The following is a 57,671-nucleotide window of genomic DNA, read 5'->3' on the forward strand; positions in this document are numbered from 1 at the left end:
CAAAGCGTTCCAGCAGCTCCGTCGCGCAGTGGCCGGCCTGTTCCAGCGCCGCCACCATGCTGAGTACGGAACTCACTGAAAGGTCGCCCAGCTTGACCCGTTGCGCTTTCATTGGTCGCCCAGCCAGGCGTTCAGGAGGTGGCTGCCGGGTGCCTGGCTGGCCTGCGGTACCGCAGCAGGCGTGAGCTCGCTGCCGGCGGGTGCGTTGTGCAGCGGCCAGAGACGGCCGCGCAGGAAGAGCGCTTCACTGGCGCTGACCTGGCCATCGCTGAGGGTCACCTGGCTTTGCGGGTAGCCCTGGCTCCAGCTGCGGGTGATGGTTACCAACCCGCTGGCGGTTTGCAGGCTCTGGCTGGACTCGCTCCTGGCGCTCTGCGGCCAGGGCTGGCTGTAAGGTTCGCCCAGCAGCTGCCCATCCGGAGAAAAGGCCAATGCCAGGTTGTAGAGGGCGCCATGGCCGCTGCGCAGCTTGCCTTCCTTCAGGTAGGGCGAGGGTAGCAGGATGGAGCCGGCCAGGACGGTCACCCGGTACTCACTGGCCAGGCGGCTGAAGAGTTTCTGGTAGTCCCGCGCCATGCGGCGGGCCTTGGCGCGCAGCAGCGCTTCTTCCAGGTCCTGGCCCTGGAGGAACAATCGACCAAGCAGTGTCGGGTGACTGAGGGTCAGCAGCTTGCCGCCTTCGGCGAACGAGCGCGCCTGATAGAGGTTGTGTTTCTCGTCGCGCAGCAACAGCCAGGTGCCGATGTGATCGGGCAGGGCGACCACTGTTTTCTCGTTAAGCAGCCCCTGGGTGCGCGCCAGGTCCAGTGCGGCGGCCAGCTTCATTCGCAGCAGGTCCGGGTCACGGTAGTCGCTGGGGTAGAGCGCCGGGCGAATCGCCAGCAAGTTGCCGCTGATTCCGGCTGTGCCGCTGTCGCTGGTCAGGCTGGCGCGCAGGTCGGAGAGGTAATGGGCGTGCGGCCGTTCGCCGGTCCAGACCGTATAGGCGGTCAGGCAACTCACCAGGATGGCAGCGATCAGGGGCGTCAGCAGTTTGCGCATGGCGTATCCGGGCCTCGGGGATGCCGATCAGGGTAGGGGAGGTGAAGGCGATTGCCAAGGGAGGCTGTCAGTTGTGATCAGTAACTTGTCATTTCTGATCATTGAGCCAGCCAGGTCCGCTCTTTATCGTCTGCCCCATAACCGACCCCGGCCCGTTGGTTCGGTTCGAAAGTCGCGCTTTCCATCGAGAACCAGAGGCCAGGGGCATTCCGTGAATAGCACCGCCTGTTGTGGAGGAACCATGACCGCCACCCGTTACCCGCACCTGCTTGCACCCCTCGACCTGGGCTTCACCACACTGCGCAACCGTACCCTGATGGGGTCCATGCACACTGGCCTGGAAGAGAAGCCCAACGGCTTCGAGCGCATGGCCACCTATTTCGCCGAGCGCGCCCGCGGTGGCGTTGGCCTGATGGTGACGGGGGGCATTGGCCCGAACGCCGAAGGTGGCGTCTATGCCGGTGCGGCCAAGCTGACCACCGCGGAAGAGGCCGAAAAGCACAAGATCGTCACCCGCGCGGTGCACGAGGCGGGCGGCAAAATCTGCATGCAGATTCTCCATGCCGGCCGTTACGCCTATAACCCCAAGCAAGTAGCGCCGTCCGCCATCCAGGCACCGATCAACCCCTTCAAACCCAACGAGCTGGATGAAGAGGGCATTGAGAAGCAGATCCAGGATTTCGTCACCTGCTCGACGCTGGCCCAGCAGGCCGAGTACGACGGCGTCGAGATCATGGGTTCCGAGGGCTACTTCATCAACCAGTTCCTTGCCGCTCATACCAACCAGCGCACCGACCGCTGGGGTGGCTGCTACGAGAACCGCATGCGCCTGGCGGTGGAGATCGTCCGCCGTGTCCGTGAGGCGGTAGGTCCGAACTTCATCATTATCTTCCGCCTGTCCATGCTCGACCTGGTGGAAGGCGGCAGCACCTGGGACGAGATCGTCACCCTGGCCAAAGCCATCGAGGCGGCTGGCGCGACCCTCATCAACACCGGTATCGGCTGGCACGAAGCGCGTATCCCGACCATCGCCACCAAGGTGCCGCGCGCGGCCTTCACCAAGGTCACCGCCAAGCTGCGCGGTGAGGTGAAAATCCCGCTGATCACCACCAATCGAATCAACACGCCGGAAGTGGCCGAACAGGTACTGGCCGAAGGTGACGCCGACATGGTGTCCATGGCCCGCCCGTTCCTCGCCGACCCGGACTTCGTCAACAAGGCCGCCGAAGGCCGTGCCGACGAGATCAACACCTGCATCGGCTGCAATCAGGCCTGCCTGGACCACACTTTCGGCGGCAAGCTGACTAGCTGCCTGGTGAATCCGCGCGCCTGCCACGAGACCGAGCTGAACTACGTCCCCACCACCACCGTGAAGAAAATCGCGGTAGTGGGTGCTGGCCCCGCCGGTCTGTCCGCCGCTACCGTAGCCGCCGAGCGTGGCCACAGCGTGACCCTGTTCGACGCAGCTGCTGAAGTCGGCGGCCAGTTCAATGTGGCCAAGCGCGTGCCGGGCAAGGAAGAGTTCTTCGAAACCCTGCGCTACTTCAAGCGCAAGCTGGAAACCACCGGCGTCGACCTGCGCCTGAACACCCGCGTCTCGGTCGAGGACCTGGCCAAGGGCGGTTTCGACGAAATCATCCTGGCCACCGGCATCGCCCCTCGCACCCCGGAAATCCCCGGTATCGATCACCCGAAGGTGATCGGCTACCTGGACGCCATCCTCGAGCGCAAGCCAGTGGGGCAAAAGGTGGCGGTGATCGGCGCAGGCGGTATCGGCTTCGACGTGTCCGAGTTCGTCACTCATCATGGCGAGTCCACCAGCCTCAGCCGCGAGGCCTTCTGGAAGGAATGGGGCATTGACGGCGCCCTGGAGGCCCGTGGCGGCGTTGCCGGAATCAAGGCCCAGCCGCACGCGGCGGCGCGCCAGGTATTCCTGCTGCAACGCAAGAAATCCAAGGTGGGTGATGGCTTGGGCAAGACCACCGGCTGGATTCATCGCACCGGCCTGAAGAACAAGCTGGTGCAGATGCTCAACTCGGTGGAATACCTCAAGGTCGACGACGCCGGCCTGCACATCCGTGTCGCCGAGGGTGAGCCGCTGGTGCTGCCGGTGGACACCGTGATCGTCTGCGCTGGCCAGGACCCGCTGCGTGAGCTGCGGGATGGCCTGGTGGCTGCTGGTCAGAACGTTCACCTGATCGGTGGCGCTGATGTGGCTGCCGAACTGGATGCCAAGCGCGCCATCAATCAAGGTTCGCGCCTGGCCGCCGAACTCTGAGGGCCTGATCACGCCAGATCGTGAAACCGCTTCGCCGCCCGGTCCCGCACCGGGCGGTGCTTTTACAGCCCAAACCACGTCACATTTTTGCCTTGCCACTGGTCTGACAGGCTCCAATGGCCGGGCACTTGCCAACCCAGTCACATTGCTCGGCGGCTGATTTCCCCTAGACTTTTCTAAAGTCCGGATCAGTGCGTGCAGGCGAAACCCGCGCACCTCGATCACCCCGTCAACGCCCGCCGTGATTGACCACGCCGAGCCAGAGGTAGAGCGATGAGCATGCTGAAGAAGCCGCAACAGGTGGAAGCCGTCGTGTTCTTCAACGACCGCGGCATCTGCAAGCAGATGCTCTTTTCAGAGTTCGAAGCCATCCTCGACGGCGTGGTTGGTCTGCCGGAATTCTCCGACTGCCAGATGCAACTGGCCTACCTGATGGTCAACCCGCGACTGCAAGTGCGCGCGGTGGTCTTTTTCTACCTCGACTTCGACGAAGACGGTCGCGCCGACACCGGCTGGAACCTGCCCCTGCGCCAGCTCGCTGAGCGTGCCGGGCGCGGGCCGGACCTGGGCGCGGGGCCCATCCGCCTGGCCTGTCGCAGCCAGTGCCCGGTGTCCTGGCAGCAGATGCACCTCTGGGACCCGAGCCTCAACGCCGACCGCAATGACCTGGCGTTGCTGCGCGACGCCATCAAGGGCAACAGCCTCGGGATTCTGGTGGAAGAGGAGTTGCCTACTGTGCTGGATGCCGAGCGGCTGCAAGTGGCGCCTGAGGACAGTTGGTACGCCCCGCCGGAGATCACCAGGGAAATGGCGGAGCAACTGGCGGAGAAGATGGAAAAGGAGCACCGCCTGAAGACCGCTCAACTGGTCCGACAGCAGCGTTTGCGCCTCAGCTCCCTTAGCCAGCAGAACGAAGAAGCCATGGCGCGCGTGCGCCAGGCTGCCGACCAGAGCAACACGGCGTTGCACGAGCAGATCCGCGCCCTGCAGCATGCCCTGCGCGAGCAGGAAGAGGCCAATGCGGGCCTGCAGGCGCAGTTGGTCAGCGAGTCGGAGCGCTATCAGAGCAGCCGTGAAGAAATGAACGTGCAGCTACGGGCCCTGGAACGTCACGGGCGAACCGAGGCTGACATCCTGCGCGCCCAGTTCGAGGGCGAGCTCCAGGCGCGGGTTGCCGCGGCCGTGGCCGAATACCGCGAACAACTGGCGATTCGCGATGTCGAGTTGGCCTACCGGGACCAGCTGGATGCCCAGCTGCAGGCTGAGGTCAACCGCCTTCGCCACGAATGCGACGCGCTGGAAGGGCAGTCCGGCTCGCTGATGCTGGAGCGCCTGGCGCAGTTGGGTGTCGTGTTCGTGGTCTATCACCCGGGCGCCGGCCATCTGACCATTCCGCTGTCCGATATCGCGCGCTACCAGGACAACCCCCTGGCGTATGCCGCAGCCAAGTGCTTCGTTTCCGAGAATCAGTATCGCCAGTGGCTGGCCCACTATCAGCAGCCCACCTGCGAGGCCAGCCTGCCTAACGGCGAGCGTTGCAGTATGCCCATCGATCGCGTCGAGGCGCCGAGCCGTTTCGTCGCTGGCGAGTCCAACTGCTGCCCCCGTCACCGGGCGGGAGGACGATTGCGTACTGCGGGTTGAGCGGAACCGCATGCGTCCCTGATTTATCCTTGTGCCCCTGAAATGGCCGCCAACGGACTCGAACTTGCCCCTGATCCTGCCTGACTGGAACCCTCGCGCCGCGCTCGAACCTCTGCGCCTGAACTGGCTGACCGCCGCTGGGCTGGAGCTGGCCGTGCTGCGCCTGGATGCCCTGGACACGCGGGTGTCGGGCAACAAATGGTTCAAGCTGGCCCCCTACCTGGCCCAGGCTGAGCGTGCCGGTGCCGAGGGTGTCATCAGTCTCGGCGGTGCGCACTCCAATCATCTTCACGCCCTGGCTGCGGCCGGTGCTCGCTTCGGTTTTCCCACGGTCGGCCTGTTGCGCGGAGAGCCCCTGGATTCGCCCACCGTGCGCGATCTCGAAGGTTTCGGCATGCGGCTTCACTGGCTGGGTTATGGCGGCTATCGCGCGCGCCACCAGCCGGGCTTCTGGGAGCCCTGGCTGCAGCGATACCCGTGTTTTCAGCCCGTTCCCGAGGGCGGCGGCGGGCTGGCGGGTGCCCGGGGCTGCGCCGAACTGGTGGGGATGATCCGCGAGCAACTGACGGTCCTTGGCTGGAGTGACTACCACAGCCTGTGGACCGCCGTCGGCACCGGCACCACCCTGGCCGGGCTGGTGCTGGGCGAGGCGGGCGCGCATCCGGTGATCGGCGCCCTGGCGGTGCCGCCGGACCACGGTGTGGCCGGGCAGGTGAGCGCCATCCTCGGTGAGGCGGGGTGCGCCGACCGGGGCTATCAGCTGATCGATGCCAGTCGCGGCGGCTTCGCCCGGCTGGATGCCGAGCTTGCGCGTTTTCTCCTGGAGAGCGAGCAGGCGGGCGGGTTAGCCCTGGAGCCGCTCTACACCGCGAAGGCCCTGCTGGCCATCCATGACGAAGCACGTGCCGGCCGCCTCCCCGCGGGTAGCCGCCTGGTGCTGCTGCATACCGGTGGCCTGCAGGGACGCCGGGCCATGCAGGCCGATCTGTTGCAACTGGCCGGCTACACTGACCGGACAGTGGAAATACAAGGATGACTCCATGAGCGAACCTCTGACTCTCCAGCAATTGCGCAGCCTGGTTCCGCTCAATGCGCTGTCCGAGCAACAGTGGCGCGAGTTGCGCGCGCAACTGGTGCCGCAGCCCCTGCTGGCGGGGCAACTGCTGTTCCGGCGCGGTGATCAGGCGCGCTTGAGCTACTACCTGCTTTCCGGCGAGCTAGTGCTGCGGGATGCCGACGGTGCAGAGGTACGCCTGGAGGCCGGCAGTGAAGCCGGTTGTCACCCCATTTCCCCGAGCCTGCCACGCTTGCACGAAGCACTCGCGGTGCGAGACTGCTCCCTGTTGGCCGTCGACAGCGCTACCCTGGCGCGCCAGCTGACCTGGAATTCCGCCCATCAGGACCTGCTGCTGGAACGGAGTGCGGAGGGCGACAGCGAGTGGCTCGAATCGCTACTGGCCAGCCCGTTGCTGGCCAAGGTGCCGCCGGCGAACGTACGTAGCATGCTGGAGCGGCTGCGGCGCATGGAGTTGCCTGCCGGCAGCCAGGTGGTGACTGAGGGGGAGGCGGGTGATTGCTGCTACTTCCTGCAATCCGGCCGCGCCGAGGTCATTCGTGGCGCAGGCAGTGACCAGCAATTGCTCGCCGAACTCGACGTGGGTGCCTGTTTCGGCGAAGAGGCTCTGCTGGGCGACTGTCCACGCAACGCCAGCATTACCCTGCTGGCGGATAGCGTGCTGCAGCGCCTGGACCGCGAGGACTTCCTCGAACTGCTCAAGGCACCGGTGGTGGATGAGGTGAGCCTGGGCGAGGCGGCGCGCCTGATGGGGGCCGGAGGTCAATGGCTGGATGTGCGCCTGCAAGAGGAGTACGAGCGCGCCCATGCACCCCAGGCGCTGAACATGCCGTTGCACCTGTTGCGCCTGAAGGCGCGATTGCTCGATGGCGACGGCACCTACCTCTGCTATTGCGACAGTGGCAAGCGCAGTGCCAGTGCCGTGTTCATGCTCTCCCAGCTGGGGTTTCGCGCCTATGCCTTGCGCGACGGGCTGGACGCGCTGCCGGCCGTGCAGCGCGATGCATTGATCAGCGAAGTGGGTGCCGGCTACCTGGCCCGCTCCGGTGGTCGGGTCGAGCGCAGTCGCTGATCCCTTCGTCGGCCTGGTGTCGATGGGGGGAGCCCCGGATGTGGGGTAATCAATACCCGCTTCAATATTCGCCAGACACTATTGGAAGTAAGCCAACGTTTCTCCCGCCTTATATCTCCGCACTTGAGTTCAAGTTTTCAGGAAGTTGAGCCAGTTGTTTCGACGCCCAATACTGGGTCACCAAAGTCGGTTTAACTTTCCGACTAACGACTTGATACGGTTGCGTGTCCCTGAGGGCTCAACAACGCTGAGGACGCGGAGGGCCACTCCCCTGGAGTGGCCGGCCTCCGCAGGTACGGCGTTCTTCGCCAGGGCGTCCTGGTACACCTGGGCAACTGCCAGCGTGTGCTGTTCCTGACTGGTTGGCGCCGCGTTTCCCATTACTCGTCCGCACTTGGGTAATTGCCCGAGGCTCGTCCTCGTGGTCAGCGCCCAGGCATTTCTACGGCTGAAACTTCACCCGCATAGAAGGGCAATGTCATGCGCATAACAGCCACAACAGTCGCAGTTTCGCTGATTCTGGGCGTTGGTTTGCAACCGGTCCGGGCGGCACTCTACGCGGTGGACCGGGAAGCCCCGACCCGCGCCAATGGTTTCTTCGCGGCCTGGTACCAGGATACTCATGGCTGGGCCCTGGACCTCTGTCTGTCCAGGGCCCAGAGCTCCCGCGTGCCCGGCAACTACATGTGTACATTGCTGCCCAGTCCCGGGGTATTCGACGACACCCAGCCCATCAGTTTCCCCAGCAACTTCCCTGACGAGGCCTTCTGGTTCACGGGCGATGCCGCAATCACCGATGCCGCCAGTGGCATCGACCTGCTGTACGTGTCTGCGGTGGAGGCGGCCTTCAACGGTGAGTTGCCCGCCGAGAACGACCAGGTCAGCTTCGCCCGGATTCGTATCCGGGTGACCGTGCCCACGGCCGGTACCTACACCGTGACCCACCCATACGGCGTGGACGTGTTCCGGGTCGATGCACCTGGTACGCGCGCCATCAACATGACCCGCGATATCGGTATTGGTGTGCCGGGTGATTTCCAGGGCGCGCTCAAGGGCGATGTTGGGCCGTTTCTGCGCAGCGTCAATGGCCCTTATCAGGAAGCCAACCCGGATACGGGGCTGGTGGAGAACTTCGTCGGCGACCCGAACCTGACCGAAGAGGTCACGGGCAGCCCGTTCGGCACCAACTTCGTGCGCATCGAAGGCCCCGGTGGATTGCGCCTGGAAACCCGGCTGTTCGCCGTCTCCGGCAAGCTCTCCAGCGTCCAGTTGCCGACGCCCCTGCAGGTTTCCCGCACCACCTATTCCCGTGGCGAGAACGGGGCAGGGCAGACGCAGCAGGATGTCTTCGTCCTGGCGCCACCGCCGGGGGGCAGCGCCAGCTTCACCGACGCCGGTGGTACGCCCACGGTCATGCAGGGCACCGTGCTGGGTGCTTGGTATGGCCAGTCGGGCCGCGATCCGGGCGGCCCCGGCAGCGTCAGCATCAGCGCGGACAACTCGGCCGTGGTGCCGGGCAGCCTGCCCACCAGCAAGACCAGCGCGTTGGTGGACGTGGTGACCATTGGCCGCGCCGAGTACAGCCTGGCCAACAACATGCTGACGGTGGAAGCCGTCTCCAGTGACCGCACCGGCCAACCGGGGCTGACGGTCGACGGCGTCGGCGCTCTGGTCGGCGGTCGCCTGCAGCAGGTGGTCACGCCGATTCCCCCGGCGCGCGTCACGGTGATCTCCGCCAACGGCGGCCGCGACACCGAAGACGTACGGATTCTTCCCTGAGCGCAAACCCCAGATTGCTATGGAGATTGTCATGCACAAGTGGCCAGTAGTTCTTGCGATGGTAATGGGGCTGGGTGCCGGAAGCGCACAGGCCCAGCTCGCCGCGGTCGACCCGGGTCCGTACACCGCGGCGACCGGCGGCTTTCCCCTGTGGTACCAGGACCGGGCGGACCCGGATGCGGCGAAGCTGAAGCTCGAACTGTGCCTGTCCAAGGCGCAGAGCTCGCGGGCGCCGGGTAATTTCATGTGCACCCTGTTGCCCAGCCCCGGTATTTTCGACGAGACCAAGCCCATTGTCTTTCCGGGCAACTTCCCCGACGAGAGTTTCTGGATGCTCGCCGAGGCCCAAATCGACGATCCGGGCAATGGCATCGAGCTGGAAGCCTATGTCGCTGGTGTCGAGGCGGCCTTCGCCAGCGAAGTGCCGCGCCAGGGCGACCAGCAGAGCTTTGCGCGCATCCGCATCCGGGTGAATGTGCCGGTGGAGGGCACCTACCGGGTGGTCCATCCCTACGGCGTGGACACGTTCAACGTCACCGCCCCCGGACGTCGCGCCATCAACATGACCCGCGACATCGGCATTAGCGCGCCGGGTGATTTTCGCGGTGCTCTGGCCGGCAACGTCGGTCCGTTCCTGGTCAGTCGCAATGGTCCGTATCGGGAAATCGATCCGCAGACCGGAGTGCTGGAAACCTTCATTGGCGACCCCAACCTCACCGAGCAGGTTACCGGCAGCCCCTTCGGGACCAACTACGTGCGCATCGAAGGACCCGGTGGGCGCGTGGCCCAGACCAACCTGTTCAGCCTGTCGGGCAAGGTCCTCAGCAGCCGCGCGGGTACGTCCCTGGAAGTCCCGCGTGCCAGCTACAGCCGCAGTGCCGGCCGTACCTGGATCTCGGTCTTTGGCAATTCAGTCGCTGGCGCAAGCCTGTGCTTCCGCGAGTCCATCGACTTGGTGGGCGATCCGCCGTCGCCCTGCCAGTTCCAGATGACCGGCAGCGACAGCGGCACGTTCTTTGGGCTGGACAGCAACCCGGCCAGCTTGCCGCCGCAGATCGTGGTGACTGCCACCGACAGCAGCGGCCAGACTGCGCCGACCACCCTGAGCCAGCCGCTGATGGACTCGGTCGAAATCAACTCGGCGCGGTACTCGGCTGCAGATCGCACCCTGATCATCGAAGCGCAATCCAGCGACGAGGTGCAGGTGCCTGTCCTGGCGGCCGAAGGCTTCGGTGCGCTGACCCGGGCAACTGGCACTCAGCAGCGCCTGGTTGCGGTGGAGGTGGCGCAGCCGCCAGCGTTCGTGACAGTGAAGTCCGCGGCGGGTGGTGCGGATACCGAGCCTGTGACGGTCATCGGCGCGCCCGGTGGCCCGGCCAATCAGCCGCCCGTGGCCATGGCGGACGCCGCCAGTACCGCGCCCGGCACCCCGGTGAGCATCAATGTGCTGGTCAATGACAGCGACCCGGACGGCAATGTGCCGCTGTCCATCGCCAACCTCACCCAACCGGCGCAGGGCACGGGTAGCGTGGTCGCCAGCGGTGCTTCGGTGACCTATACGCCGCCGTCCGGCCTCGACAGCCCGCTGACTGCCAGCTTCAGCTACCAGGCGCGGGACAGCCTGGGTGCGCTCTCGGCACCGGCGACGGTCACCGTGTCCGTAGCCGGCAACCAGCCGCCGGTGGCGGGGGACGACTCGGCGAGCACTACGGCGCCGAACCCGGTCACCATCAACGTGCTGGCCAACGATAGCGATCCGGAAGGTAGCGTGCTGAGTGTGGCCAGCCTGACCCAGCCACCGACCGGGCAGGGCAGCGTTGCCGGCAACGGCACCAACGCCACCTACACGCCGCCGGCCAACCTGGCCAGCCCGCTGACCACCCGCTTCAGCTACCGTGCCCAGGACGCGCAGGGCAACCTGTCCGGTGTCGCAACGGTGAGCGTGTCCGTGGCGCCGGTACAGGTGCCGGCGGAAACCCTGGGCATCGGTTCGGCCACGGTGCGCGCAACAGGCGGCCTGGGGGGGCTGGTGTCGGGCATCCTCGGCATCCTGTCGCCGTCGGCGCGGCGCTACGACTGGGATATCAGCGGCACCACCTCGCGCCCTGTCGGCAACAGCATCCGCGTCGAGGTGACCAGCAGCTCCGGCGTTACCCTGCTGGGAACCGTGACGCCGGCAGCCAATGGCACCTGGCGCGTGACCGTCACCAACTCCAGCATCGCGCCCAGCAACAGCCCCAGCGCCACTGTGCGCTCGGCCTTTGGGACCGTGCGGACCAGCCCGGTGACTGTGCAGTAAGGGGGAGTCAGTAAACGCCCGCAGGCCGTCACGGCTGCGGGCGTTCTGCTTTTGTAGGGTGCGCTGCGCGCACCGAGATTCCTGCCCGGTCCTACAACGGCGCCAACGGCCAGCGGTCGCTGACCACGAAGGCCCGATCAGCTTCCTGCCAGATGCCCTGTCCGTCCGGAACCAGTCGCACCAGAAGGCGCGCCGGGCTGCCCGGTTCGAGTTGTTCGCGCCACTGGCGAAAATGCTCCTCGGTCCAGCAGGCGTCGGCGTCGCTGGCCGCAGGCGCCAGCCAGGCTTGCCGGGGCAGTGGTTGCCAGTGGCCGTCAGTGGTCTGGCCGAGGAAGTCGTCCAGTTCGTTCTGGCGCAACCAGTGCCCGCGCAGATGCAAGGGATTGGCCCCCTGCGGCGCCGTACAGGTGCCTGGCCAGGGGTAGAAGAGGTAGCCGCCGAGCCAAAGTTCGGCGCTGGCCGGCTGGGCGTCCAGTTGGTCCAGCGCCTGGCGGCTTTCGGGGCTGGATGACAGCGGCAACTGGTGCTGGCTGAGGTGTTCCAGCTTGAGGTCGAGGCGGTCGTGGCTGCCGGGACCCAGCCATTGCGAGGGACTGCCGCCATCGCCATGGCGCGGGCCCAGGTAGAGCTTGATCGCCAGTTCCAGGTGATGCACGCCTTCGGCGTCGCGCAGCAACAGGTCCAGCTCGCCCAGGGTTTGTCCGGCAATGCGGATCGGCAGGTTGGCCGCCAGCAGTTCGACGTCCGGTGCCTGGCTGAGGGCGAACTGCCAGAGGCGCTCGTAGTAGAGGCCCAGACGTCGATTGGGCGCCTGCGTCAGCCAGTGATCGAGCATGTCCGGTTGCCGGTCCAGCCGGTGCAGCCACTCGGCCAGGCGCTCGGGATGGCTGGCCCAGCCGCTGGCGCTCAACGGGTGGCGCTGGCGCCAGGGCGGTTGGCTGAGCAGTGGCGGTGAAAGCAGGGCCCAGGCCAGGTCGCGCACACCCGGGTGGCGCAACTGGCGGGGCAGGTCGGTCAGCGATTCGAAGGCTTGCATGTTGCGAGCATAGCCGACGGCGGTTTGCCGCTGTCCGCTGCTATCCCCCATAATTCCGCCATTCCTCTCCCTGCTATCCGCCCTGGAGCCCCATGGAGCAATTCCGCAACGTTGGCATCATCGGTCGCCTGGGCAGTCCCCATGTGCTCGACACCATTCGCCGGCTGAAGAAATTCCTGCTGGACCGCCACCTTCACGTGATTCTCGAAGACACCATCGCCGAGGTGCTGCCCGGTCATGGTCTGCAGACGTCGTCACGCAAGATCCTCGGTGAGGTCTGTGATCTGGTGATCGTCGTCGGTGGCGACGGCAGCATGCTCGGCGCCGCCCGGGCGCTGGCACGGCACAATGTGCCGGTGCTGGGGATCAACCGTGGTAGCCTGGGTTTCCTCACCGATATCCGTCCGGACGAGCTGGAAGTGAAGGTGGCGGAAGTGCTGGAAGGCCGCTACAGCGTCGAGACGCGCTTCCTGCTGGAAGCCGAGGTCCGCCGCCACAGCGAGGCCATTGGCCAGGGTGACGCGCTTAACGACGTGGTGCTGCATCCCGGTAAATCGACGCGGATGATCGAGTTCGAACTGCACATCGACGGCCAGTTCGTCTGCAGCCAGAAGGCCGACGGCCTGATCATCGCCACCCCCACCGGTTCCACTGCCTACGCGCTGTCCGCCGGGGGGCCGATCATGCATCCCAAGCTGGATGCCATCGTGGTCGTGCCCATGTACCCGCATACGCTGTCCAGCCGGCCCATCGTGGTCGACAGCACCAGCGAGCTGAAAATCGTCGTTTCGCCCAACCTGCAGATCTATCCGCTGGTGTCCTGCGACGGGCAGAACCACTTCACCTGCGCTCCGGGCGACACGATCACGGTGGCCAAGAAGCCGCAGAAGCTGCGCCTGATCCACCCCCTGGACCACAACTATTACGAGGTCTGCCGGACCAAGCTGGGCTGGGGCAGCCGACTCGGCGGAGGCGACTGATGAGCCTCGATCCTGCCCGTGGCTACGACCTGATCGGCGACGTCCACGGTTGCGCGCACACCCTGGAGCGCCTGCTCGACCGCCTGGGTTACTGCAAGCGGGGCGAAGTCTGGCAGCACCCGCAGCGCATGGCGTTGTTCCTGGGCGACATCATTGATCGCGGCCCCCGTATCCGTGAGGCGCTGCATCTGGTGCATGCCATGGTGGAGGCCCGGCAGGCGCTGTGCATCATGGGCAACCATGAGTACAACGCACTGGGCTGGAGTACGCCGGCGCCACCGGGCAGCGGCCGTCACTTCGTCCGCGAGCACACTCCGCGCCACACCCGGCTGATCAAGGAAACCCTGGAGCAGTTCGAGGGGCATCCGGCGGACTGGCGGGATTTCCTCGGTTGGTTCTACGAACTGCCGCTGTTCCTCGACGGTGGCCACTTCCGGATGGTTCACGCGTGCTGGGACGGTGAGCTGGTCGCTGCCCTGCGGGACATGCACCCGGACGGGCGAATCAACGAGGCGTTCATCAAGGCGGCAGCCGACCCTGTCAGCTTTGCCAGCCGCGTGTTCGACCGCCTGTTGCGGGGGACCGACCTGCCGCTGCCGGGCGGGATGACCCTGACCGGCAGCGACGGCTTCACCCGCTCGGTGTTCCGCACAAAGTTCTGGGCCGAAGACCCGCAGACTTACGGCGACGTGGTGTTCCAGCCCGACGCGTTGCCTGAGCAAGTGGCCAGCCAGCCGCTGTCCAAGGCGCACAAGTCGCGGTTGCTGAGCTACGGCCCGCAGGAGCCGATCCTGTTCGTTGGTCACTACTGGCGACGCGGGCGCCCGGCCCCGATTCGCGGAAACCTGGCCTGCCTCGACTACAGCGCGGTGATGTACGGCAAGCTGGTCGCCTACCGGCTCGACCAGGAAAGCCGGCTGGACCCGGACAAGTTCGTCTGGGTGGATGTGGAACGACCGGAGGAGCCCCGATGAGCGCGGTTGAAGTCATGCGGTTGCCCCTGACGGTCGATCTCACCGGTTTCGTTGCCCTGTTGCAGCGCCTGGAGGTGCCTTACCGCGTCAGCGAGGAATCCGGCGAGCAGGTGCTCTGGGTGCCGGGGGCGCAGCTGGCCGAGCAAGTGCGCGGTCTCTACGAGCGCTTCCCCGACGGCGACCCGCATTTCCAGTTGCAGCAGCAAGCGCCCCAGCAGGTGTCGCGGGCCGGATTCGTCGCCCAGCTCTTGGCCAGCCGCGTCACCAGCCTGGTGCTGCTCGTAACCCTGGTGGTGGCGGCACTCACCAACCTGGGGGACAACTTCTCCGTCATCCGCTGGCTGAGCTTCCAGGACTTCGAGGTCCAAGGCGATTACATCTACTTCACCTCCCTGGATGAAGGCCTGGCGGCAGGGCAGTGGTGGCGGCTGGTGACGCCGATGCTGATCCACTTCGGAATCCTGCACCTGGCAATGAACGGCATGTGGTTCTGGGAGCTGGGTCGCCGCATCGAAGCGCGCCAGGGCGGTCCGGTGCTGCTGGTACTGACTCTGGGCTTCAGCCTGGTGTCGGATTACACCCAGTATTTCGTCAGCGGCCCGTCGCTGTTCGGTGGCCTTTCCGGCGTGCTCTATGGCCTGCTTGGCCATTGCTGGGTGTTCCAGCGCCTGGCGCCGTGCCCCGCCTACCGGCTGCCGTCAGGGGTGATGGCGATGATGCTGATCTGGCTGCTGGTGTGCCTGTCCGGCCTGATCACCGCCTTGGGGTTCGGTGCCATCGCCAACGGCGCCCACGTGGGAGGCCTCATCGCCGGCTGCGCCACTGGACTGATGGGTGGTGCCCTGGCTCGCCTGCGCCGGTAGAATGCGCAGCCTGTCCCATTTCCCCGTGAGTGGCCCATGTCGTCGTTTGCCCATCTGATCAGCAATATCACCCAGGATGTCTACGAAAGCCTCAAACTGGCCGTGGAGATCGGCAAGTGGCCGGACGGCCGCAAGCTGACCCAGGAACAGAAGGAGCTGTCGCTGCAGGCGGTGATCGCCTGGGAGCTGAAGCACCTGCCGGAGGAAGAGCGTACCGGCTACATGGGCCCGCAGGAATGCAGCTCCAAGTCCGAAGCCATTCCCAATCTCCTGTTCAAGTCGAATTCGGTTCACTGATGCTGGAACTAGGACGCGGCGCACTGAGCAAGATGTCGGTGCGCCTTGAAGCTCCCGTGCAATACAGCTTTCGTCTCGGCGAGGCGGAAGTCGCGGTGAATCCCCTGATCGGCAGGCAACTGCGCCTGGAGTTCCTGGGGACCATCCATTGCACCCATTGCGGGCGCAAGACGAAGAAGAGCTTCAGCCAGGGCTACTGCTACCCCTGCTTCACCAAACTGGCGCAATGCGATAGCTGCATCGTCAGCCCGGAGAAATGTCACTTCGACGAGGGCACCTGCCGCGAGCCGGAGTGGGGCGAGCGCTTCTGCATGACCGACCACGTGGTCTACCTGGCCAACTCCTCGGGCATCAAGGTGGGGATCACCCGTGCCAGCCAGGTGCCGACCCGCTGGATCGACCAGGGCGCCAGCCAGGCACTGCCGATCATCCGCGTAGCCACCCGCCAGCAATCCGGCTTCGTCGAGGACCTGCTGCGTAGCCAGGTGGCCGATCGCACCAACTGGCGCGCAATGCTCAAGGGCGAGGCGCCGCCGCTGGACCTGCCGCAGATTCGCGATGAGCTGCTTGGCCAGTTGGCCGACGGCATTCGCGCCCTCCAGGATCGCTTCGGCCTGCAGGCAATCCAGCCGGTCAGCGACATCCAGCCCATCGAGATCAGCTATCCCGTCGATGCCTATCCGACCAAGGTCGTCAGCTTCGATCTGGACAAGACGCCGGTGGTGGAGGGTACGCTGCGGGGTATCAAGGGCCAGTACCTGATCCTCGATACCGGCGTGATCAACCTGCGCAAGTACACGGCCTACCAGTTGGCCATCAGCGCCGCGTAGCACCCGCCAACGTGGCGCCTGGCGCGGGGGGCTGCGCCGGTCCCGGCATTGTCATCAGGTCGGTGGGGGAATAGTCCATACTCCGACCTTGACCCATTCATCACGAGCGGCCCAGGGTTATGGGGTCGCCCCGCAATCGAAGAGACGACCATGCGCACCGAGCAACCGAAAGTCATTTACCTCAAGGACTATCAGGCACCGGATTACCTGATCGACGAGACCAACCTGACCTTCGAGCTGTACGAGGATCACAGCCTGGTCCATGCCCAACTGGTCATTCGCCGCAACCCCGAACTGGGCAACGACCTGCCGCCGTTGGTGCTGGACGGCCAGCACCTGGAGCTGCTGGCGCTGTCGATGGACGACCGCGAACTGACGGTCGCTGACTACCAGCTGGATGACAGCCGCCTGACCCTGCAACCGGTGGCCAGCAGCTTCACCCTCGACAGCACCGTGCGTATCCACCCGGAAAGCAACACCGCGCTGGAAGGCCTGTACAAGTCCGGCAAGATGTTCTGCACCCAGTGCGAGGCGGAAGGGTTCCGCAAGATCACCTATTACCTCGACCGCCCGGACGTGATGAGCAAGTTCACCACCACCGTCAGCGCCGAGCAGCATCGCTATCCGGTGCTGCTGTCCAACGGCAACCCGGTGGCCAGTGGTGCGGAGGAGGGGGGGCGGCACTGGGCCACCTGGCAAGACCCGTTCAAGAAGCCCGCCTACTTGTTTGCGCTGGTGGCTGGCGACCTCTGGTGCGTGGAAGACAGCTTCACCACCATGACCGAGCGCGACGTCGCGCTGCGCATCTACGTCGAGCCGGAGAACATCGACAAGGTCCAGCACGCCATGGACAGCCTGAAGAAGTCCATGCGCTGGGACGAGGAGGTCTACGGTCGCGAATACGACCTGGACATCTTCATGATCGTTGCGGTGAACGACTTCAACATGGGCGCCATGGAGAACAAGGGGCTCAACATCTTCAACTCCAGTTGCGTGCTGGCCAAGGCCGAGACCGCCACTGACGCCGCCCACCAGCGGGTCGAAGCGGTGGTGGCCCATGAATACTTCCACAACTGGTCGGGCAACCGCGTGACCTGCCGCGACTGGTTCCAGCTGTCGCTGAAGGAAGGCTTCACCGTATTCCGCGATGCCGAGTTTTCCGCGGACATGAACTCGCGCACCGTGAAGCGGATCGAGGACGTGGCCTTCCTGCGTACCAACCAGTTCGCCGAGGATGCCGGCCCCATGGCGCACCCGGTGCGCCCGGATTCCTTCATCGAGATCTCCAACTTCTACACCCTGACCGTCTACGAGAAGGGTTCGGAAGTGGTGCGCATGATCCACACCCTGCTGGGCGCCGAGGGCTTCCGCAAGGGCACCGACCTGTACTTCGAACGCCATGATGGCCAGGCCGTGACCTGCGATGACTTCGTCAAGTCCATGGAAGATGCCAACGGCGTCGATCTGAGCCAGTTCAAGCGCTGGTACAGCCAGTCCGGCACGCCGCGCCTGCAGGTGGAAGAACACTACGATGCTGGCGCGAAGACCTACCGCCTGACCTTCCGCCAGAGCTGCCCGCCCACGCCGGGACAGAAAGAGAAGCAGCCCTTCGTCATCCCCGTTGAGCTGGGGCTGCTGGACGGCCAGGGGCGCGAACTGCCACTGCGCTTGCACAGTGAAGCCGCCGCCCAGGGTGGCAGCCGCGTGCTGGCCTTGAGTGAGGCGGAGCAGCACTTCACCTTCGTCGACATCCCGGAGCGCCCGCTGCCGTCGCTGCTGCGCGGTTTCTCGGCGCCGGTGAAGCTGAGCTTCCCCTACAGCCGTGACCAGCTGATGTTCCTCATGCAGCACGACTCCGACGGTTTCAACCGCTGGGACGCGGGCCAGCAACTGTCGGTCCAGGTGCTTCAGGAACTGGTCGGCCAGCATCAGCGCGGCGAGCCGTTGGCGCTGGACCCGCGCCTGATCCAGGCCTTCCGCACGCTGCTGGAGGACGAGTCGCTGGACCAGGCGATGGTCGCCGAAATGCTCTCGCTGCCGAGTGAGGCGTACCTGACCGAGATCAGCGAGGTGGCCGACGTGGACGCCATCCACGCTGCTCGCGAGTTCGCCCGCCGGTCAATTGGCGAGGCCCTGTTCCAGCCACTGCTGGCGCGTTACCAGGCCAATCGCGCGGCATCTCGCGAGACTGCCTACGTGGCCGAGGCTGCGCACATCGCCCGCCGTACCCTGCAGAACATCGCGCTGTCCTACCTGATGCAGAGTGGCAAGGCGCAGGTACTGGAGGCCTGCCAGGAGCAGTTCAACGATTGCGACAACATGACCGAGCGCCTGAGCGCCCTGGCGGTACTGGTCAACTCCGGTTTCGAGAAAGAGAAGGCCGAGGCACTGGAGCGCTTCGCCGAGTACTTCAAGGATGACCCGCTGGTGATGGACCAGTGGTTCAGCGTCCAGGCCGGCTGTGGCCTGCCGGGCGGGCTGGAGCGAGTTCAGGCGCTGATGCAGCACCCGGCCTTCACCTTGAAGAATCCGAACAAGGTACGTGCGCTGATCGGTGCCTTCGCCAACCAGAACCTGGTGAACTTCCACCGGGCCGATGGCGCCGGCTACCGTTTCCTGGCCGACCATGTGATCACGCTGAACGCCCTCAACCCGCAGATCGCTTCCCGCCAACTGGCGCCGCTGACACGCTGGCGCAAGTACGACGCCTCCCGGCAGCAAATGATGAGGGGCGAACTGGAACGCATCCTCGCCTCGGGCGAGCTATCCAGTGACGTCTTCGAAGTGGTCAGCAAGAGCCTCGCCTGACGCGTCTCCGGCAGCCTGTGAAAGCAGGCTGCCATCCCTCTGAAACGCCCCCTTCACAAAGTGTTACCGGTTAGCGCTGGTAACACTTTTTTGTTACTCAAGGAAATAACTCGTCGCGCTGTTATGCGGGCAAAGTCTTAAACGCCTAGAAATGGCTTGACCAGACACCTTTTGGTATGAGCGTACATGCCCTGCAAGTGTGATCTTGAGTGACATATCGAGCCAGATCGTCCGACAAGATCGGACAGATTTTTTGAAATTGATCAGTGGATGATCAGTCACTTGTTTGACTGAATTACGTCACTCGGGTCGTGAGATTTTTCTGACGCCTATTGGTGACTTGGCACCATGGTTGCAACTCCGCTGACGATTTGGCCCTGTTTCGGTGCGTCTGGAACGGGGTGCGCTCTGCGCTGGGGATTTCCTGCCGAAGCAAGACAAGGCCGCCAAGCGGCTGGACAAACAAGCCCGCCTGACGGGCTGCCAATAACAAAGTGATCAGTCCACGGAGTAAGACTCGATGGAGCTCAAGTCTCGTAAGCCCATGTTGCGTTTCGCACCGGCCAAGGCAGGTTTCGCCTTTGCTGGCATCCTGCCGTTGCTGGTGGCCGCCCAGGCCCAGGCGGTGGAGTTCAGCTTCGCCAACGACGAAATTTCCGGTTCCCTCGACACCACCGTCTCGTACGGCCAGCTGTGGCGCGTGCAGGGTCAGGACAAGACCAACAACGACATCAACACCAACGACGGTAACCGTAACTTCGATACCGGCCTGGTCTCCGAAGTCTACAAAGTCACTTCCGACCTGGAAGCGACCTACAAGAACTACGGCATGTTCGTCCGTGGCACTGCTTTCTATGACACCCAGATCATGGACAAGCGCAACGACTACCTGGACAACAACAGCCCGGTCCAGCCGAGCCAGAACTTCCCGAAGGATGACAGCTTCACTTACGAAACCCGCCACAAGGCCGGCCGTGATGCGCAGATCCTCGACGCCTACCTCTACGGCAACTGGGACGTGGCGGATATGCCGGTCTCCGGCCGTATCGGCAAACAGGTGTTCAACTGGGGTGAAGGCATCTTCTATCGTGGTGGCGTGAACACCACCAACCCGGTCGACGCCGCCAAGTTCCGCCTGCCGGGCTCCGAACTGAAGGAAGTGCTGGTGCCGGTGGAAGCCCTTAGCTTCAACGTGGGCCTGACCGAAAACCTGTCGATGGAAACCTTCTACCAGTGGAACTGGAAAGAGTCGGCCATCGATCCGGTCGGCACCTACTACTCCGAGACCGACCTCTTCGCTGACGGCGGCAACACCGCCTATTCGACGCAGCGCGCGCTGCAGCCCCTTGCGCCCCTCTATAGCGGCTTCAGCGCAGCGGGTGTCGGTGGCCTCCAGGGCGGCCGCAACGTAGACGCCAATGGCGTCATCAAGGTGGCGTCCATCGGTCCGGACATCAATGCCAAGAACGACGGTCAGTTCGGCGTGGCCTTCCGCTACATCGCCGAGGAACTGAATTCCACCGAGTTCGGCTTCTACTTCGTCAACTACCACGCCAAGGAGCCGACCATCTCGGCCAACCTGGGTGATTACGCGGGTCTGAACCTGGCGCAAATCGCCGGCCAGGCCGCTACCGCGCTCGCACCGCAAGTGCAGCGGGCAGTCGCCGCAGGTGCCGGTATCTCCGTCGCCCAGCTCCAGGCGGTACTGGCTAACCCGGCGCTGAACCCGGCTCTGGCGCGTGCCTACTCCAACGCTCTGACCGGCGCTGCAACTACCGCCGCTGGCGGCCTGGCGACCATCGACGTGGCGAACCAGGTGCAGGCCCAGCGCGAGTACGCCGAAGACATCCGCATGTACGGCTTCAGTTTCAACACCACCGTGGGCAACGCCTCGGTCTTCGGTGAGCTGGCCTACCGCCCGAACCTGCCGATCGGCGTCGCCACCACCAACGACCTGCTGGGCGACCTGCTGCTCCAGGCACCGCAACTGGCGTCCGGCCGCACCGTCAACATCGGTGGCCAGAGCGTGCAGCTGGGCGACTCCATCCACAACTACGAGCGTGTAGAGGCGTTCAACACCTCGCTGGGCACTATCTACAACTTCGGGCCTGCGCTGTCCTTCGACTCCCTGATCGGCGTGGCCGAACTGGCGTCCGAGCACCTGCGCGGCAGCGACCTGCAGTACACCGCGTTCAACGGCCAGAAACGCTACTACTCCGGCCGTGGCAACAACTCCTATGTCTCCGGCGGTGAGCGCGACGACCAGGTCAACAAGAACGCCTACGGCTACACGCTGCTGGTGTCCGGTACCTGGAACGACGTCTATGCCGGCGTGAACGTCTCCCCGTTCGTCGTCTACAAGGACGACTTCGAGGGCAACTCCTACCAGACCGGCAGCTTCATTGAAGGTCGCAAGGCTTACACCCTCGGCGTCAAGGCAACTTACCTGAACAGCCTGGAAGCCGAGCTGCAGTACACCGAGTTCTACGGCGGCGGCCAGAACAACTCGGTCCGCGACCGCGACAATGTCGGCGTCAGCGTCAAGTACTCGTTCTAATCCCAACAAGAACAATACGGGCGCCCCAAGGCGCCCGATACAGACTCATCACGGAGAACCCACATGCTGAAAAAGCTTTCGCTGATTAGCGCCGCGGTCGCCCTGGCGCTGTCCGCCAGCAGTGCACTGGCGTCGGTTTCGCCCCAGGACGTCGCCAAGCTTGGCACCAGCCTGACCCCCTTCGGTGCCGAGAAGGCCGCCAACGCCGCAGGTACCATCCCGGCCTGGACGGGTGGCATCACCCAGGCTCCGGCTGGCTATAAATCCGGCCAGCACCATCCGGACCCGTTCCCGGACGACAAGCCCCTGTTCACCATCACCAAGGTCAACCTGGACCAGTACAAGGCCAACCTGACCCCAGGTCAGATCGCCCTGTTCAACGCCTACCCGAACAGCTTCCAGATGCCGATCTACCAGACCCGCCGCACCGGCTCCGCGCCGCAGTGGGTGTATGACAACACCGTCAAGAATGCCGGCAGCGCCAAGCTGCTGGACGGCGGCAACGGCTACGCGGACGCCTACGGCGGCATCCCGTTCCCGATCCCGCAGAACGGCGTTGAAGCCCTGTGGAACCACATCGTCCGCTACCGTGGCAGCTACATCGTACGGCGTGCCTCGGAAGTGGCCGTACAGCGCAACGGCGACTACTCGCTGGTGACTTCGCAGCAGGAAGCCCTGTTCAAGTACTACAACCCGAAAGGTTCGTACGCTGACCTGAACAACGTCCTGTTCTACTACCTGTCCTTCACCAAGAGCCCGGCCCGCCTGGCTGGCGGTGCGACCCTGGTCCACGAGACCCTCGACCAGGTCCAGGAGCCGCGCCAGGCCTGGGGCTACAACGCCGGCCAGCGCCGCGTGCGCCGCGCCCCGAACCTCGCCTACGACACCCCGATCGCCGCCGCCGATGGCCTGCGTACCGCCGACGACACCGACATGTTCAACGGTGCCCCGGATCGCTACGACTGGAAGCTGGTCGGCAAGAAGGAAATCTACATCCCGTACAACAACTACAAGGTTTCCAGCCCTGACGTTAAGTACAAGGACCTGCTGCAACCGGGCCACCTGAACCCGGCCGTTACCCGTAACGAACTGCACCGCGTGTGGGTCGTGGAAGGCACCCTGAAGTCGGGCGCCCGCCACATCTACTCCAAGCGCACCCTGTTCCTCGACGAAGACAGCTGGCAAGCCGCTGTGGTTGACCAGTACGACGGCCGTGGCGAACTGTGGCGCGTATCGGTGGCCTACCTGAAGAACTACTACGACCTGCCGACCACCTGGTCCGCGCTGGACGTATTCCACGACCTTCAGGCCCGCCGTTACCACGTGCAGAACCTGGACAACGAAGAGCCGACCACCATCGACTTCACCCAGGCCGTACCGGACGACGGTTACTTCAAGCCGTCCGCCCTGCGCCGCCGCGGTACTCGTTGACCGCGCAGCACTTCGAGAAGAAGGCCGCTACCTGTAGCGGCCTTTTTCTTTCCGTGAGGGGGAGGAGCCTCATCGCAGCTGTGTTACACAGCGTCGCTTTCGCTTAACAAAACATAACGTCCCGCTGATTGTGCAGGCTTTCCAAAGCTGGCTAGGATTAGGTCGCTGCCTCCCTGGGCAGTGCCGCCTATAACAAAAAGAGGAAAGGTGTATGAGTGAGCCCGTCATGCGGCGCACCCCGTCCGGCCTTGTCGTGGACAGTCTCCACAAGCCGACGTTCCGCTTCCACTCGCCGCTGGCCAAAGCGCTCTCGCTGTTCAGTGTGCTCTCCGTACTCGCTGTAGCCGCTGCGCCCATTACCGCATCCGCGCTGGCCGCAGATGCCTCTGTCCTCTCCATCGAATCACCCAAGGCCGTGAGCAGCCTCCTGCTCGATGTCGCCCATGCCGGCAAACGTCTGGTGGCCGTCGGTGACCGTGGCCATATCCTCTATTCCGATGACAACGGTAAGTCCTGGACCCAGGCCAAGGTACCGACCCGCCAGATGCTGACCTCTGTCTATTTCGTCGATGACAAGAAAGGTTGGGCCGTGGGCCATGACGCCCAGATTCTCGCCAGCGAGGATGGCGGCGCCACCTGGACCCTGCAGTACGAAGACCTGCAGCGCGAAGCGCCGCTGCTGGACATCTGGTTCAAGGATGCCTCTACCGGTTTCGCCGTGGGTGCCTATGGTGCCCTGCTGACCACCCGCGACGGCGGCAAGAACTGGGAAGACGTCAGCGACCGCCTGGACAACGAAGACCAGTACCACCTCAACGCCATTTCCGCGGTGAAGGACTCCGGTCTGTTCGTGGTGGGCGAGGCGGGCAGCATGTTCCGTTCCGCCGATTGGGGTGAGACCTGGGAACGCCTCGAAGGTCCCTACGAGGGCTCACTGTTCGGCGTACTCGGTACTGCAGAGCCCGGCGTCGTGATTGCTTACGGCTTGCGTGGTCACCTGTTCCGCTCTGCCGATTTCGGCGGCTCCTGGGAAACCGTGCCGCTGAAAACAACCAATGGCGAACTGGAGTTCGGCCTGTCCGGCGGCACGCTGTTGCCTGACGGCAGCCTGGTGGTGGTCGGTCATGGCGGCAGCGTGCTGAAGAGCACCGACAATGGCCGTAGCTTTGCGGTGGTGAATCGCAGCGACCGCATGTCGCTGGCCAGTGTCATCGCCGACGATAAAGGCAACCTGATCCTGGTGGGACAGGGCGGTGTACGCGTAGCGTCGCCGACCGGCGCCGAGCTGGGCCAACTATAAGAAAGGCGGAGAGTTTCGATGAGCACCCATCACCAGGACAAGGCGACCTTCCTGGAGCGCCTGATCTTCAACAACCGGCCGGCGGTGATTGTCATCTGCCTGCTGGTCAGCATCTTCCTCTTCTGGCAGGCCATGCACGTGCGGCCGTCCACCAGCTTCGAGAAGATGATCCCGCTGCATCATCCGTACATCCAGAAGATGCTGGAGCACCGCAATGACCTGTCCAACCTGGGCAACACCGTGCGTATCTCGGTGGAAGCGGTCGACGGCGACATCTTCACCAAGGAGTACATGGAGACCCTGCGCCAGATCCACGACGAGGTGTTCTACATCTCCGGCGTCGATCGCTCCGGCCTGAAGTCCCTGTGGAGCCCGAGCGTTCGCTGGACGGAAGTGACCGAGGAAGGCTTCGCCGGCGGCGAGGTGATCCCGCAGACCTACGACGGTTCCCCGGACAGCCTGGAAGACCTGCGCAACAACGTGCTCAAGTCCGGCCAGATCGGCCGGCTGGTGGCCAACAACTTCAAGTCGAGCATCATCGACGTGCCGCTGCTGGAGTCCTACCCGGACCCGAACGACCAGGGCAAGCTGCTGAAGCTCGACTACCGCCAGTTCTCCCATGAGCTGGAGGAGAAGATCCGCGACAAGTACCAGCTTCAGAACCCCAACGTGAAAGTCCATGTCGTGGGCTTTGCCAAGAAGGTCGGTGACCTGATCGATGGCCTGATCATGGTGGTGTTGTTCTTCGGCATCGCCTTCCTCATCACGCTGGTGCTGCTCTACTGGTTCACCTGGTGTATCCGCAGCACCATCGCCGTGCTCTCCACCACCCTGGTGGCGGTGATCTGGCAGTTGGGCCTGATGCACTCCGTGGGCTTCGGTCTCGATCCTTACTCGATGCTCGTGCCCTTCCTGATCTTCGCCATCGGTATTTCCCACGGCGTACAGAAGATCAACGGTATCGCCCTGCAATCCAGTGATGCCGATAACGCCCTGACCGCTGCACGGCGTACCTTCCGCCAACTGTTCCTGCCGGGCATGATCGCCATCCTGGCCGACGCCGTGGGCTTCATCACCCTGCTGATCATCGACATCGGCGTGATCCGCGAGCTGGCGATCGGCGCGTCCATCGGGGTGGCGGTGATCGTCTTCACCAACCTGATCCTGCTGCCGGTGGCGATTTCCTACGTGGGCATCAGCAAGAAGGCCATCGAGCGCAGCAAGAAAGACGCGGTGCGTGACCATCCGTTCTGGCGCCTGCTGTCCAACTTCGCCCACCCGGTGGTCGCGCCGATCTCTGTTGTCATCGCCCTGATCGCTTTCGGGGGTGGCCTGTGGTACGGCCAGAACCTGAAGATCGGCGACCTCGACCAGGGTGCGCCGGAACTTCGTCCGGACTCGCGCTACAACCAGGACAACAACTTCATCATCAATAACTACTCCACCAGCTCCGATGTTCTGGTGGTCATGGTCAAGACCGGCCCGGAAGGCTGTTCGACCCATGACGCCCTGGCGCCGGTGGATGAACTGATGTGGAAGATGGAGAACACGCCGGGCGTGCAATCGGCCATCTCCATGGTCACCGTGTCCAAGCAGGTGATCAAAGGGATGAACGAGGGCAACCTGAAGTGGGAAACCCTGTCGCGCAACCAGGACGTGCTGAACAACTCCATCAGCCGTGCCGAAGGTCTGTACAACTCCGATTGCTCGCTGGCGCCGGTGCTGGTGTTCCTCAACGACCACAAGGCCGAGACCCTGACTCGCGCAGTCACGGCAGTGGAAGCGTTTGCCAAGGAGCACAACAAGGATGGCCTGCAGTTCCTGCTGGCCGCTGGTAACGCCGGTATTGAAGCGGCCACCAACGAGGTGATTGGCCAGGCCGAGCTGACTATCCTGATTCTGGTGTATATCTGTGTTGCCGTGATGTGCCTGATCACCTTCCGCTCCATCGCCGCCACGCTGTGCATCGTGCTGCCGCTGATCCTCACCTCGGTGCTGGGCAACGCGCTGATGGCCTGGCTGGGTATCGGCGTGAAGGTGGCCACCCTGCCGGTGATCGCCCTGGGTGTGGGTATCGGTGTCGACTACGGCATCTACATCTACAGCCGCCTGGAAAGCTTCCTGCGTGCCGGCCTGCCGCTGCAAGAGGCCTACTACCAGACCCTGAAATCCACCGGCAAGGCCGTGCTCTTCACTGGCCTCTGCCTGGCCATCGGTGTTGCCACCTGGATCTTCTCGGCCATCAAGTTCCAGGCCGACATGGGTCTGATGCTGACCTTCATGCTGCTCTGGAACATGTTCGGTGCCCTGTGGCTGCTGCCGGCCCTGGCGCGCTTCCTGATCAAGCCCGAGAAACTGGCGGGCAAGGTGGGTGGTTCGCTGCTGGCCCACTGAGACTGATCAGCTGGATGAAAACCGCGGCCCTGGCCGCGGTTTTTTTATGCGCGCAGATTGTCGTGGTGATCGGGGATACCGCGAACGAATTCGTAGATGCCGACGTGCCACCCGTAGGTTGCGACAGAGCGCAGCGAAGCCCAACGATCCAGCCGAATCTCCACCACGTCGGGGGAAGGGGAGTGAAAGGCTTGAGACCTCAGCGCGGATACAGCGGCGGCAGCTGGCTCGGTTCGCTCGGTGTTTGCTGCTGTGCCTGGGAGGTAGGGAGGGCGCGGATGGCCTTCCACAGGTCCTCGCCCTGCCAGTGCTGGCCGGCTTCGCTGTAGAGCGCGCCATTCAGGCCGTCCATGGCGTCGGACAGGGGCACGAAGCGAGCGGCCATGTCGGCGAGGGTTTCCGGTTGCTGACGAGCCCAGTTGTCCAGGGCCTGGCGGGTTGCGTGCGGGTCGTTGGACTGGCAGGCGCGGCGCAGGTCGTCCAGCAGGGTCCGCGGGTTCGGGCCGGGCTGGGCCGTCGGCAGAATGGCCGGCTGGCGGCGCGCGCGCCACCAGAGGCCGAAGCCCAGCAGCGTGGTGGCGCCGAGCAGGGCGCAGGCCAGTTGCCAGGGCCAGAGTCGAGCCTGGATGGCCGGGTTGCCGGCAGGCGATTCGGCGTTCGGCGTGGGGCTGGCTTCCAGCTCGGGGTTGTTGGCGACTTCCAGCGTGCGTGCCGGCAGTTCGCTGACTTCCAGGCGGTTCTCCCGCGTGTTCCACCAGGTCACTTCCACCGCCGGCAGGTCCAGGCGACCACTGGCCGTGGGGACCAGGGCTTCACGCTCTTCGCGGCTGCCGATCAGGCCGCGTTCATCGGTCTTGTTGTCTAGCTGCGGCTGGTCGGGATAGCGCCGCAGGCCCTGCGCCTGGGTGGCTGGCAGGGGCGGGATCTGGGCGCTGGAGAGGCCTTCCACATGTAACATCAGGCTGCGGGTCAGCGAGTCGCCGGTCTGCACGTTCCTGGGGTCCGGGCTCCAGGATTCGGTCAGCGTCAGGTTACGCGCGGGCAGCCAGGGCGCATCGGTCGGGTATTCGGCGGGCTTGGGTTTGACGGTCAATGGAATGCGGGGCGAGTTCACCCGCGTCAGTTTGCCGGGACGCGGGCCGAAGGGCTGGTAGCTGTCCTGTTTGCCGGAGTCGACCAGGGTCGCGCTGAACACTTGCGGGGGGATGTTCAGTACGCCGCTCTTTTGCGGGAAGACGGCATAGCGCACTTCGATCACGCCATGGCGCACGCTGTTGATCTCTTTCTCGTAGGTGCGCGGCTCACCCAGTTGCTCGACCCGCGCGTCATCCATTTGCAGCGGGCTGAGGCTGCTGTCGTCGTAGAGGGACACCGAGTGGTAGATGCGCAGGGTGAGGATGGCTTGGGCCTGCACATAGACGCTGTCCTGGTCGAGGCTGGCATCGATGAACACCGGAGCCAGGGCGCCATTGCCGGATTTTCCGGCTTTCTGCACGTGCAGGGTGATGGGCGCGCTGTGAACCTCGCCCAGCCTCAGCGCAGGGATGGTGATGAAGCCGGTCTGTTTCGGTTGCAGGGTAATGATCCAGCGGGTGGCGCGGTCATTCTTGCCGTTGAAGGTTCCCAGCTGGTTGATCTGACGGGTACCGAGTACCTCGAACTGCTTGTTGAGAGGAGACAGGTCGGGCTTGCCGAACAGGGTCGGGTCCGATGATTCGAGTGTCAGTTCGACGGTCTCGCCCTCACTCAGGCGGGTGCGGTCCACGTTGGCGGTGAATCCCGCGGCCTGCGCAGTCAGTACCAGCAGGCTGAGGAGGAGGGTGCATGGCAGGCGCGTCATCACTGTTCTTCCTGGCGTTGTTGCTGTTCGTACCAGAACTTGCGGCGTAGCAGTTCGGCCGGGTCATCCGGGATCTGCCGCAGCCATTGTTCGAGGGCCTGGCGACGCTCGTCGCCCAGCGGCTCGGTGCTGGCCGCCTGTGTTGCCGTGGCGTCCTGCGGAGTGGCTTCTTCGGCCGTGCCGCCCGTGGCAGGCCTTCTCTGCCCATTGGTTTGCGGTTCACCGCTTCCGGGCTGCGGGGCGTTTTCCCGGGTGTCCTGCTCGTTGGCCTGCAGCTGCGCCGCGTTCTGCGGGTCGCTCTGGCTGGCCTGCTGCTGTTGGCTATCCTTCGAGTCCTGGCTATTGGCGGCCTCTGCTTGCTGCTGACGCAGCAGGGACTCCACCAGGGCTTTGTTCTTCTTCGCGGCAGCCAGGTCGGGTTGGCGCTGCAGGGCTGAATCGTAGGCGTCGATGGCCGCTTCCAGTTCACCCGCCTTGGCCAGGGCATTGCCGCGGTTGTAATGGTCCTCCGCTGCATCGCCCTGGGCGAAGCGGGTGGCGGCTTCGGCATAGTCGCCCGCCTCGTAGAGCGCCATGCCTTGCCAGCGCAGGTCGATGAAGCGCAGGGCGGCTTCGGCCGGGCGCTGGGCCTCCAGCAAGCGCTGGCCCTGCTGGTCCGGGCGCAGCCAGAGGTCTTCGAGTTCCATGGCCAGGGCGGGGCGCGGCAGAACCAGCAGCAGGGGCAGGCAGAACAACCAGCCACGGCGGCCGGCGCAGGCCGCGAGCAACAGCAAGGGCAGCAGGAGCCAGTGGCCCTGGTCCGCCCAGGCGGCCAGGCGGGCGATCTCTCCACTGTCGCGCAGGCTACGGGGGCCGTCGAGCAGCCCGAGGCTTTGCAGGTCGCCTTCATCCACCTGGACGCGGGTGTAGCGGCCGCCCAGGTCACTGGCGAAACGTCGTAACTGGCCGCTGTCCAGCTTGGGCAGGAGGATGGCGCCCTGGTCGTCCTTGAGGAATCCACCGTCCTCCTGAGCAATCGGCGCACCGGCCGCCGTGCCTATGCCGAGGATGGACAGGCGCTCACTGCGCGAACCCAGTGCCTGGCGGATGCCGGCCTGTTCCTGGCCATCGAGGCCACTGGTGATCAGCAGCAGGCGGCCCTGGCCCTGGGCGCCCTGTTCCAGCAGCTTGAGGGCCCTGGCCACGGCCAGGTCGGCGCGGTGGCCCTGTTGCGGCATGATCGACGGCTTGAGGGCGTCGATCAGGTTGAGACTGGTCATCAGGTCGTCGGACAGCGGTACCAGGCTGTGGGCACTGCCGGCGTAGACCACTATTGCCGTCTGGGCGTCGCGGCGGGCGTCCAGCAAGTCGCGCAGTTTGCGCTTGGCCTGCTCCAGCCGGCTGGGCGCGATGTCCGTGGCCAGCATCGCCGGGGTCAGTTCCAGCATGACCACGAGCGGGTCGGCGCGCCTCTGTGTGCTCTGCTCCATTTGCTGCCAGCTCGGGCCGAGCAGAGCCAACAGGCAGAGCAACCAGGCCAGGCCGAGGGCCAGCCAGGGCAGTCGGTTACCGCGACGGTTGCCACCCACCAGCAGCCACGGCTGGAAAGCGCGGGGCAGCAGTTGTTCCCAGCGACCGCTGCGGCGCTCGCGGTGCCAGACTTGCCACAGCAGCCAACCGAGCAGCGGCACGACTAGTAGCCAGCCAGGGCGCAACCAGTGGGGCCAGAGCTCCATCATGAGCGCCTCCGCAGCCATTGCGGGCGTTGCTGCAAGGCATGGGGCCAGAGCACGCGGCAGACCAGGGCAATGCTCATCAGCAGGGCGCCGGACAAGGGCCAGCTGTACAGCGAAAACGCCGGACGGGCCTGGCTGGTGCGCTGGGTCACCGGCTCCAGGCGATCCAGGCTTACCTCGATCTCTTCTAGCTCCTTGCTATTGCGCGCGCGGAAGTACTGGCCGCCGGTCTGCTCGGCGATGGCCGTCAGGGTAGGTTCGTCCAGGTCCATGCTCGGATTGAGGCCAAGAATGCCAAGCACGTCGCTTTGTTCCGGATCGGCGCCGATGCCGATGGTGTAGATCTTCACCTTCTCCTCGGCCGCCAGGCGCGCGGCGGTTAGCGGATCGATTTCGCCGCCGGTATTGGCACCGTCGGTGATCAGCACCAGCACGCGGCTGTCGGCCGGACGCTGGCGCAGGCGTTTCACCGCCAAGCCGATGGCGTCGCCAATGGCGGTGTTCTTGCCGGCGATACCGATCAGGGCTTCGTCGAGCCAGGTATGCACAGTCTCGCGGTCGAAGGTCAGCGGTGCTTGCAGGTAGGCCTGGCTGCCGAACAGGATCAGGCCGATGCGGTCGCCGCGGCGGCCGTCGATGAACTCGCCCATCAGGTGCTTCACCAGGGACAGGCGGCTGACGTTTTCCTCTTCCCATTGCATGTCGGCGTAGTCCATGGACCCGGACACATCGACCGCCAGCAACAGCTCACGGCCGCTGGTGGGCAGCGGCTGCGGCTCTCCGACCCATTCCGGGCGAGCCGCGGCGCAAAGCAGTAGCAGCCAGAGCAGGGCGAAGGGCGCCTGCTGGCGCCAGGCCGGCAGGTTGGCGCGGGCGCGCCGGCCTACCAGGCCCTCAAGGTCGGCGAGGAAGCTCACTTTCAGCGCGGCATCGCCGCTGTCCGCAGGCGGAAGCAGCAGACGCAGCACCCAGGGCAGCGGGGCGAGGAGGAAGGCCCAGGGCCAGGTGAACTCAAACATGCTTGCGGATCCAGGTCTCGACGGACTGGTAGAGGCTGCTGATCGCTTTGTCGTCCAGCTTGCACTGCGGGCGGTAGGCGCCTTCGACCAGGATCATCCAGCGGGTCAGGCCAGCGGCCGGGCAGCGATTGTCCAGGTAGGCCAGCCAGGCCCGGCCACTCAGTGTATGGCTCTGGTCGCCGGGGTAGTGCATGCGGCAGAGGCGTTTGAGCAGGCCGTTGATCTCCTGCAGCCAGGGGCCGGCCGGGGCCCCGTCATAGGGTTTGGGCAGACGCGCCAGCTCTTCCAGGGCGGACTGGCGCAGCGGGTCCAGTGGCAGCTCCGGCTTGGCGTCGACCTTGCGTGTGCGGCGGCGCCAGCCGTACCAGATTCCCCAGGCCAGCAAGCCGAGCAGGAGCGGCAGGCTCCACCAGCCGGGAGCGGGAGGCCACCAGGAAATGGCCGCCGGGGCGATCAGCGGTTCCAGGCCGTCCAGTGGGTTCATCGGGCGCTGCCTTTGTGCTGCAGGTAGTCGCGCAGCTGTTCGATCATGCCTTCCTGGGTGGTCAGCGGCAGCAGCAGGACACCGAGGCGCTGGGCCAGACGCTCCCAGCGCGCGATGCGGGCTTCCCCTTGTTCGCGATAGGCCTGGCGCAGGTCGCTGGCGTGGGTATCCAGCTCGAGCTGTGCGCCCTGTTCGGCAAAACGCAGCAGTCCGGCGGCAGGCAGGGCGTGGTCCAGGGGGTCGGACACCGGCAGCAGGATCAGGTCGGTGTGGCGGGCAAGCAGGGCGATCTGCTGTTCGGCGGTATCGGAAAGGGTGCGTTCGTCGCAGAGGATCACCACCAGGCTACCGGGTCGCAGCACTTCGCGGGCGCGGCGCAGGGCCAGGCTGAAGCCCTCGCGCTGGGACGCCGCCGGGCTACCCAGTGCCTGGTTGGCGCGGGCCAGCCGGCTGAGCAGTTGCAGCAGGCTCTGTTTGCTGCGCCTGGGCTTGATCTCGTGGTGGTCTTGGTCGCTGAACACCAGCCCGCCGACCCGGTCGTTGTGGGCCAGGGCGGCCCAGCCAATCAGGCTGGCGGCCTGCGCCGCGAGAACCGATTTGAAGACCAGGCCAGTACCGAAGAACAGCCGCTGGCTCTGCTCGACCATGATGAACACCGGCCGTTCGCGCTCCTCGTGGAACATCTTGGTGTGCGGTTCCTGGGTACGCGCGGTAACGCGCCAGTCGATGGTGCGCACGTCGTCGCCGGCCTGGTAGATGCGCACCTGGTCGAAGTCGACGCCGCGCCCACGCAGCTTGGAGTGGTGGAGGCCGATCAGCGGGCTGCGGCGGGCGGGGCTGGAGAACAGTTGCACTTCGCGAACCCGGTGACGCATGTCGATCAACTCGGCCAGGTCGACATGGACGCCTTCCGCGCTGGCGGCGGGCGGAGCGAAGCCGGGCGTCGCCGGACGGCGTTTCCTGACCCGGAATTTCCAGGCCGCCGCTTTCAGGCGCATCAGGCCACCGCTACCACATCCAGGATTCGCTGGATCACTCGATCCTGATCGATACCGGCGGCTTCCGCCTCGAAGGACAGAATCAGGCGATGACGCAGCACGTCGAAGAGCACCGCCTGGATATCCTCGGGGCTCACGAAATCGCGGCCGGCCATCCAGGCGTGGGCGCGGGCGCAGCGGTCCAGGGCGATGGAGCCGCGCGGGCTGGCGCCCCAGGCCAGCCACTCGGCCATCTCGCTGTCGAACTTGGCCGGGGTACGGGTGGCCATCACCAGATGCACCAGGTATTCCTCCACGGCGTCGGCCATGTAGAGCCCGAGGATCTCCTTGCGCGCCCCGAAAATCGCCTGCTGGCTGACCTGGAGTTCGGCACGGGTTTCGCCATGCAGCGCTTCGCCGCGTGCCTGCTGGAGAATCTTGCGCTCCACCGAGGCATCCGGGTAACCGATGCGCACGTGCATCAGGAAACGGTCGAGCTGGGCTTCGGGCAGGGGATAGGTGCCTTCCTGCTCGATGGGGTTCTGGGTCGCCATGACCAGGAACAGCGGCGGCAGGTTGTAGGTGGAGCGGCCGATGGACACCTGGCGCTCGGCCATGGCTTCCAGCAGCGCCGACTGCACCTTGGCCGGCGCGCGGTTGATTTCGTCGGCCAGGACCAGGTTGTGGAAGATCGGCCCCTGCTGGAAGACGAAGCTGCCGTTTTCCGGCCGATAGATTTCCGTGCCGGTGATGTCGGCAGGAAGCAAGTCCGGGGTGAACTGGATGCGATGGAACTCCGCTTCCACACCGTCCGCGAGGTCCTTGATGGCCTTGGTCTTGGCCAGGCCCGGGGCACCCTCAACCAGCAGGTGCCCGTCGGCGAGCAAGGCAACCAGCAGGCGGTCGATGAGCTTCTCCTGGCCGAGGATCTGGGTGGAAAGGAAGTTTCGAAGGGCAACTAGCGCGTCACGGTGTTCCATCGATGGACTCGTTGAGCTGGCGAGAAGAGAGCTATAAGCCCTCCGGGGGTGAGGCATAACTTTAATCCAGACCAGGGCAGAGGGCCTAGAAGAGCCTGAATTCGGGCGTTGGTTCCGTGACCGGGGCGTGGTTTACATGAGCCTTACACAGCGGCGCGAGGCGCGTACCCAGGAACGGGGGCAGCGGACGCTGCGTGAACGAATATGTCGCAGCGCCGTAAGCGCGTCGTGGCGCTCCCTCGTTAAGCTTTCGCGGCAATGGTGACCGCCGGGTCGCAGTTGTTCCCCGGCGCTCGCCCGGAGCAGGGCCGCACTGCCCGGATCGACCTGTGGCCCTTTCTCCGCCTGTAAGCGTTCTACGCTTAAACCCAACAAAATGAGCCTAGCGGAGCACAACCATGGCGTTCTTCACGGCGGCCAGCAAAGCCGACTTCCAGCACCAACTGCAAGCGGCCCTGGCGCAGCACGTCAGCGAACAGGCATTGCCACAAGTAGCACTGTTCGCCGAACAATTCTTCGGCATCATTTCGCTCGACGAACTGACTCAGCGCCGGTTGTCCGACCTGGTCGGCTGCACCCTCTCATCCTGGCGCCTTGTTGAGCGCTTCGACCCCGCCAGCCCTGAAGTCCGGGTGTTCAACCCCGACTACGAGAAACACGGCTGGCAGTCCACTCACACTGCCGTGGAAGTGCTGCACCCTGACATCCCCTTCCTGGTGGATTCGGTGCGCATGGAGCTGAACCGTCGCGGCTACAGTATCCACACCCTGCAGAACAACGTCATCAGCGTGCGCCGCAATGCCAAGGGCGAGCTGCTGGAAGTCCTGCCCAAGGGCACCCAGGGCAAGGATGTGTGCCAGGAATCGCTGATGTTCCTGGAGATCGACCGCTGCGCCAACAATGGCGCGATGAAGACTCTGGAGAAAGCCCTGCTGGAAGTGCTGGGCGAAGTCCGCGTCACCGTGGCCGACTTCAAGCCGATGAAGGCCAAGGCCCAGGAACTGCTGGCCTGGCTGGACAAGGCCAAGCTCAAGGTCGATGGCGAAGAGCTCAAGGAAGTAAAGGTCTTCATGGACTGGCTCCTGGACGACCACTTCACCTTCCTCGGCTATGAAGAATTTACCGTGGCCGACGACAAGAACGGCGGTCACCTCGTTTACGACGAGAAGTCCCTGCTGGGCGTTTCCCGCCTGCGTCGCGGCGGCCTGAAGAAAGACGACCTGCACATCGAGGCAGAGGCCCTGGCTTACCTGCGTGAACCCAATCTGCTGTCCTTCGCCAAGGCGGCCGAGCCGAGCCGCGTGCATCGCCCGGCCTACCCGGACTTCGTGTCCATCCGTGAGCTGGACGCCAAGGGCAAGGTGATCAAGGAGTGCCGCTTCATGGGCCTCTACACCTCCGCCGTCTACGCCGAGAGCGTGTGGCAGATTCCGTACATCCGCCGCAAGGTCGCGGAAATCCAGCACCGTTCCGGCTTCGACGCCAAGGCCCACCTGGGCAAGGAGCTGACCCAGGTACTGGAAGTGCTGCCGCGCGACGACCTGTTCCAGACCCCGGTGGACGATCTGTTCTCCACTGCCATGTCCATCGTGCAGATGCAGGAACGCAACAAGATCCGCCTGTTCCTGCGTCGCGACCCCTATGGCCGCTTCGCCTATGCGCTGGCCTACGTGCCGCGCGATGTCTACTCCACTGAAACCCGTCTGAAGATCCAGCAGATCCTGATGGAGCGCCTGCAGGCCAGTGACTGCGAGTTCTGGACCTTCTTCTCCGAGTCCGTGCTGGCGCGCGTGCAGTTCATCCTGCGCCTGGACCCGAAGAACAAACTGAACGTTGACATTGCGCTGCTGGAGAAAGAAGTCATCCAGGCCTGCCGCTCGTGGAAAGACGACTACGCCAGCCTGGTCAATGAAAGCTTCGGCGAAGGGCAGGGCACCCGTGTGCTGGTCGACTTCCCGAAGGGTTTCCCAGCCGGCTACCGCGAGCGCTTCGCCCCGCACTCGGCGGTGGTGGACATGCAGCACCTGTTCAGCCTGTCTGAAGAGCGCCCGCTGGTGATGAGCTTCTACCAGCCGCTGGCCCAGGGCGAGCAGCAGCTGCATTGCAAGCTGTATCACGCCGATACCCCGCTGGCCCTGTCCGATGTATTGCCGATCCTGGAAAACCTCGGCCTGCGCGTACTGGGCGAGTTCCCGTACCGCCTGAACCGGGCGGACGGCCGCCAATACTGGATTCACGACTTCGCCTTCACCAGCGCCCTGGGTGACGACGTCGACATCCAGGAACTGAACGACACCCTGCAGGACGCCTTCGTGCATATCGTCGGTGGCCATGCCGAGAACGACGCCTTCAACCGCCTGGTGCTGACTGCTTCCATGCCCTGGCGCGATGTCGCCCTGCTGCGTGCCTATGCGCGCTACCTGAAGCAGATCCGCCTGGGCTTCGACCTGTCCTACATCGCCAGCACCCTGCTGAATCACGCCAACATCGCAAAGGAACTGGTGCGTCTGTTCAAGACCCGCTTCTACCTGGCGCGCAAACTGGCCGCAGACGACCTGGAAGACAAACAGCAGAAGCTGGAGCACGCCATCCTCGGCGAGCTGGATAACGTCGCCGTGCTCAACGAAGACCGCATCCTGCGTCGCTACCTGGACCTGATCAAGGCGACCCTGCGCACCAACTTCTACCAGCCCGACGCGGCCGGTCAGAACAAGTCCTACTTCAGCTTCAAGCTGAGCCCGCGCCTGATCCCCGACATCCCGCGCCCGGTGCCCAAGTTCGAAATCTTCGTCTACTGCCCGCGTGTCGAAGGCGTACACCTGCGCTTCGGCGACGTGGCCCGTGGCGGCCTGCGCTGGTCCGATCGCGAAGAAGACTTCCGCACCGAAGTGCTGGGCCTGGTGAAGGCGCAGCAGGTGAAGAACGCGGTGATCGTGCCCATGGGTGCCAAGGGTGGTTTCATCCCCCGTCGCCTGCCGGTGGGTGGCACCCGTGATGACATCCAGGCCGAAGCCATTGCCTGCTACCGCCTCTTCATCTCCGGCCTGCTGGACGTCACCGACAACCTCAAGGAAGGTAAGGTGGTGCCGCCGGCCAACGTGGTACGCCACGACGCCGACGACCCCTACCTGGTGGTGGCGGCCGACAAGGGCACCGCGACCTTCTCCGACATCGCCAACGGCATTGCCCAGGAATACGGCTTCTGGCTGGGCGACGCCTTCGCCTCCGGTGGCTCGGCTGGCTACGACCACAAGGGCATGGGCATCACCGCCAAGGGCGGCTGGGTGTCGGTGCAGCGGCATTTCCGCGAGCGCGGCATCGATGTGCAGAAGGACCACGTGACCGTGATCGGTATCGGCGACATGGCCGGCGACGTGTTCGGCAACGGCTTGCTGCTGTCGGACAAACTGCAGCTGGTGGCCGCCTTCAACCACATGCACATCTTCATCGACCCGAACCCGGACGCCGCGTCCAGCTTCACTGAGCGCAAGCGCATGTTCGACCTGCCGCGTTCGTCCTGGGCCGACTACGACGCCAAGCTGATCTCCGAAGGCGGCGGCATCTTCCTGCGCAGCGCCAAGAGCATCGCCATCAGCCCGCAGATGCAGCAGCGTTTCGACATCGAAGCGGACAAGCTGACTCCGACCGAACTGCTCAATGCCCTGCTGAAGGCACCGGTCGACCTGCTCTGGAACGGCGGCATCGGCACCTACGTCAAGGCCAGCAGCGAAAGCCACGCCGACGTGGGCGACAAGGCCAACGACGCCCTGCGCGTGGACGGCCGTGAGCTGCGCGCCAAGGTAGTGGGCGAGGGCGGCAACCTCGGCATGACCCAACTGGGCCGCGTCGAATACGGTCTCAACGGTGGCGCCAGCAACACTGACTTCATCGACAACGCCGGCGGTGTGGACTGCTCGGACCATGAGGTCAACATCAAGATCCTGCTCAACGAAATCGTGGCCAATGGCGACATGACCGGCAAACAGCGCAACAAGCTGCTGGCCGAGATGACCGATGACGTGGGCAACCTGGTGCTGGGCAACAACTACAAGCAGACCCAGGCGCTGTCCCTGGCGCAACGCCGCGCTCGCGAGAAGATCGGCGAATACAAGCGCCTGATCGCCGCCCTGGAAGCCGCTGGCAAGCTGGACCGTGGCCTGGAGTTCCTGCCGCCCGACGAGGAGCTGAACGAGCGTATCGCCGGTGGCCAGGGCCTGACCCGTCCGGAGCTGTCGGTGCTGATCTCCTACAGCAAGATCGATCTCAAGGAATCCTTGCTGAAATCCCTGGTGCCGGACGACGACTACCTGGCCCAGGAGATGGAAACCGCCTTCCCGGCGCGGCTGGCCGAGACCTTTGGCGAGTCCATGCGTCGCCACCGCCTGAAGCGCGAAATCATCAGCACCCAGATCGCCAACGACCTGGTCAACCATATGGGTATCACCTTCGTGCAGCGCCTGAAGGAGTCCACCGGCATGAGCGCGGCCAACGTGGCAGGCGCCTATGTGGTGGTGCGTGATGTGTTCCGCCTGCCGCACTGGTGGCAACAGGTCGAGGCACTGGACTACAAGGTCCCGGCCGAGCTGCAGCTGACCCTGATGGACGAGCTGATGCGCCTGGGTCGCCGTGCTACCCGCTGGTTCCTGCGCAGCCGTCGTGAAGACCAGAACGCCGCCCGCGACGTCAACCACTTCGGCCCGCGTGTGGAGGCCCTGGCCGGTCGCCTGGATGAGCTGCTCGAAGGTCCGTCCCGCGAGCAGTGGCTGGCGCGCTTCCAGTCCTATGTCGAAGCGGGTGCTCCCGAGGATCTGGCCCGTGTCGTGGCAGGCACCAGCCACCTCTACACCCTGCTGCCGATCATCGAAGCGTCGGACGTCACCGGCAAGGACACCGCCGAAGTCGCGGCTGCCTACTTCGCCGTTGGCGGGGCCCTGGACCTGTCGTGGTACTTGCAGCAGATCACCAGCCTGCCGGTGGAAAACAACTGGCAAGCCCTGGCGCGGGAAGCCTTCCGCGACGACCTGGACTGGCAGCAGCGGGCGATCACCATCTCCGTGTTGCAGATGAACAATGGCCCGGTCGACATCGAGGAGCGTGTGGCACTGTGGCTGGACCAGCACCGCGCCCTGGTGGAGCGCTGGAAGGTCATGCTGGTCGAACTGCGTGCCGCTACCACCACTGACTACGCCATGTACGCGGTTGCCAACCGTGAGCTCATGGACCTCGCCCAGAGTGGCCAGCACGGGGTGTGTATTCCCTGATCCCCGTGACGCTGTAGATTTTTAGTGCTCTCAGCCCTGCTCACGCGGGGCTTTTTTTGTGCGCGAGATGAGTAATGGGCTCTGTCTGTGACGATTCGAGTCAGCGAACCAGCAGGATGCTGCTGGTCCCGTAGGGTGCGCCACGCGCACCGGGAGACAGACTCGGAGTCGCCACCATCGCCGCGGTGCGCATGGCGCACCCTACTGCTGGGCACGGTGGCGGAGATCAGCCGGGTGCTGCGTGTGAGGATGGCCCCCTTATTGGGGGCCAAAAGCAAGTCTACGTTCTACGAACGTGGATGTTTACTCGCGAATGAATTCGCTCCTACAGGGAATTGGGTCACGACTATCCCTCATCTCAAGCCGAACCGGTGCGCATGGCGCATCCTTCGGTGTGGCGTGCCGAGGTTTTAGCCAGACCGGTCACATTAGGCCCAGGCCGGGATGGGATGGCGCGATGAGTGCGGTGTTTCTCAGGCCCCAGCGGTCTGGCGCAGTGCCTGCAGATACCGCACCACATCCGCCGCCCCCGCCAGGCGCAGGCCTTCGCCCAGGGCGGTGGCCTCGGCGTGCTTCTTTGGCAGCAGGATGAACTCCTGGGCGCCGGCGTTGCGCAGGAACGTCAGGCGCGAATAGGGAATGCCACCATCCAGCAAAAGGCCCATGAACGCCGGGTCGCTCCAGGCCTGAACGGGCATCGCCAGCATGTGATAGCGGTCGTTCAGTAGGCCAAGCCCGCTGGCGTCGAGGTGGTAGTCGGTAATGTCGGCGGGGAGGGTGGCTTCCAACTCGCGCAGTCGCGCATAAGCGATGGAGGCGGCGAAGGCTTCGGCGTGCTGTTCACCGCTCCAGAACACCCGCTTGCCGTACCAGTTGGCCCGGCACAGGCTGATGGGCGCGCCGGCGAGGAAGCGCGGCAGCGGCAGGCTGATGGCCTTGATGAAGTCCTTGTAGCTGATGATTCGAACCTTGCGGCTATGCAGACCGGCCAGGTAGTCCTCGAAGCTGGGGGAGGGGGGCGGTTCATGCTCGCTGCCGCAGAGGCCGTCGACCTGGCGCAGGTCGAAACTGGAAAGTTGCTGTTCGCTCCGCTTTACGACGCTTACCAGTACGGCGTGGGCATCGGCCTTATCTTCCTGCACCGGCCCGGACAGGGCGCTGCGCGGCAGCTCCACTAGCCTTTGAAGGGGCGGGCCGGCTTGCCACCAGATGGTTTCCTGGGGTTGCGGCAGTGGCTGGAAGGGGAGGCGCAGCTGGCTGGCTTTTTCCAGTACCCGGCGCGGTGTCTTGCCAATACCGAAGCGCTGGGCGATGGCAGCCAGGCGGGTGGTCAAGGGGGGTGGTGGCTGCATCTCACTCATGGCCTGAATACTCCCGGGTCACGGGTGGCAGTGTGGCAGAGGGCTGCCGGCCACGCACGCCGGGCGTCGCACAAATCCGCTTGGCGGGGAAGGTGAGTGCACAGGCGGTGTGGCAGAATTCTGCTCTTCATTGTCGAGGATGCCTCCATGCCCAGCCTGGTGCTGGATATTTCCCTGACTGCCGACGAATTCCGGGCAGTCTATCAAGGTCGAGCCAATCGCGTGTTGCTGCGCAGCCGTGACGGCCGCAAGGTCAGCTTGCCGGCCCATCACCTGCGCCCGCATCTGGGGCATTCCGGCGTGTGCGGTACCTTCGAGCTGGAATTCTCCAGCACCGGCAAGCTGCTCAACCTGCGGCGCCTCGCCTGACGGGGGCTGCGCGGCTATAATCGCCGACCCATCCCGCCGATCGATGCCCGACCGACCATGTACAAACTGGCCCGAGAGCTGCTCTTCTCCCTGTCCCCGGAAACTTCCCACGAACTGTCTATCGACCTTATCGGGGCCGGTGGCCGTCTCGGTCTCAATCGTTTGCTGAGCAAGGCGCCTGCGAGCCTGCCTGTGAAAGTGATGGGGCTGGAGTTCCCCAATCCGGTGGGCCTGGCGGCCGGCCTGGACAAGAACGGCGATGCCATCGACGGCTTCGCCCAACTGGGTTTCGGCTTCGTCGAGATCGGCACCGTGACCCCGCGCCCGCAGCCGGGCAACCCCAAGCCGCGCCTGTTCCGCCTGCCCCAGGCGGAAGCGATCATCAACCGCATGGGCTTCAACAATCTGGGCGTCGACCACCTGCTGGCGCGGGTTCGCGCCGCCAGCTACGACGGCGTGTTGGGCATCAACATCGGCAAGAATTTCGATACGCCCGTCGAGCGCGCCGTGGACGATTACCTGATTTGCCTGGACAAGGTCTACGCCCATGCCAGCTACGTGACGGTGAACGTCAGCTCGCCGAACACCCCGGGCCTGCGTAGCCTGCAGTTCGGCGATTCACTGAACCAGTTGCTGGAAGCCTTGCGCGTCCGCCAGGAGAGCCTGGCTGCTCAGCACGGCAAGCATGTGCCGCTGGCCATCAAGATCGCCCCGGACATGACCGACGAAGAAACCGCCATGGTTGCCAAGTCGCTGCTGGAGAGCGGCATGGATGCGGTCATCGCCACCAATACCACCCTCGGCCGCGAAGGCGTCGAAGGCCTGCCATATGGCGACGAAGCGGGTGGCCTCTCCGGTGCACCGGTGCGTGACAAGAGCACCCACACGGTGAAAGTGCTGGCGGGTGAGCTCGGCGGTCGCTTGCCTATCATCGCGGTGGGGGGGATTACCGAGGGCCAGCATGCGGCGGAGAAGATCGCTGCGGGCGCCAGCCTGGTGCAGGTCTACTCGGGCTTCATCTACAAGGGGCCGGCGCTGATTCGTGAAGCGGTGGATGCGATTGCCGGGTTGCCGAAGGTTTGAGCCCAATAAAAAGGGCTCCCTCTAAGGGAGCCCCTGGGCTTGCGCCCGCCGCCCGGATGGGGCGTGCTTGGTGAAGTCGGTGTGATTCTGAATCAGCCGACGGCGTGGAGTTCGTTCAGACGGTGAATACCGGCGGTGCCGGTGAGGCCATCCCAGTTATCGCCACGGCCTTCGCGCCAACCATTGATCCAGGCTTGCCGTGTGGTGGGATGGGTGAAAGGACAAAGATCGCGGGATTTGCCGTTGATGCCGTGCTGATAGCCGCGCAAGAATGCTCGTTCCATCGGATCACGCTTAAGTCTTCTCATAGGGTGTAGCCCTCATTTGTTGACTGTTATGTCCATTGGTTCCAATGGCGGAACCTGGCAGAAAATGCTCTGCCATCGATGGCTCGTTGCCGGCGTGACGGGCCATCATCCGCCGCCATTGCGGCGACGGGTTAAGCTGAGTTCTAACCAATGCCCCCTGGCATGTGAATGATCGTTTTGTCATAAGGACGTAACTTGATGGTGGCAAAGGCCATAAGCCGCAGGAAACGTTTTTTGTCACTTTTCGGTCTAACCCCCGTGGTTTCGGGGCTGGCCAGAGAAATGATGTCGTTGTGCTATTCCATTTGGCGCACGAATCAAAGACTTTTTCATTCCGACGAAGGGCCGTTCTGCGACCTTACGTCACACATTTTCTTACCGCACAGAGCCTGTCCTGTGCCGCTGATCGCCTCTGAAGGCCCTGGATTCCCCCATGTCGGACCTCTACGAACTTTTCCTCACTTGCCCGAAGAGCCTCGAAGGCCTGCTGGCCGAAGAAGCTGCGCGGCTCGGCCTGCAGGAGGTACGCGAGCAGGTGGCTGCAGTGCGCGGCCAGGGCGACCTGGAAACCGCCTACCGCCTCTGCCTCTGGTCCCGCCTGGCCAACCGCGTGCTGCTGGTACTCAAGCGCTTTCCGGTGCAGAACGCCGAGGACCTCTACCAGGGCGTGCTGGCGGTGGACTGGCATGACCACCTGATACCCAGCGGCAGCCTGGCGGTGGAGTTCAGCGGTCATGGCTCGGGCATCGACAACACCCACTTCGGCGCTCTCAAGGTCAAGGATGCGGTGGTGGACAAACTGCGTGGCGCCGATGGCGTGCGTCCTTCGATCGACAAGGTCAACCCCGACCTGCGCATCCATCTGCGCCTGGAGAAGGGGGAGGCCATCCTGTCCCTCGACCTCGCCGGCCACAGCCTGCACCAGCGCGGATACCGCCTGCAGCAGGGCGCGGCGCCACTGAAGGAAAACCTGGCCGCCGCGATCCTGATTCGTTCCGGTTGGCCACGTATCGCCGCTGAAGGTGGCGCGTTGGCAGACCCCATGTGCGGTGTCGGTACCTTCCTGGTGGAAGCGGCGATGATGGCAGCCGACATCGCCCCCAATCTCAAGCGCGAGCGCTGGGGATTCTCCAACTGGCTGGGCCATGTGCCGGCCTTGTGGAAGAAACTGCACGAAGAGGCTCGTCTGCGTGCGGAGGCCGGGCTGGCCAAGCCGCCGCTGTGGATTCGCGGCTACGAGGCCGATCCGCGCCTGATCCAGCCGGGCCGCAATAACATCGAACGTGCCGGGCTGAGTGACTGGGTGAAAATCTACCAGGGCGAGTTGGCCACGTTCGAGCCGCGTCCCGACCAGAACCAGAAAGGGCTGGTCGTCAGCAACCCGCCCTATGGCGAGCGCCTGGGCGACGAAGCCAGCCTGCTCTACCTCTACCAGAACCTCGGTGAGCGCCTGCGTCAATCCTGCCTGGGCTGGGAGGCTGCGGTGTTCACTGGCGCGCCTGAGCTGGGCAAGCGCATGGGCATTCGCAGCCACAAGCAATACGCCTTCTGGAACGGCGCGCTGGCGTGCAAGCTGTTGCTCCTCAAGGTGCTGCCGGAGCAGTTCGTCACGGGTGGGCGACGGGCCGCCGAAGAAGGCGAATCCGCCACCCCGCGCAGCGAGCCGGCTCGCCTGAGCGAGGGCGGCCAGATGTTCGCCAACCGCTTGCAGAAGAACCTCAAGCAACTAGGCAAGTGGGCGCGCAAGGAGGGTATCCAGTGCTACCGCCTGTATGACGCCGATATGCCCGAGTACGCCCTGGCCGTCGATCTGTACGGCGACTGGGTGCATGTGCAGGAGTACGCACCGCCCCGTTCCATCGATCCGGAAAAGGCCCAGGCACGTCTGCTCGATGCCCTGGCGGCGATTCCGCAGGCGCTGGACGTCGATCCCGCCCACGTGGTGGTCAAGCGTCGTGAGCGCCAGAGCGGAACGCGCCAGTACGAGCGCCAGGGCAGCGCCGGGCGTTTCATGGAGGTCGGCGAGGGCGGTGTGAAGTTGCTGGTGAACCTCACCGATTACCTCGATACCGGGCTCTTCCTCGACCACCGGCCGATTCGCCTGCGCATCCAGCGCGAGGCCGCCGGCAAGCGTTTCCTCAACCTGTTCTGCTACACCGCCACTGCCAGTGTGCATGCGGCCAAGGGCGGCGCTCGCAGCACCACCAGCGTCGACCTGTCGAAGACCTACCTGGATTGGGCGCGGCGCAACCTTTCGCTGAATGGCTTCTCCGACAAGCACAAGCTGGAGCAGGGCGACGTGATGGCCTGGCTGGCGGATGATCGCGGCGAGTACGACCTGATCTTCATCGACCCGCCGACCTTCTCCAACTCCAAGCGCATGGAGGGGGTGTTCGACGTTCAGCGCGACCATGTCCAGTTGCTCGACCTGGCCATGGCACGTCTGGCGCCGGGCGGCGTGTTGTACTTCTCCAACAACTTCCGCAAGTTCCTGCTGGATGAAAGCCTGATGTCTCGCTACACGGTCAGTGAGATCAGCGCGGACACCCTGGACCCGGACTTCGCCCGTAACGCGAAGATCCACCGCGCCTGGCGCCTGGCCACCCGCTGAGGCTGCCGAGGCGCCCAGCCTCGCTGACCTGCACATCGGGCAGCTCCGGCTGTCCGATGTTTGTCGTGGGTGGTCGGCTGGTCGTCGCGGCTGCTAGGCAAAGTGCCACCATCTGACTATGTTGATGCTCACAGGGACGGTATTTCCACACCCAGATTCGAGAAGTGAGCATGCAGTCGCTTGCCAAGGAAAAACTGACCCTGTCGGCAATGCTGTCCGGCCGCCCGCTGGTGTGGCTGGTGTGCCTGCTGGCGATTGTCGGCGGCACCGGGCTGACCCTGTTGCTCAGCGAAACGGTGCGCCGGGCCGAACGGGTGCAGTTGCACGAGCGCTTCAGCCTGGCGGCCAGCGAACGCATCAGTCGTATTCAGGAGCGCCTGGACGGGCAGCTCAAAGAACTGGATGCCGTCCAGCGTTTCTTCCACAACTCTCATTACGTCAGCCTTGGCGAATTCCAGGGTTTCGTCGGCCCTCTGCTGGGTGACACCCTGGCCTACTCCTGGGTGCCGCGAGTGCCGGGCAGCGAGCGGGAGACGTTCGAGGCTCGTGCCCGTAGCGAAGGGATGACGGGCTTTGCCATCCGTGACCTGAAGGGCGACAGCCTGGTACCCAGCCCTGTGCGGGATGAGTACTTTCCGGTCTATTTCAGCGTGACCTCGCGGATCGACCAGGTGCCTCTGGGCATGGACTTGAATTCCAGCCCGGCGCGCCGCGCGACCATCGCCAAGTCCCGCAGGACCCACGCAGTCACCGTGTCCGAGCGGATTCGGGTAATTGGCGTCGCCGAGCACCAGGCCAGCGGCGTGCTGATCGTGGCGCCAGTCTACAAGCATGGCGTGCCCAACGATGCCGACCTGCTGGGTTTCGTGACCTCGGTATTCAGCCTGAACCTGGAAATGGAGGCGGCCATCGCGCCGCACAACCTTGCCAGCCTGGTGATGCGTGTCAGCGATGTCAGTGACGACGGCCACGAGCAACTGATCTATCAGAGTGCCGAGGCGCCACGCAGCGAGCTTCACCAGCGTCGCGTGGTGCCCTTCGGTGATCGTCGTTACGTGCTGGAAGTGGTGCCCAGCGAGGGCTTCCTCGCCGGGCCACCGCTTGCCACAGCCAATCTGGTGGCGATCAGCGGGCTGGCCTTCACCTTGCTGCTGGCGGGGTACCTGCTGCTGATGCTCAATCAGCGACAGAATGCGTTGGCGCTGGTCGCCGAGCGCACGCTGGAGCTGCGCGCGCGTGAGATCGAACTGCAGCTCAGCGAGGAGCGCTGGAGCTTTGCCCTCGACGGCGCCGGGCATGGCGTTTGGGATTGGGAGCCGCAGTCCGGTCGGGTGTTTCTGTCTCGGGGCTGGAAAACAATGCTCGGCTATGCCGAAGATGACGTGGGCAATAGCCTGGAGTCGCGCGGGCGCCTGATCCACCCGCAGGACCAGCCACTGGCCCGCGCCGAGCTCGAACGTCACCTGCGCGGCGCCAGTGCCGTGTACCAGAGCCAGCACCGCATGCTGCACCAGGATGGCCGCTGGGTATGGGTGCTGGACCGTGGCAAGGTGGTCGAGCGGGATGCCGATGGCTTGCCCCTGCGCATGATCGGTACCCAGACCGATATCAGCTCCAGCAAGGCGGTCGAATTGCAGCTGGCCATGGCTCACGGCCAGTTGCGCAGCCTGCTCAATGCGGCGACCCAGGTGGCGATCATCAGCACCGACCTGCGTGGCGCCATCCTGCAGTTCAATGTTGGGGCCGAGCGCATGTTCGGCTATCGCGCCCTGGAAATGATTGGTCGCCATCCCGTCGTACTGCACCTAGAAGACGAAGTCGCGGCGCGTTGCCGAGAGCTGGGGGGTTACCTCGGCAAACAGATTCCGGACTATCAGGCCTACGTGGAGGCGGTTACCGACGGCGATCGCTTCGATGAGCATGAGTGGACCTTCCAGCGCCGCGACGGCAGTCAGCTCACGGGCAGCCTGATCCTGACCGGCGTGCGCGACGAGCGTGATGCGCTGGTGGGCTACCTCGGGGTGGCGATCGACATCACCGAACGCAAGCACGTGCAGCAGGCGCTGGAGGCGCGCGATCGCCTGCTGGAGAAACTGAGCGCCCGTGTGCCGGGCGTGCTCTATCAGTTCCGCATGGCCCCGGACGGGCGGTTCAGCTTCCCCTATACCAGCGCTGGCACAGTCGAAGTCTTCGAAGTCGAGCCAGAGGCGGTGAGGGATGACGCCATGGGCCTGCTGGAGCGCATCCACCCGGATGATATGGAGCGGGTGCAGGGCTCGATTCGCCGTTCCGCCGAACTGCTTGCGCCCTGGCGCGAGGATTTCCGCGCGCTGCTGCCGCGCCAGGGATTGCGCTGGCTGCGCGGCGAGTCGGTTCCTGAACGAGGTGACGATGGCGCAGTGCTCTGGCACGGCTACATCAGCGACATCACCGGGCTGAAACTGGTAGAGCAGGAATTGCGTGCGCTGTCAGTCACCGACGCCCTTACTGGAGTCTACAACCGACGCTACTTCCAGGAGCGCCTGGACCTAGAAATCGCCCGCGCAGAGCGCCGTGAAGGTCCGCTGGCGCTGGTGATGCTGGACGTCGATCACTTCAAGCAGATCAATGACAGCCACGGCCATGAAGCCGGTGACCGGGTACTCAAGACGTTGTGCCTGCGCGTGGGCGAGCGCCTGCGACGCATCGATGTGCTCTGCCGGCTGGGTGGCGAAGAATTCGTGGTGCTTTGTCCGGATACCAATGTCGAGCAGGCGGCTCTGGTGGCCCAGGCACTCTGGCAGTCGCTGACGCGGGAGAACGTGGAGGGGGTCGGCCGGGTAACGGCCAGCTTCGGGTGCGCCGGCTGGCGCGACGGGGAGAGTGCCGATGACCTGCTGCGGCGAGTGGATGCCGCGGTTTACGCCGCCAAGCAGGCGGGACGCAACCAGATCCGTATCGCCGATTGAAACAGGGCGGCCACCCGCGCCGGTGTGGCCGCCCCTGACTCAGTTGGCTCCGGCGACGCTCTTCGGCTGGCGGTAGAGGTCTACCAGCACTTGGTCGAGGATTGCCGATGCGCCCCAGGGGCGCGAGTCATTGAGGATGGCTACAACGGCCCAGGTGTTGCCATTGCTGTCGCGGCTGAAGCCAGCGATGGCTCGCACCGTGTTCAGGGTTCCGGTCTTGATGTGGGCTTCGCCTTCCAGCGGCGTGCGGCGCAGGCGCTTGCGCATGGTGCCGTCCATCGCCACCAGCGGCAGCGAGGAGACGAACTCGGCAGCATAGGGGCTCTGCCAGGCGGCCTGGAGAATGGCGGCCATTTCCCGGGCGCTGACCCGTTCATGGCGCGACAGGCCGGAGCCGTTCTCCATCACCAGGTGCGGCGCGGTAATGCCTTTCTTCGCCAGCCAGTTGCGGATTACCCGCTGCGCGGCCTTGGCGTCGTCGCCATCGGCATCAGTGCGGTAACGCGCACCTATGCTGAGGAACAACTGCTGGGCCATGGTGTTGTTGCTGTACTTGTTGATGTCGCGGATGACTTCCACCAGGTCCGGCGAGAAGGACCGCGCCAGCAGCTTGGCGTCCTTGGGGACGTCGCCCAGGCGATCCTTGCCGTTGATGGTGCCGCCCAGCTCCTTCCAGAATGCGCGCACCGCACCGGCGGCGTAGCCCGGATGGTCGAGCAGGGACATGTAGGTCTGGGCGCTGCAGCCTTCAGGCAGTTTGCCGCTGGCGATCAGCGTCGTGCCGTCGTACTGGGTCACCGGGTTGTAGCGCACATCGGGCCAAGACGGGCACTTGCCGGCCTTGGTCACCTGCACCTTGTTGTCGATGCGGATGCTCTCGATCGGTGGCTCCATGGCCAGGTTGACCTTGCCACCTTCGGCGCGGGCGATCAGGCGCACGGCCTTGAGGTTGACCAGCAGCGAGTCGGGGCCGACCAGGAAGGGTTTGTTGTCGTCGCCGCCGTCATCGTTGAAGGCGGGCAGTTGCGGATGGATAAAGTAGCTGCGGTCCAGCACTAGGTCGCCGGTGACCTGGCGCACGCCGTTGGCGCGCAGGTCGCGCATCATCAGCCAGAGTTTCTCCATGTTCAGCTTGGGATCGCCGCCGCCCTTGAGGTAGAGGTTGCCGTTGAGTACGCCGTTCTTCAGGACGCCATCGGAGTAGAACTCGGTCTTCCACTGGTAGGTTGGGCCCAGCAGTTCCAGGGCGGCGTAGGTGGTGATCAGCTTCATGGTGGATGCCGGATTCACCGAAAGGTCGGCGTTGACCAGCGTCTGGGAGCCCGGGCCGGTGAGCGGCAGCGTCACCAGGGACAGCGAGTTGGGGGAAATCTTGTTGGCAGTCAGCGCCTTTTGCACCTTGGCGGGCAGGCTGGTGTTGACCTGTGCCGCATGCAACGGTAGGGCGTAGGGCAGGATCAGGGCAGTGAGTGCGAGGGTACGGATCGACTTGAACATTAACGATTGCCCTCCTGGCGAGGGCGGGTAACGAATACGGATGACATGGCAGGTGTTCCCATGACGGTTCGGGAAATCGGCGCATTATGCCGTAACCCTGTACTGGCTGCGCGAGTTCGCCGCTCATTTCGTCTGGCTGCGGCAGCGCAAGGCACGCCTTTGCGGGCAAGTTGCGCCGGAAGCTGCTAGAGTGCCGCCCGTCATTTATTCCGAGGAACTGCCTGATGGCTACCAACCGCTCCCGCCGCCTGCGCAAGAAGCTTTGCGTCGATGAATTCCAGGAACTGGGCTTCGAGCTCACCTTCACCTACAAGGAGGGTCTGGATCTGGACGCGGTTTCGGCGTTCTTCGAGCGCTTCATCGTGGAAGCGATCGAGAACAACGGCCTGGGCTTCATCGGCGCCGCAGATTACGGTTTCGCTTGCCTCGGCAAGCGCGGCTCGGTAACCGCCGAGCAGCGCACCCAGGCCGAAGCCTGGCTGCAACAGGGCCACGCCGAGCTGGCCAACTTCACCGTCAGCCCGCTGCTGGACGTGTGGTACCCGGAGAATCCCGTCAACGCGTGATGGGCTTCGGCATGAAGAAGGGCGCCAGTTCAGGCGCCCTTTTTTGTGCCTGGCTGTTTCGCAAGGTGGCTCCGCGCCGCTTCTGTGGAGCGAATTCATTCGCGAAAGGACTGCAACGCAGTCCCCTGCAGCCAACAGGGCAGGCCTTCGACCTGCTTCGCGATTGAAATCGCTCCTTCTACAATTTCTTCTCGCATTTCGGGCCAAGCCCCCAATCAGGCCAGCCTCGCCTTCGCCAGCAAGGCCGCTTCGTCCACCTCGTCGATCTGCTCCGGTTTCAGGAAACGTTGGGCGTAGTCCTTGTAGACACCCGAGCGGATGAAGAGGCTGAACAGGTCGGGATCGATATGGGCGCCTCGGCACATGCCGGTCATGATTCCCAGGGCCTCGGAGAGCGTCTTGCCCTTCTTGTAGGGTCGGTCCACCGCAGTCAGCGCTTCGAAGATGTCGGCGATGGCCATCATCCGGGCCGGCAGGCTCATTTCCTCACGCGTGAGTCGTTTCGGATAGCCAGTGCCGTCCATTTTCTCATGGTGCCCGCCAGCGATTTCCGCCACGTTTGCCAGGTGCTCGGGGAAGGGCAGGTGGTTGAGCATCAGGATGGTCTGCACGATGTGGTGGTTGATGATGTAGCGTTCTTCGTCGGTCAGGGTTCCCCGGCTGACAGAGAGGTTGTGCAACTCGCCGCGGTTGAATTTGTGTTCGGGCACCTGGAGCTTGAAGCCCCAGGGATTGTCTGGCGCTATCAGTTCGCTGGCGGGGCGTTCCACGATGTGTTCGGGACGATCGGCTAGCAAGCGCTCCTCCACCGGCAGGCTCGGCGCGGGCGACCGGGCAAGGCGCTGGGCCTCTTCCCAGGAAACCCCTAGGCGGTTGTCCAGGGTTCGGGTCCAGGTGCGCTGGGCGATCCGCGTCAGGCGTTCCTGGTCAGCTTCGGCCATGGCCTCACCACCCAGGTTGCAGCGGGCGACGAAGGCGAAGTCGTCATCGAGAGCATGAAGCTCGGCGTCCCGCAGACGTGCCTGTTCGGCCTCGTCCCCGCCTTGGGCCAGCGCCTGCCAGTAGCGTACCCAGGCGTCGCGCTTGAGGACCTCGAAGCGGGTGCGGATTTCGTGGATGCGATCGTTCAGGGTTTCCAGCTTGGTGGCCTTGTCTACCACGTATTCGGGGGTGGTGACCTTGCCGCAGTCATGCAGCCACGCCGCAATGTGCAGGGCTTCCCATTCCTCATCCGTGGGGTCGAATCCGCGGAATGGCGTCTCCTGGCTGTCCGCGGCGGCCCGGGCGAGCATCAGGGTGATCTCCGGAACGCGCTGGCAATGGCCGCCGGTGTAGGGGCTCTTGGCATCGATGGCGCCGGCCATCAATTGGATGACGGCATCGAGCAACTGCTTCTGTTTCTCCAGCAGCCGCTGGCTTTCGATGCACAGCGCGGCGACGCCGGATACGGCTTCGACGTACGCGATGCGCTCCGGCTTGAGAATGGCCGGACGTGCTTCCTTGCCCGTATCCCGGTGCAGCAGGACCAGCACGCCAATGGTGGTGCCCTGGCGGTTGTGCAGCCCGGTGCTGACCAGGTGAATCCGGGGGCTTTCCAGCGTCTGCAGGAGGTCGCGGTAGGCGCCGGCCTGGTCAAAGCCGAACGAACACACCTGGCTGGGGCCGCCGTGGGCGGGGAGGTCGAGCCAGCGCGGCATGGCCGGGTTCTCCAGGCTGAATCCCCGGATGCCATGTGCGTCCAGGTCCTCCTCACGATGGTTGAGGAACAGTCCATGGGGTTCCAGGCGACCTTTCTGGCTGTCGATCAGATAGAGGAGGCCGCCTGAGGATTCGCTGATGCCGATGGTCTCGGCCAGTACACGGCGCAGCAGGTTGTCGAAGCGGTTTTCCGCCGAGAGGCTGGACGCGATCTCGAGGAAGCTGGCGATGGTGTCTTTCATCCGGGCCATTGCCACGGCCAATTGGTCCACTTCCAGAACCGGCGAGTGGCCCATGGCGGGCAGCTTGAAGTTGAAGCTGCGGATGGCTTCGGCCTGGGTCACCAGCGCCCGGAGCGGCTTGACCAGTATGCGTGACATCAGGATGCCCAGCGGGATGCATAGCAACAGGATGGCCAGCGTCAACATCGCGCTCTGCCAGCGAATGCGGTAAGCGTCATCCAGCAGTTCGTCCTCGGGGGCCAGGATGGCCAGTTGCAGGCCCAGGGGGCCGCCTTCCTTCAGGTGCTGGCGGGCCACGACCCAGCGGCGCTGATCGATCTCCAGCCCGGTGCGCAGATCGTCCTGGCCCGGGAGGGCGGAGAGCGCGGCCAGCGGCGCGCTGAAGTCCTTCACCTGGCCCAGCTTGGGGGCTCCGTTGATCCGCTTGATCAGCTTGCTGGTGTCGGGGTAGGCCACGGCATGGCCATCCGGCTGGTAGAGCACCACTTCAGTGGAGGGCGTGACACGGTGGCTGGCGAGCGTGGCCGACAGGTCGTTCAGGGTCAGGTCGGCACCGATCACCGCATCGCTCCCGCTCGGGCTGGCCACGGTGGTGCCGACCGCACCGCTGGAGAAAAATACGTAGGGCGCGGTGGTGATCGCCCCGTCCTGTTCCAGCGCCCGGTAGTACCAGGGGCGGCCGCGAGGGTCATAGCGTTCGTTCAGTTCCTGACGTCGAGCAACCTCATTGAGCTGGTCATCGAAGAAGTAGCTCATCGAGTACGCGCCTGACTGATTATCGCGTTCGATGCTCCAAACCTGGTAGGCCGCATTCGGCGGGGAGTCGAATGCCTTCTTCAGCATCTCGCTACGCAGGGGGCGAACCATGAAGAAGTCGCCGTCGTCGTAACCCAGGTAGAGCGACGCCAGCTTGGGATTGTCCTTCAGGGCCTGGGCCAGGGGTTGGAGCAGGGTATCCAGGCGGTCGACGCTGTCCTGGTTCTGGTCGGTGCCGTTGAGGGCCAGCAGGTTCAGCAGGTGGTAGATGGGTTCGTAGGTGTGGCGCAGGTCGGTCTCCACCTCTTCGCTGATCCGGCCAAAAAGCTCGTCGCTGCTGGACAGGATGATCTGGCTGGTCTGGTGGTAATTGAAGAGGCCGAGGACCACGCCACTGATCAGCAAAAGCAGCATGAACAGTGCACTGATATGGACGTGCAGCGGGAAGCGACGTTCAGCGAACCTTTGCGGCATTGCAGCAGCTCCTGTGGCCCCTCTCCCTGAGGGCTACAGGAGAATAGATGAGGCTTTTGCCGTTCGTCGTGCAAATTGCCATGAGCGCGTCGGAAAGGAGGAGGTGGGCTCGGTTTTCGGGGCAATCCAAGGGGGGATTTTTACATCCGCTACGGCCGAACCGAACGTTTGACTCTGTAGAAATCGACCGTTGCCTGTAGGAGGGAGCCCAAGGTGTGGTAAGGCGCGTCCTGAATCGGGTAACCGGTCCCAGTGGGGGGTCGACACTGCAAATGCCTTCTCTATCGTGGCTACCACTAAACGCGCCAAGGGAGCGACGCCATGAGCAAGTTGGTCAACCTAGATGACTTTATCGAGGAGGGGAGTGAGTCGGCTTACAAGGTGATGATCGTCGACGATCACCCGGTGATTCGCCTTGCCGTGCGACTGCTGCTGGGGCGCGAGGGTTACTCGATCGTGGCGGAGACGGACAATGGTGTGGATGCCATCGCCCTGGCGCGCGAACACCAGCCGGACATGGTGATTCTCGACATCGGTATTCCCAAGCTCGGCGGCCTGGATGTCATCGCACGCCTGCACGCGCTGGACCTGCCACTGCGCGTGTTGGTGCTGACCGGTCAGAATCCCAATCACTACGCCACACGCTGCATGCAGGCCGGGGCCGCAGGCTTCGTCTGCAAGGAAGGTGATCTCGCCGAAGTCACGTCGGCGGTTCGGGCGGTGCTCTCCGGGTACAGCTATTTCCCGAGCGACGTGATCAAGTCCGGCAAGCGCCAGGTTGGCCTGCCTGACGAAACCGAACTGATCGAACGCCTCTCCGACCGTGAACTGGTGGTGCTCAAGTTCCTGGCCAACGGCTACAGCAACAAGGACATCGCCGAAGAGATGTTCATCAGCAACAAGACCGTCAGCACCTACAAGACTCGCCTGCTGCTCAAGCTCAATGCCCGTTCCCTGATCGAACTGGTGGAGTTTGCCAATCGCAACGCTCTGGCCTGACTCTCCCCATGCGACTTTTCCTCGTGCTGATCGGGCTCGTGCTCGGGGGATCGTTGCTGCCTTCGATCTGCCTGGGTGAAGACAATCTCTCCCTGGAGTTGTTGGGGCGTTCCCAGTCACGGGGCATGGTGGTGCCGATGGAGGCGGGAGACCAACGCTGGCTGCGTGAAAAGCGCGTTTTGCGGATTGGCACCAGCGAGCCCGATTTCCCGCCCTTCGACATCACTGCCAGTGGCCAGGACTACGAAGGGGTGACTGCTGATTTCCTGCGGCTGATCACCCAGGCGGTCGGGGTCGAAGCCCAGGTGCTGCGTTTTCCGAACCGCGAGGCGGCGCGCAATGCGCTGCGCAGCGGGAAGATCGATCTCCTGGGCAACAGCATGGAGAACGACGCCGCCAGCCCCGGCCTGATCCAGACCATCGCCTACCTGCAGCATCAGCCGGTGATGGTGACGCGCATCGACGACCGCCGGGCCGCCTCGGGCAGTCTCGATGGGCTACGTCTTGCCTATTCCTCTGAAGGTCCGAGCCAGGAGTTGCTTCGCCAGCTTTACCCCAATGCACGTCTCATCCGGCACAGCTCGGTGCGCAGCGCCCTGCAATCGGTGGCGTTCGACCAGAGCGACGTCTTCATTGGCGACGTCATCGCCGCCAACTACCTCATCCGGCAGGGCTACCTCATCAACCTGCGCATGACCAACTTCGCCGGGTTCGACGGCGTGGGCGTTTGTTTCTCCGTGGCCGAAGGCAATCATCGCCTGCAGCGTATTCTCGACAGTGCGATTGCTGCAATCCCGGATGCCGAGCGTGTCGGGATCATGAAGCGTTGGGGGGGGGGGGTTGGCATCTTCCTGGACAACCTGCGCCCCCAGCTCACCCGGCGTGAGAGGCGCTGGCTGGAGCGGCATGGCCCCGCCCGATTGGTGGTCGATGAAACCTTCGAGCCGCTTACCTTTTTCAATCGCCAGGGCCGCTTCCGCGGCATCGTATCCGATCTGCTGGAGCTGATTCGGCAAAGGACGGGGCTGGAGTTCGAGATCAGCGCCAGGTCCTCGGCCAGGGACATGCTCGCCGACCTGGGCAGTGGGCGGGTCGATATGGCTGCCACGCTGTTCTCCACACCTGAGCGAAACCAGCACCTCAGCTTTACACGGCCCTACTTCAGCACGAGCAGCGTGTTGGTGGTGCGTGCTTCCGATTCCAGCCTGCAAGGGTTGGACGAACTCGATGGGCGTACGCTGGCTGTTCCTGCCGGTCACTCGTTGCTCCCGTACATCCGCAAGCACTACCCCAACGTGGTGGTGCAAGAAGTCGAGACCGGCATCCAGGGGCTTTCCAGCGTGGCGGAAGGGAAGATCGACGCCGCCCTGCATGCCATGGCCTCGTCCACTTTCCTGATCAGCCGGTATTACCCGGGGCAGCTCCGTATCGCCGACACCGTCGGCCGGGACCCGGGCCGTTTCGCCTTCGCCGTTTCGCGCGACCAGCCCGAGCTGCAGAGCATCCTCGAGAAGGCGTTGCTGTCGATTTCCCCGGACGATCTGGGCAACATCATCAACCGCTGGTACACCAAGGACGAAGAGGCCGAGAGCAGTTGGGTCGAATACCGGGCGCGGCTCTATCAGGTGGGGTTCGTATTCCTGCTGGTGGCAATGGTATTCGCGGCGTGGGCGCTGCATTTGCGTCGTCAGGTCCGCCGGCGCGAGCAGGAGGAGCGTCGCCTCAATGATCAACTGGCCTTCAAGCGCTCCCTGATCGACGGTATCCCGTTTCCGTTGTCCGTCCGCGACCTGGAGGGGCGCACCATCACCTGCAATCGCAGCTTCGTCGAGGCCGTCGGGGTTCCTCGAACGGCGCTGATCGGCAAGCGCCTGACCGAAGTCCAAGACCTGCAAAGCGACGCACTGGATGAGCTGGAGGACCTGAGCCTGCGAGCCCTTCAGCAGGGCGAGGCGCTGTTCCGCGATCAGCGTCTGCACTTGCGTGATCGCACCCTGGAAGTTTCTTACTGGGCTATTCCCTATTCCGGAGGGCAGCAGGCCATTCGCGGGCTGATCTGTTGCTGGCTAGACATCACCGAGCGCAACCGGCTCATGGGCGAACTGCGCCAGGCCAAGGAGCAGGCCGAATCCGCCAACGTGGCGAAGAGCCGCTTTCTGGCCACCATGAGCCATGAAATCCGCACCCCGCTGAACGCGATCAGCGGCATGCTTGAGTTGGCCCTGAAGCGCGAGCGGCTGGATCGTGAGGCGATCCAGGTCGCGCGCGAGTCGGCGGATTCCCTGCTGGCGTTGATCGGTGACATCCTCGACATCGCCAAGATCGAGTCCGGGCGCATGGTGCTTGAACCCCATCGCGCTTCACCCCGGGCACTGACCGAGTCGGTGGTGCGGGTGTTCGACGGCCTGGCGCGGCAAAAGGGACTGAGGCTAAGCCTTAACCTTGACCTTTCCGTTCGCGACGACGTGATGGTCGATCCGTCCTGCTTCAAGCAGATTCTTTCCAACCTGATCAGCAACGCCATCAAGTTCACCGATAACGGCGAGGTGCGTGTGAGCTTGCAGGCCCATCGTGCGGGTGAAGAGCAGGTGCAACTGGCTGTCGTCGTTGAAGACAGTGGTATCGGCATTGCGAAGGAGGACCAGCAGCGGCTGTTCCAGCCCTTCACCCAGGTGGCGGGCAGCATGGGGGGCGGGCGTGGCGGCACCGGTCTGGGGCTGAGTATCTGTCGGCGCCTGGTGGATATGATGGGCGGGCAGCTGGAGCTGCATAGCGAGCCCGGCGAGGGCACGCGAGTCGCTGTGAGCCTGCGCCTCCCGAGGTTGGAGCCCTTGCCGCAGGTGGTCGAAACACCAGGGGAGGTGGATTTGCCGCCGGGGGCGTTTCGTATACTTGTGGTGGACGATCATCCGGTCAATCGAATGATGCTCGTTCAGCAACTGGAACTCCTCAGGCAAACCGCCGTATCCGCTGAAAATGGCGAAGAAGCCCTGTGCGCGTGGAGCGGATCGGTCTTCGATCTGGTCATCACCGATTGCAACATGCCGGTGATGGATGGCTATGAGCTGGCTCAACGCATTCGCAGCAAGGAACGGGAACTGGGTGCGAGGCCCGGCCTGATCATCGGCCTTACGGCGAATGCTCAGCCGGAAGAACTGGCGCGTTGTCGCGAGGCGGGTATGAACGACTGCCTGTTCAAGCCCATTGGCCTGGATGGATTGCAGGCTTACCTGCAGCGTCTGTTGCCTTCGCGCGGTGCGCCTGAAGCAGGTGCAAGCGATGCGCTCCAGATCCGCGTCAATCTCGGCCTGCTGGAGCGCACCACGGGCGGCTCACCTGAGCTGGCCCAGCTGTTGCTGAGGGAGCTTCACCGGGCCAACGGGGGCGATGCGCGCGAGATGGATCGCTTGCTGCAGGCCGGGTGTTGGGGCGAGCTGGAGCAGTTGGTGCATAAGGTCAAAGGCGCCGTCGAGCTCATTGATGCCCAACCCTTGCTGGCCCACTGCATCGCCTATGGCGAGGCCTTTCACAGTGGTGCAGGGGAGCCGGAGCTGGGTTTTCTGGCTGCTGCAGTGTGTGGCAGCCTGGAAGCCCTGCAGGCGGAGTTGGCCCAGCATCTGCGGCGGTGAACCTGCCCGCTCATTCACCTTGGCGTACTTCTTCCATTCTTGGCGTCGGGCTGCCCCAACGCAGTCGGGCACGATGGGCCAGGTACGCTACCAGCAGCGCTAGTCCCGTACCCAGCAGCGAGTTGTAAAGGCGCAATTCTGGCAGATGCCAGTCGCGGGACAGGCTCTCGGCCAGCAGTACGAAGCACACGGTGGT

38 protein-coding genes (2 of these 38 cut by a window edge) are annotated in these 57,671 nt (G+C 64.3%); 24 read left to right on the forward strand and 14 right to left on the reverse strand.

The annotated features are described in order from the left end of the window. Together THL1_RS10205 and THL1_RS10210 are read right to left on the reverse strand one after the other, a co-directional pair. A protein-coding gene (locus THL1_RS10205) for an AraC family transcriptional regulator (protein WP_069083159.1) crosses the window boundary here: on the reverse strand, positions 1–112 show its beginning. 926 nt of this gene lie to the left of the window's left edge; only the first 112 of its 1,038 coding nucleotides appear in the window; its start codon is at positions 110–112; its stop codon lies beyond the left edge, outside the window. Next, positions 109–1,041: a hydrolase gene (locus tag THL1_RS10210; RefSeq protein WP_069083160.1), complete on the reverse strand. Its 933-nt coding sequence runs from the start codon at positions 1,039–1,041 to the stop codon at positions 109–111. Before THL1_RS10210 ends, THL1_RS10205 begins: the two co-directional genes overlap by 4 nt. Positions 1,042–1,282: 241 nt before the next feature. Between THL1_RS10210 and THL1_RS10215 the strand changes: the two genes are divergently transcribed. From THL1_RS10215 to THL1_RS10240, 6 genes are all read left to right on the forward strand, one after another. Continuing rightward, complete coding sequence (locus THL1_RS10215; protein WP_069083161.1) at positions 1,283–3,319, forward strand: NADPH-dependent 2,4-dienoyl-CoA reductase; 2,037 nt, start codon at positions 1,283–1,285, stop codon at positions 3,317–3,319. Positions 3,320–3,592: 273 nt separating this feature from the next. Further along, complete coding sequence (locus tag THL1_RS10220) at positions 3,593–4,963, forward strand: chromosome partitioning protein ParA (RefSeq protein ID WP_069083162.1); 1,371 nt, start codon at positions 3,593–3,595, stop codon at positions 4,961–4,963. A gap of 70 nt (positions 4,964–5,033) precedes the next feature. Next, positions 5,034–5,999: a 1-aminocyclopropane-1-carboxylate deaminase/D-cysteine desulfhydrase gene (locus THL1_RS10225; RefSeq protein ID WP_083246052.1), complete on the forward strand. Its 966-nt coding sequence runs from the start codon at positions 5,034–5,036 to the stop codon at positions 5,997–5,999. A 4-nt stretch (positions 6,000–6,003) separates the two neighbouring features. Next, a complete protein-coding gene (locus tag THL1_RS10230; protein ID WP_069083164.1) occupies positions 6,004–7,110 on the forward strand; it encodes a cyclic nucleotide-binding domain-containing protein in 1,107 nt (368 codons plus the stop codon). A gap of 480 nt (positions 7,111–7,590) precedes the next feature. Beyond that, positions 7,591–8,889, forward strand: a complete 1,299-nt coding sequence (locus THL1_RS10235; protein WP_069083165.1) for a hypothetical protein — start codon at positions 7,591–7,593, stop codon at positions 8,887–8,889. 31 nt (positions 8,890–8,920) lie between these two features. Next, entirely contained in the window at positions 8,921–11,188 is a 2,268-nt protein-coding gene (locus THL1_RS10240) for an Ig-like domain-containing protein (RefSeq protein WP_069083166.1), read from the forward strand. A 91-nt stretch (positions 11,189–11,279) separates the two neighbouring features. Here the strand turns inward: THL1_RS10240 and THL1_RS10245 are convergent, their stop codons facing one another. Continuing rightward, positions 11,280–12,224, reverse strand: a complete 945-nt coding sequence (locus THL1_RS10245; protein WP_069086469.1) for a DUF1853 family protein — start codon at positions 12,222–12,224, stop codon at positions 11,280–11,282. A gap of 92 nt (positions 12,225–12,316) precedes the next feature. On the opposite strand from THL1_RS10245, the gene THL1_RS10250 reads away from it, so the two are divergent. From THL1_RS10250 to THL1_RS10295, 10 genes are all read left to right on the forward strand, one after another. Then, on the forward strand, positions 12,317–13,204 hold the full coding sequence (locus THL1_RS10250; protein WP_069083167.1) for an NAD(+) kinase: 888 nt from the start codon (positions 12,317–12,319) through the stop codon (positions 13,202–13,204). Next, entirely contained in the window at positions 13,204–14,178 is a 975-nt protein-coding gene (locus THL1_RS10255) for a metallophosphoesterase (RefSeq protein WP_069083168.1), read from the forward strand. Before THL1_RS10250 ends, THL1_RS10255 begins: the two co-directional genes overlap by 1 nt. Continuing rightward, on the forward strand, positions 14,175–15,041 hold the full coding sequence (locus THL1_RS10260; RefSeq protein WP_069083169.1) for a rhomboid family intramembrane serine protease: 867 nt from the start codon (positions 14,175–14,177) through the stop codon (positions 15,039–15,041). The genes THL1_RS10255 and THL1_RS10260 overlap by 4 nt, the downstream gene beginning before the upstream one ends. Before the next feature lie 36 nt (positions 15,042–15,077). Further along, positions 15,078–15,338 (forward strand): YeaC family protein, encoded by a 261-nt coding sequence (locus tag THL1_RS10265; protein WP_069083170.1) that lies wholly within the window; start codon positions 15,078–15,080, stop codon positions 15,336–15,338. Then, complete coding sequence (locus tag THL1_RS10270) at positions 15,338–16,168, forward strand: DUF2797 domain-containing protein (protein WP_069083171.1); 831 nt, start codon at positions 15,338–15,340, stop codon at positions 16,166–16,168. Before THL1_RS10265 ends, THL1_RS10270 begins: the two co-directional genes overlap by 1 nt. 150 nt (positions 16,169–16,318) lie before the next feature. Further along, a complete protein-coding gene (gene pepN, locus THL1_RS10275) occupies positions 16,319–18,976 on the forward strand; it encodes an aminopeptidase N (RefSeq protein ID WP_069083172.1) in 2,658 nt (885 codons plus the stop codon). 520 nt (positions 18,977–19,496) lie between these two features. Continuing rightward, positions 19,497–21,533, forward strand: a complete 2,037-nt coding sequence (locus tag THL1_RS10280; RefSeq protein WP_069083173.1) for a DUF1302 domain-containing protein — start codon at positions 19,497–19,499, stop codon at positions 21,531–21,533. Positions 21,534–21,596: 63 nt separating this feature from the next. Further along, a complete protein-coding gene (locus THL1_RS10285) occupies positions 21,597–22,964 on the forward strand; it encodes a DUF1329 domain-containing protein (RefSeq protein WP_069083174.1) in 1,368 nt (455 codons plus the stop codon). A gap of 211 nt (positions 22,965–23,175) precedes the next feature. Continuing rightward, positions 23,176–24,264, forward strand: a complete 1,089-nt coding sequence (locus THL1_RS10290; RefSeq protein ID WP_069083175.1) for a WD40/YVTN/BNR-like repeat-containing protein — start codon at positions 23,176–23,178, stop codon at positions 24,262–24,264. Between the two features lie 18 nt (positions 24,265–24,282). Further along, the gene (locus tag THL1_RS10295) at positions 24,283–26,658 is read left to right on the forward strand and encodes an efflux RND transporter permease subunit (RefSeq protein WP_069083176.1); all 2,376 of its coding nucleotides are present in this window, start codon (positions 24,283–24,285) and stop codon (positions 26,656–26,658) included. Between the two features lie 199 nt (positions 26,659–26,857). Here THL1_RS10295 and THL1_RS10300 read toward each other — a convergent pair whose 3' ends face one another. The 6 genes from THL1_RS10300 to THL1_RS10325 form a co-directional block, all read right to left on the reverse strand. Further along, positions 26,858–28,498 carry a BatD family protein gene (locus THL1_RS10300; RefSeq protein WP_069083177.1) on the reverse strand — a complete coding sequence of 547 codons (1,641 nt, stop codon included), beginning with the start codon at positions 28,496–28,498 and terminating at the stop codon, positions 26,858–26,860. Further along, on the reverse strand, positions 28,498–30,216 hold the full coding sequence (locus THL1_RS10305; RefSeq protein WP_069086471.1) for a VWA domain-containing protein: 1,719 nt from the start codon (positions 30,214–30,216) through the stop codon (positions 28,498–28,500). The genes THL1_RS10300 and THL1_RS10305 overlap by 1 nt, the downstream gene beginning before the upstream one ends. Beyond that, on the reverse strand, positions 30,213–31,232 hold the full coding sequence (locus THL1_RS10310) for a vWA domain-containing protein (protein ID WP_069083178.1): 1,020 nt from the start codon (positions 31,230–31,232) through the stop codon (positions 30,213–30,215). The genes THL1_RS10305 and THL1_RS10310 overlap by 4 nt, the downstream gene beginning before the upstream one ends. Then, positions 31,225–31,716, reverse strand: a complete 492-nt coding sequence (locus THL1_RS10315) for a DUF4381 domain-containing protein (protein WP_069083179.1) — start codon at positions 31,714–31,716, stop codon at positions 31,225–31,227. Before THL1_RS10315 ends, THL1_RS10310 begins: the two co-directional genes overlap by 8 nt. Further along, on the reverse strand, positions 31,713–32,591 hold the full coding sequence (locus THL1_RS10320) for a DUF58 domain-containing protein (RefSeq protein WP_069086470.1): 879 nt from the start codon (positions 32,589–32,591) through the stop codon (positions 31,713–31,715). Before THL1_RS10320 ends, THL1_RS10315 begins: the two co-directional genes overlap by 4 nt. Before the next feature lie 122 nt (positions 32,592–32,713). Further along, positions 32,714–33,673: an AAA family ATPase gene (locus THL1_RS10325; RefSeq protein ID WP_069083180.1), complete on the reverse strand. Its 960-nt coding sequence runs from the start codon at positions 33,671–33,673 to the stop codon at positions 32,714–32,716. A gap of 398 nt (positions 33,674–34,071) precedes the next feature. On the opposite strand from THL1_RS10325, the gene THL1_RS10330 reads away from it, so the two are divergent. After that, positions 34,072–38,934 carry an NAD-glutamate dehydrogenase gene (locus THL1_RS10330; protein ID WP_069083181.1) on the forward strand — a complete coding sequence of 1,621 codons (4,863 nt, stop codon included), beginning with the start codon at positions 34,072–34,074 and terminating at the stop codon, positions 38,932–38,934. 473 nt (positions 38,935–39,407) lie between these two features. Here the strand turns inward: THL1_RS10330 and THL1_RS10335 are convergent, their stop codons facing one another. Then, the gene (locus tag THL1_RS10335) at positions 39,408–40,295 is read right to left on the reverse strand and encodes a DUF6685 family protein (RefSeq protein WP_069083182.1); all 888 of its coding nucleotides are present in this window, start codon (positions 40,293–40,295) and stop codon (positions 39,408–39,410) included. A gap of 147 nt (positions 40,296–40,442) precedes the next feature. On the opposite strand from THL1_RS10335, the gene THL1_RS10340 reads away from it, so the two are divergent. Continuing rightward, positions 40,443–40,664 carry a DUF2835 domain-containing protein gene (locus THL1_RS10340; RefSeq protein ID WP_069083183.1) on the forward strand — a complete coding sequence of 74 codons (222 nt, stop codon included), beginning with the start codon at positions 40,443–40,445 and terminating at the stop codon, positions 40,662–40,664. A gap of 57 nt (positions 40,665–40,721) precedes the next feature. Then, the gene (locus THL1_RS10345; protein ID WP_069083184.1) at positions 40,722–41,747 is read left to right on the forward strand and encodes a quinone-dependent dihydroorotate dehydrogenase; all 1,026 of its coding nucleotides are present in this window, start codon (positions 40,722–40,724) and stop codon (positions 41,745–41,747) included. A gap of 92 nt (positions 41,748–41,839) precedes the next feature. On the opposite strand, the gene rmf is transcribed toward THL1_RS10345, so the two are convergent. Continuing rightward, a complete protein-coding gene (gene rmf, locus THL1_RS10350) occupies positions 41,840–42,055 on the reverse strand; it encodes a ribosome modulation factor (RefSeq protein WP_016491998.1) in 216 nt (71 codons plus the stop codon). A 433-nt stretch (positions 42,056–42,488) separates the two neighbouring features. On the opposite strand from rmf, the gene rlmKL reads away from it, so the two are divergent. Continuing rightward, the gene (rlmKL, locus tag THL1_RS10355) at positions 42,489–44,666 is read left to right on the forward strand and encodes a bifunctional 23S rRNA (guanine(2069)-N(7))-methyltransferase RlmK/23S rRNA (guanine(2445)-N(2))-methyltransferase RlmL (protein WP_069083185.1); all 2,178 of its coding nucleotides are present in this window, start codon (positions 42,489–42,491) and stop codon (positions 44,664–44,666) included. 170 nt (positions 44,667–44,836) lie between these two features. Then, positions 44,837–47,614 (forward strand): sensor domain-containing diguanylate cyclase, encoded by a 2,778-nt coding sequence (locus tag THL1_RS10360; RefSeq protein WP_069083186.1) that lies wholly within the window; start codon positions 44,837–44,839, stop codon positions 47,612–47,614. A 39-nt stretch (positions 47,615–47,653) separates the two neighbouring features. On the opposite strand, the gene dacB is transcribed toward THL1_RS10360, so the two are convergent. Next, positions 47,654–49,111, reverse strand: coding sequence for a D-alanyl-D-alanine carboxypeptidase/D-alanyl-D-alanine endopeptidase (dacB, locus tag THL1_RS10365; RefSeq protein ID WP_069083187.1), 1,458 nt, complete (start codon positions 49,109–49,111; stop codon positions 47,654–47,656). A gap of 224 nt (positions 49,112–49,335) precedes the next feature. Between dacB and THL1_RS10370 the strand changes: the two genes are divergently transcribed. Further along, positions 49,336–49,677 carry a YggL family protein gene (locus THL1_RS10370; RefSeq protein ID WP_069083188.1) on the forward strand — a complete coding sequence of 114 codons (342 nt, stop codon included), beginning with the start codon at positions 49,336–49,338 and terminating at the stop codon, positions 49,675–49,677. 215 nt (positions 49,678–49,892) lie between these two features. On the opposite strand, the gene THL1_RS10375 is transcribed toward THL1_RS10370, so the two are convergent. Beyond that, positions 49,893–52,847, reverse strand: a complete 2,955-nt coding sequence (locus THL1_RS10375) for an HD domain-containing phosphohydrolase (protein ID WP_069083189.1) — start codon at positions 52,845–52,847, stop codon at positions 49,893–49,895. Between the two features lie 321 nt (positions 52,848–53,168). Between THL1_RS10375 and THL1_RS10380 the strand changes: the two genes are divergently transcribed. Both THL1_RS10380 and THL1_RS10385 read left to right on the forward strand, forming a co-directional pair. Next, the gene (locus tag THL1_RS10380) at positions 53,169–53,846 is read left to right on the forward strand and encodes a response regulator transcription factor (protein WP_069083190.1); all 678 of its coding nucleotides are present in this window, start codon (positions 53,169–53,171) and stop codon (positions 53,844–53,846) included. Positions 53,847–53,854: 8 nt separating this feature from the next. After that, positions 53,855–57,475 (forward strand): transporter substrate-binding domain-containing protein, encoded by a 3,621-nt coding sequence (locus tag THL1_RS10385; RefSeq protein WP_069083191.1) that lies wholly within the window; start codon positions 53,855–53,857, stop codon positions 57,473–57,475. Between the two features lie 10 nt (positions 57,476–57,485). Here THL1_RS10385 and THL1_RS10390 read toward each other — a convergent pair whose 3' ends face one another. Then, on the reverse strand, positions 57,486–57,671 hold the final stretch of the coding sequence (locus THL1_RS10390; protein WP_069083192.1) for an FUSC family protein. The gene runs 879 nt beyond the window's last position; the window shows 186 of its 1,065 coding nt (coding positions 880–1,065); its start codon lies beyond the right edge, outside the window — the gene reads right to left on this strand; the stop codon is at positions 57,486–57,488.

Origin of the sequence: Pseudomonas sp. TCU-HL1 (genome assembly GCF_001708505.1) — a bacterium.
In the GTDB taxonomy this organism is placed as follows: domain Bacteria; phylum Pseudomonadota; class Gammaproteobacteria; order Pseudomonadales; family Pseudomonadaceae; genus Metapseudomonas.

Coding starts and splice junctions, on each gene's coding strand:
- dacB (WP_069083187.1), bottom strand. CDS start 49,111: ATGTTCAAGTCGATCCGTACCCTCGCACTCACTGCCCTGATCCTGCCC.
- THL1_RS10300 (WP_069083177.1), bottom strand. CDS start 28,498: ATGACGCGCCTGCCATGCACCCTCCTCCTCAGCCTGCTGGTACTGACT.
- THL1_RS10235 (WP_069083165.1), top strand. CDS start 7,591: ATGCGCATAACAGCCACAACAGTCGCAGTTTCGCTGATTCTGGGCGTT.
- THL1_RS10210 (WP_069083160.1), bottom strand. CDS start 1,041: ATGCGCAAACTGCTGACGCCCCTGATCGCTGCCATCCTGGTGAGTTGC.
- THL1_RS10290 (WP_069083175.1), top strand. CDS start 23,176: ATGAGTGAGCCCGTCATGCGGCGCACCCCGTCCGGCCTTGTCGTGGAC.
- THL1_RS10295 (WP_069083176.1), top strand. CDS start 24,283: ATGAGCACCCATCACCAGGACAAGGCGACCTTCCTGGAGCGCCTGATC.
- rlmKL (WP_069083185.1), top strand. CDS start 42,489: ATGTCGGACCTCTACGAACTTTTCCTCACTTGCCCGAAGAGCCTCGAA.
- THL1_RS10240 (WP_069083166.1), top strand. CDS start 8,921: ATGCACAAGTGGCCAGTAGTTCTTGCGATGGTAATGGGGCTGGGTGCC.
- THL1_RS10375 (WP_069083189.1), bottom strand. CDS start 52,847: ATGCCGCAAAGGTTCGCTGAACGTCGCTTCCCGCTGCACGTCCATATC.
- THL1_RS10260 (WP_069083169.1), top strand. CDS start 14,175: ATGAGCGCGGTTGAAGTCATGCGGTTGCCCCTGACGGTCGATCTCACC.
- pepN (WP_069083172.1), top strand. CDS start 16,319: ATGCGCACCGAGCAACCGAAAGTCATTTACCTCAAGGACTATCAGGCA.
- THL1_RS10280 (WP_069083173.1), top strand. CDS start 19,497: ATGGAGCTCAAGTCTCGTAAGCCCATGTTGCGTTTCGCACCGGCCAAG.
- THL1_RS10305 (WP_069086471.1), bottom strand. CDS start 30,216: ATGATGGAGCTCTGGCCCCACTGGTTGCGCCCTGGCTGGCTACTAGTC.
- THL1_RS10320 (WP_069086470.1), bottom strand. CDS start 32,591: ATGCGTCACCGGGTTCGCGAAGTGCAACTGTTCTCCAGCCCCGCCCGC.
- THL1_RS10315 (WP_069083179.1), bottom strand. CDS start 31,716: ATGAACCCACTGGACGGCCTGGAACCGCTGATCGCCCCGGCGGCCATT.
- THL1_RS10230 (WP_069083164.1), top strand. CDS start 6,004: ATGAGCGAACCTCTGACTCTCCAGCAATTGCGCAGCCTGGTTCCGCTC.
- THL1_RS10255 (WP_069083168.1), top strand. CDS start 13,204: ATGAGCCTCGATCCTGCCCGTGGCTACGACCTGATCGGCGACGTCCAC.
- THL1_RS10220 (WP_069083162.1), top strand. CDS start 3,593: ATGAGCATGCTGAAGAAGCCGCAACAGGTGGAAGCCGTCGTGTTCTTC.
- THL1_RS10360 (WP_069083186.1), top strand. CDS start 44,837: ATGCAGTCGCTTGCCAAGGAAAAACTGACCCTGTCGGCAATGCTGTCC.
- THL1_RS10245 (WP_069086469.1), bottom strand. CDS start 12,224: ATGCAAGCCTTCGAATCGCTGACCGACCTGCCCCGCCAGTTGCGCCAC.
- THL1_RS10215 (WP_069083161.1), top strand. CDS start 1,283: ATGACCGCCACCCGTTACCCGCACCTGCTTGCACCCCTCGACCTGGGC.
- THL1_RS10285 (WP_069083174.1), top strand. CDS start 21,597: ATGCTGAAAAAGCTTTCGCTGATTAGCGCCGCGGTCGCCCTGGCGCTG.
- rmf (WP_016491998.1), bottom strand. CDS start 42,055: ATGAGAAGACTTAAGCGTGATCCGATGGAACGAGCATTCTTGCGCGGC.
- THL1_RS10335 (WP_069083182.1), bottom strand. CDS start 40,295: ATGAGTGAGATGCAGCCACCACCCCCCTTGACCACCCGCCTGGCTGCC.
- THL1_RS10330 (WP_069083181.1), top strand. CDS start 34,072: ATGGCGTTCTTCACGGCGGCCAGCAAAGCCGACTTCCAGCACCAACTG.
- THL1_RS10310 (WP_069083178.1), bottom strand. CDS start 31,232: ATGTTTGAGTTCACCTGGCCCTGGGCCTTCCTCCTCGCCCCGCTGCCC.
- THL1_RS10385 (WP_069083191.1), top strand. CDS start 53,855: ATGCGACTTTTCCTCGTGCTGATCGGGCTCGTGCTCGGGGGATCGTTG.
- THL1_RS10270 (WP_069083171.1), top strand. CDS start 15,338: ATGCTGGAACTAGGACGCGGCGCACTGAGCAAGATGTCGGTGCGCCTT.
- THL1_RS10265 (WP_069083170.1), top strand. CDS start 15,078: ATGTCGTCGTTTGCCCATCTGATCAGCAATATCACCCAGGATGTCTAC.
- THL1_RS10325 (WP_069083180.1), bottom strand. CDS start 33,673: ATGGAACACCGTGACGCGCTAGTTGCCCTTCGAAACTTCCTTTCCACC.
- THL1_RS10250 (WP_069083167.1), top strand. CDS start 12,317: ATGGAGCAATTCCGCAACGTTGGCATCATCGGTCGCCTGGGCAGTCCC.
- THL1_RS10380 (WP_069083190.1), top strand. CDS start 53,169: ATGAGCAAGTTGGTCAACCTAGATGACTTTATCGAGGAGGGGAGTGAG.
- THL1_RS10370 (WP_069083188.1), top strand. CDS start 49,336: ATGGCTACCAACCGCTCCCGCCGCCTGCGCAAGAAGCTTTGCGTCGAT.
- THL1_RS10345 (WP_069083184.1), top strand. CDS start 40,722: ATGTACAAACTGGCCCGAGAGCTGCTCTTCTCCCTGTCCCCGGAAACT.
- THL1_RS10340 (WP_069083183.1), top strand. CDS start 40,443: ATGCCCAGCCTGGTGCTGGATATTTCCCTGACTGCCGACGAATTCCGG.